General features: G+C 50.9%; 47 protein-coding genes and 2 pseudogenes (2 of these 49 running past the window's edge). 36 read left to right on the top strand and 13 right to left on the bottom strand.

Going from position 1 to position 57,671, the window contains the following annotated elements; all coding sequences use genetic code 11:
• The 7 genes from J4613_RS19545 to J4613_RS19515 form a co-directional block, all read left to right on the top strand.
• A protein-coding gene (locus tag J4613_RS19545) for a DUF1889 family protein (RefSeq protein WP_001573898.1) crosses the window boundary here: on the top strand, positions 1–60 show its final stretch. 264 nt of this gene lie to the left of the window's left edge; the window shows 60 of its 324 coding nt (coding positions 265–324); the start codon falls outside the window, past its left edge; it ends in the stop codon at positions 58–60.
• A 341-nt stretch (positions 61–401) separates the two neighbouring features.
• Positions 402–1,640, top strand: a complete 1,239-nt coding sequence (locus J4613_RS19540; RefSeq protein WP_111742550.1) for an MFS transporter — start codon at positions 402–404, stop codon at positions 1,638–1,640.
• A 131-nt stretch (positions 1,641–1,771) separates the two neighbouring features.
• Positions 1,772–3,193 (top strand): 3-isopropylmalate dehydratase large subunit, encoded by a 1,422-nt coding sequence (gene leuC / locus J4613_RS19535; protein WP_023182365.1) that lies wholly within the window; start codon positions 1,772–1,774, stop codon positions 3,191–3,193.
• Position 3,194: 1 nt separating this feature from the next.
• Positions 3,195–3,821, top strand: coding sequence for a 3-isopropylmalate dehydratase small subunit (leuD, locus tag J4613_RS19530; RefSeq protein WP_000379343.1), 627 nt, complete (start codon positions 3,195–3,197; stop codon positions 3,819–3,821).
• A gap of 14 nt (positions 3,822–3,835) precedes the next feature.
• On the top strand, positions 3,836–4,714 hold the full coding sequence (locus J4613_RS19525; RefSeq protein WP_000780210.1) for a fumarylacetoacetate hydrolase family protein: 879 nt from the start codon (positions 3,836–3,838) through the stop codon (positions 4,712–4,714).
• Positions 4,714–5,628 (top strand): alpha/beta hydrolase, encoded by a 915-nt coding sequence (locus J4613_RS19520; RefSeq protein WP_000105598.1) that lies wholly within the window; start codon positions 4,714–4,716, stop codon positions 5,626–5,628. Before J4613_RS19525 ends, J4613_RS19520 begins: the two co-directional genes overlap by 1 nt.
• A gap of 33 nt (positions 5,629–5,661) precedes the next feature.
• Positions 5,662–6,627, top strand: coding sequence for a LysR family transcriptional regulator (locus J4613_RS19515; RefSeq protein WP_079798497.1), 966 nt, complete (start codon positions 5,662–5,664; stop codon positions 6,625–6,627).
• Here J4613_RS19515 and J4613_RS19510 read toward each other — a convergent pair.
• The 6 genes from J4613_RS19510 to J4613_RS19485 all read right to left on the bottom strand — a co-directional run bounded on the left by J4613_RS19510 (position 6,572) and on the right by J4613_RS19485 (position 12,941).
• Positions 6,572–6,844, bottom strand: coding sequence for a hypothetical protein (locus J4613_RS19510; RefSeq protein ID WP_001675688.1), 273 nt, complete (start codon positions 6,842–6,844; stop codon positions 6,572–6,574). The two genes, J4613_RS19515 and J4613_RS19510, sit on opposite strands and share 56 nt — an antisense overlap.
• A 138-nt stretch (positions 6,845–6,982) precedes the next feature.
• Positions 6,983–7,741, bottom strand: coding sequence for a fimbrial biogenesis chaperone StbE (gene stbE, locus J4613_RS19505; RefSeq protein WP_001247027.1), 759 nt, complete (start codon positions 7,739–7,741; stop codon positions 6,983–6,985).
• A complete protein-coding gene (gene stbD, locus J4613_RS19500; protein ID WP_000899082.1) occupies positions 7,707–9,032 on the bottom strand; it encodes a fimbrial usher protein StbD in 1,326 nt (441 codons plus the stop codon). Before stbD ends, stbE begins: the two co-directional genes overlap by 35 nt.
• A gap of 4 nt (positions 9,033–9,036) precedes the next feature.
• The gene (locus tag J4613_RS19495) at positions 9,037–11,598 is read right to left on the bottom strand and encodes a fimbrial outer membrane usher protein (RefSeq protein WP_000075335.1); all 2,562 of its coding nucleotides are present in this window, start codon (positions 11,596–11,598) and stop codon (positions 9,037–9,039) included.
• Positions 11,582–12,343, bottom strand: coding sequence for a fimbrial biogenesis chaperone StbB (stbB, locus tag J4613_RS19490; RefSeq protein WP_000781486.1), 762 nt, complete (start codon positions 12,341–12,343; stop codon positions 11,582–11,584). Before stbB ends, J4613_RS19495 begins: the two co-directional genes overlap by 17 nt.
• A gap of 61 nt (positions 12,344–12,404) precedes the next feature.
• On the bottom strand, positions 12,405–12,941 hold the full coding sequence (locus J4613_RS19485; RefSeq protein ID WP_000062033.1) for a fimbrial protein: 537 nt from the start codon (positions 12,939–12,941) through the stop codon (positions 12,405–12,407).
• A gap of 663 nt (positions 12,942–13,604) precedes the next feature.
• Here J4613_RS19485 and J4613_RS19480 point away from each other — a divergent pair.
• From J4613_RS19480 to J4613_RS19440, 9 genes and pseudogenes are all read left to right on the top strand, one after another.
• The gene (locus J4613_RS19480; RefSeq protein ID WP_001005867.1) at positions 13,605–14,339 is read left to right on the top strand and encodes a membrane protein; all 735 of its coding nucleotides are present in this window, start codon (positions 13,605–13,607) and stop codon (positions 14,337–14,339) included.
• Positions 14,312–14,612: pseudogene (locus J4613_RS19475) on the top strand (hypothetical protein). The gene J4613_RS19480 and the pseudogene J4613_RS19475 overlap by 28 nt, the downstream one beginning before the upstream one ends.
• 501 nt (positions 14,613–15,113) lie before the next feature.
• Entirely contained in the window at positions 15,114–16,688 is a 1,575-nt protein-coding gene (locus J4613_RS19470) for an EAL domain-containing protein (protein WP_077910991.1), read from the top strand.
• 99 nt (positions 16,689–16,787) lie between these two features.
• Complete coding sequence (locus J4613_RS19465; RefSeq protein ID WP_000081375.1) at positions 16,788–17,531, top strand: transcriptional regulator; 744 nt, start codon at positions 16,788–16,790, stop codon at positions 17,529–17,531.
• The gene (locus tag J4613_RS19460) at positions 17,504–17,992 is read left to right on the top strand and encodes a hypothetical protein (RefSeq protein WP_000545426.1); all 489 of its coding nucleotides are present in this window, start codon (positions 17,504–17,506) and stop codon (positions 17,990–17,992) included. The genes J4613_RS19465 and J4613_RS19460 overlap by 28 nt, the downstream gene beginning before the upstream one ends.
• A gap of 399 nt (positions 17,993–18,391) precedes the next feature.
• A complete protein-coding gene (locus J4613_RS19455; protein ID WP_000830239.1) occupies positions 18,392–18,916 on the top strand; it encodes an Ail/Lom family outer membrane beta-barrel protein in 525 nt (174 codons plus the stop codon).
• Positions 18,917–19,059: 143 nt separating this feature from the next.
• Positions 19,060–19,701: a helix-turn-helix transcriptional regulator gene (locus J4613_RS19450; protein WP_000610827.1), complete on the top strand. Its 642-nt coding sequence runs from the start codon at positions 19,060–19,062 to the stop codon at positions 19,699–19,701.
• Positions 19,702–19,711: 10 nt separating this feature from the next.
• On the top strand, positions 19,712–19,936 hold the full coding sequence (locus J4613_RS19445; RefSeq protein WP_000737127.1) for a membrane protein: 225 nt from the start codon (positions 19,712–19,714) through the stop codon (positions 19,934–19,936).
• A 57-nt stretch (positions 19,937–19,993) separates the two neighbouring features.
• Positions 19,994–20,353, top strand: a complete 360-nt coding sequence (locus J4613_RS19440) for a DUF4156 domain-containing protein (protein ID WP_000722978.1) — start codon at positions 19,994–19,996, stop codon at positions 20,351–20,353.
• Between the two features lie 69 nt (positions 20,354–20,422).
• Here J4613_RS19440 and mdsC read toward each other — a convergent pair whose 3' ends face one another.
• From mdsC to mdsA, 3 genes are read right to left on the bottom strand one after another with little or no spacing between them, the layout of a single operon-like run.
• Entirely contained in the window at positions 20,423–21,880 is a 1,458-nt protein-coding gene (gene mdsC, locus J4613_RS19435; protein WP_023211100.1) for a multidrug efflux transporter outer membrane subunit MdsC, read from the bottom strand.
• Between the two features lie 16 nt (positions 21,881–21,896).
• On the bottom strand, positions 21,897–25,064 hold the full coding sequence (mdsB, locus tag J4613_RS19430; RefSeq protein ID WP_000673146.1) for a multidrug efflux RND transporter permease subunit MdsB: 3,168 nt from the start codon (positions 25,062–25,064) through the stop codon (positions 21,897–21,899).
• Positions 25,061–26,287: a multidrug efflux RND transporter periplasmic adaptor subunit MdsA gene (gene mdsA, locus J4613_RS19425; RefSeq protein WP_080219284.1), complete on the bottom strand. Its 1,227-nt coding sequence runs from the start codon at positions 26,285–26,287 to the stop codon at positions 25,061–25,063. Before mdsA ends, mdsB begins: the two co-directional genes overlap by 4 nt.
• A gap of 276 nt (positions 26,288–26,563) precedes the next feature.
• Here mdsA and golT point away from each other — a divergent pair, with 276 nt between their 5' ends.
• The 13 genes and pseudogenes from golT (at position 26,564) to foxA (ending at position 42,775) form a co-directional block, all read left to right on the top strand.
• Positions 26,564–28,852 (top strand): gold/copper-translocating P-type ATPase GolT, encoded by a 2,289-nt coding sequence (gene golT, locus J4613_RS19420; protein ID WP_111742435.1) that lies wholly within the window; start codon positions 26,564–26,566, stop codon positions 28,850–28,852.
• Between the two features lie 11 nt (positions 28,853–28,863).
• Entirely contained in the window at positions 28,864–29,328 is a 465-nt protein-coding gene (gene golS / locus J4613_RS19415) for an Au(I) sensor transcriptional regulator GolS (protein WP_001020583.1), read from the top strand.
• A 77-nt stretch (positions 29,329–29,405) separates the two neighbouring features.
• Positions 29,406–29,600, top strand: coding sequence for a gold resistance metallochaperone GolB (golB, locus tag J4613_RS19410; RefSeq protein WP_001159470.1), 195 nt, complete (start codon positions 29,406–29,408; stop codon positions 29,598–29,600).
• Positions 29,601–29,891: 291 nt separating this feature from the next.
• Positions 29,892–31,145, top strand: a complete 1,254-nt coding sequence (locus tag J4613_RS19405; RefSeq protein WP_000288502.1) for an MFS transporter — start codon at positions 29,892–29,894, stop codon at positions 31,143–31,145.
• Between the two features lie 188 nt (positions 31,146–31,333).
• Positions 31,334–33,292 (top strand): site-specific DNA-methyltransferase, encoded by a 1,959-nt coding sequence (locus J4613_RS19400; protein ID WP_000910349.1) that lies wholly within the window; start codon positions 31,334–31,336, stop codon positions 33,290–33,292.
• A 9-nt stretch (positions 33,293–33,301) separates the two neighbouring features.
• Entirely contained in the window at positions 33,302–36,274 is a 2,973-nt protein-coding gene (locus J4613_RS19395) for a type III restriction-modification system endonuclease (protein WP_012219085.1), read from the top strand.
• Between the two features lie 276 nt (positions 36,275–36,550).
• Positions 36,551–36,652 carry a small effector SsaA gene (gene ssaA, locus J4613_RS19390; RefSeq protein ID WP_000934834.1) on the top strand — a complete coding sequence of 34 codons (102 nt, stop codon included), beginning with the start codon at positions 36,551–36,553 and terminating at the stop codon, positions 36,650–36,652.
• A 116-nt stretch (positions 36,653–36,768) separates the two neighbouring features.
• Positions 36,769–38,172, top strand: coding sequence for a cytochrome ubiquinol oxidase subunit I (locus J4613_RS19385; protein ID WP_000393711.1), 1,404 nt, complete (start codon positions 36,769–36,771; stop codon positions 38,170–38,172).
• A complete protein-coding gene (gene cydB / locus J4613_RS19380; protein WP_111742434.1) occupies positions 38,169–39,179 on the top strand; it encodes a cytochrome d ubiquinol oxidase subunit II in 1,011 nt (336 codons plus the stop codon). Before J4613_RS19385 ends, cydB begins: the two co-directional genes overlap by 4 nt.
• The gene (locus J4613_RS22890) at positions 39,125–39,310 is read left to right on the top strand and encodes a DUF2474 domain-containing protein (protein WP_305954967.1); all 186 of its coding nucleotides are present in this window, start codon (positions 39,125–39,127) and stop codon (positions 39,308–39,310) included. Before cydB ends, J4613_RS22890 begins: the two co-directional genes overlap by 55 nt.
• Positions 39,229–39,421, top strand: a pseudogene (locus J4613_RS22760) (hypothetical protein). Before J4613_RS22890 ends, J4613_RS22760 begins: the two are co-directional and overlap by 82 nt.
• A 95-nt stretch (positions 39,422–39,516) precedes the next feature.
• Entirely contained in the window at positions 39,517–40,521 is a 1,005-nt protein-coding gene (foxR, locus tag J4613_RS19370) for a ferrioxamine uptake transcriptional regulator FoxR (protein ID WP_000074593.1), read from the top strand.
• Positions 40,522–40,666: 145 nt separating this feature from the next.
• Positions 40,667–42,775, top strand: a complete 2,109-nt coding sequence (gene foxA, locus J4613_RS19365; protein WP_001127732.1) for a ferrioxamine B receptor FoxA — start codon at positions 40,667–40,669, stop codon at positions 42,773–42,775.
• Positions 42,776–42,815: 40 nt separating this feature from the next.
• Here the strand turns inward: foxA and J4613_RS19360 are convergent, their stop codons facing one another.
• Positions 42,816–43,448: a LysE family transporter gene (locus J4613_RS19360; RefSeq protein ID WP_000433131.1), complete on the bottom strand. Its 633-nt coding sequence runs from the start codon at positions 43,446–43,448 to the stop codon at positions 42,816–42,818.
• A 231-nt stretch (positions 43,449–43,679) separates the two neighbouring features.
• Between J4613_RS19360 and yahO the strand changes: the two genes are divergently transcribed.
• On the top strand, positions 43,680–43,955 hold the full coding sequence (gene yahO, locus J4613_RS19355; RefSeq protein ID WP_000848026.1) for a DUF1471 family periplasmic protein YahO: 276 nt from the start codon (positions 43,680–43,682) through the stop codon (positions 43,953–43,955).
• Between the two features lie 135 nt (positions 43,956–44,090).
• On the opposite strand, the gene prpR is transcribed toward yahO, so the two are convergent.
• Positions 44,091–45,716, bottom strand: a complete 1,626-nt coding sequence (gene prpR / locus J4613_RS19350; RefSeq protein WP_000205277.1) for a propionate catabolism operon regulatory protein PrpR — start codon at positions 45,714–45,716, stop codon at positions 44,091–44,093.
• A 265-nt stretch (positions 45,717–45,981) separates the two neighbouring features.
• Here prpR and prpB point away from each other — a divergent pair, with 265 nt between their 5' ends.
• From prpB to prpE, 4 genes are all read left to right on the top strand, one after another.
• The gene (gene prpB, locus J4613_RS19345; protein WP_000052221.1) at positions 45,982–46,869 is read left to right on the top strand and encodes a methylisocitrate lyase; all 888 of its coding nucleotides are present in this window, start codon (positions 45,982–45,984) and stop codon (positions 46,867–46,869) included.
• Positions 46,870–46,991: 122 nt separating this feature from the next.
• Positions 46,992–48,161 (top strand): 2-methylcitrate synthase, encoded by a 1,170-nt coding sequence (gene prpC / locus J4613_RS19340; RefSeq protein WP_000132746.1) that lies wholly within the window; start codon positions 46,992–46,994, stop codon positions 48,159–48,161.
• A 39-nt stretch (positions 48,162–48,200) separates the two neighbouring features.
• Positions 48,201–49,652: a bifunctional 2-methylcitrate dehydratase/aconitate hydratase gene (locus J4613_RS19335; RefSeq protein WP_063916556.1), complete on the top strand. Its 1,452-nt coding sequence runs from the start codon at positions 48,201–48,203 to the stop codon at positions 49,650–49,652.
• A 40-nt stretch (positions 49,653–49,692) separates the two neighbouring features.
• Positions 49,693–51,579, top strand: a complete 1,887-nt coding sequence (gene prpE, locus J4613_RS19330; protein WP_001524001.1) for a propionate--CoA ligase — start codon at positions 49,693–49,695, stop codon at positions 51,577–51,579.
• A 106-nt stretch (positions 51,580–51,685) separates the two neighbouring features.
• Here prpE and hemB read toward each other — a convergent pair whose 3' ends face one another.
• The gene (gene hemB, locus J4613_RS19325; RefSeq protein ID WP_000130731.1) at positions 51,686–52,660 is read right to left on the bottom strand and encodes a porphobilinogen synthase; all 975 of its coding nucleotides are present in this window, start codon (positions 52,658–52,660) and stop codon (positions 51,686–51,688) included.
• A 512-nt stretch (positions 52,661–53,172) separates the two neighbouring features.
• Here hemB and J4613_RS19320 point away from each other — a divergent pair.
• Both J4613_RS19320 and iprA read left to right on the top strand, forming a co-directional pair.
• Positions 53,173–55,995 carry an autotransporter outer membrane beta-barrel domain-containing protein gene (locus J4613_RS19320; protein ID WP_079951164.1) on the top strand — a complete coding sequence of 941 codons (2,823 nt, stop codon included), beginning with the start codon at positions 53,173–53,175 and terminating at the stop codon, positions 55,993–55,995.
• 85 nt (positions 55,996–56,080) lie between these two features.
• Entirely contained in the window at positions 56,081–56,704 is a 624-nt protein-coding gene (gene iprA, locus J4613_RS19315; protein ID WP_000950242.1) for a hydrogen peroxide resistance inhibitor IprA, read from the top strand.
• Positions 56,705–56,748: 44 nt separating this feature from the next.
• On the opposite strand, the gene ampH is transcribed toward iprA, so the two are convergent.
• Positions 56,749–57,671, bottom strand: partial view of a D-alanyl-D-alanine-carboxypeptidase/endopeptidase AmpH gene (gene ampH / locus J4613_RS19310; RefSeq protein WP_111742433.1) — the 3' portion only. The gene runs 235 nt beyond the window's last position; the window shows 923 of its 1,158 coding nt (coding positions 236–1,158); its start codon lies off the right edge, out of view; it ends in the stop codon at positions 56,749–56,751.

The following is a 57,671-nucleotide window of genomic DNA, read 5'->3' as shown; positions in this document are numbered from 1 at the left end:
ATCAAAAACCCAGAGTATTTTTCGACCTATATGCAGGAGCAGCTCAAAGAACTCGTGTGAGCTGACTATCGAATAAAACGCTAACGGACGTTTCCATCTAAGGATGGCGGCGTCCAGAAGGGGTTGCCAGTGACAGTTTTGGACTGCCGATTCATTTCTTTTCGTCAAATTAATGTCTATATATTTATTGAATAAATATATAGTTCATAACTTACTACGTTGCCATTACCGCGTCATTCTTAGATGATCTACATTTCATAAAACACTTGATTCCATTTTGTCTCTATTAAGAAAAATAAAATGTGAACGCTGTCAATTCTGTAAACGTAAAAGATAAATATTGTATACACGGATGCTTGTTGGCAAACAGGCAGATGGCAATCAGGATCTTTTACGGAACATTGTGTATGAAAAATAATATTGAAGAGACAATAGGTAAGTACTTGCCTATTTTAATGATATTACCTCTGGCGGGTTTGGCAGAGTTAGCTTCTTTATATTCAATCCAGGCTTTATTACCAAAGTTAAGTGAGGTTTATAATATCCCATTGAATCAGGTAGGGATGATTTTGTCTGCTGAGGTGGGGTTTCTGGCATTAGCCATGTTATTTAGCGGCACGTTATCTGACCGTTTTGGGCGAAAGCCAATCATTTTTTATTCGTTGCTGGCAGGAGGTATTTTAACTCTATTGTGCGCAACTGCATCATCATGGCCGATGCTGGTGGTATACCGCGCTTTGCTCGGCATTGCAGTAAGTGGTATTACGGCGGCCGTTACAGTCTATATCAGTGAAGAAGTCTCTCCTGCTTTGGCAGGGATTGTTACTGGATATTTTATTTTTGGCAATTCGCTAGGGAGTATGTCTGGTCGTGTGTTTGCAACTTTGATGATGGAGCATGTATCTATAGATACGATTTTCTTTATCTTCGGTGGTGTTCTGATTGCTATGGCACTCGCGGTGAAGTTGTTTCTCCCGACATCCCGACAGTTTGTTCCTACACCTTCACTACAGCTTGGTGCAGTGTTGAAAGGCGGGTTGGAACATTTTAAGAATATCCGCGTATCATTATGTTTTGTCATTGGATTTATTCTTTTCGGCTCTTTTACATCCATCTTTAATTTTCTGGCGTTTTACCTGCATCGACCGCCTTATGAGCTGAGCTACACCTGGATAGGTTTGATTCCAGTTAGCTTCTCATTAACTTTTTTTCTTGCGCCATATGCTGCCCGTGTCGCGTTGAATATTGGGTCGATGAATGCGCTCAGTATGCTGATCATCTGTATGATGGTCGGTGCATTTCTCACGCTAATCGCCCCTTCTCTGTGGGTTTTCATTTCAGGTATCGTTTTACTGTCAGTCGCATTTTTCTCTGCTCATTCCACCGTATTAGCCTGGGTCAGTTCACGGAGTCCAAACGCAAAAGGACAGGCGACATCGTTTTATCTGCTTTGCTACTACTCTGGCGGTGCAGTAATGGGGTATTTCAACGGGTATCTTTTCTCCTGGCAGGGATGGAATGCTATTGCGGCATCATGTCTGATGATGCTGGGGATAGGATTATTTATCTGCCGGTTTATTTTCGCAAAATATGAGAAACAACCGCAAATCAAAAAACAGTCAGTTCAGGAGAGTTTCTGATTATAGACACGAAGTGTGTTTTTATACTTTCCATAATGGAATCATCATTTTTTCATTAATGTGTCACTATAGCTAAAAGCTTAAACTGTGAATATTTGGCTACCCGGATATTCGTTGCTCCAGGAATATATATGTCTGCTAAAACGCTGTATGAAAAATTAGTTGAGTCACATACCATTCGTGAACTTGATAACGAAGGACATGTTTTACTTTATATTGATCGTTCAATACTGAATGAATATACCAGCCCGCAGGCATTTAGCGGGTTAAGAGAACGCGGCCGCACCGTTCGGCACCCCGACACGTTTTTATTGAATATTGACCATGTTAATCCCACGCGGTCGCAACGGGATGACTTAATGACCGATCCGGGAGGACAGCTACAGGTTGATTACTTTCGGGAAAATGCCGCTGACTTTGGCATCACATTATTTGATGTGCTGGATCCGCGTCAGGGGATTGAACACGTGGTTGCTCATGAACAAGGGCTAGTGATGCCTGGCATGGTGATCGCCGCCGGGGATAGTCACACGACAACCTACGGTGCATTTGGCGCGCTGGGCTTTGGTATCGGGACGTCGGAAATTGAACATCTGCTGGCCACGCAGACGCTGGTTTACCGCAAGCTCAAAACCATGCGCGTAAGTGTTCAGGGAGAGCTACCTTTCGCCTGTTCCGCAAAAGATATTGTTCTTGAATTGCTTGAACGTATTGGCGCTGATGGCGCGACCGGATATGCCATTGAATTTGTGGGTGAGGCCATCAGCGCGTTGAGCGTTGAAGGACGAATGACGCTCTGCAACATGGCGGTAGAAGCGGGGGCGCGTGGTGCCATTATTGCGCCGGATAAAAAGGTTTTTGACTATATCTACGGTAAACCGCAAATGCCTGTAGGTGAACTCTGGCAGCAGGCATTGCTGGAATGGTCACAGTTGAGCAGCGATGCTGATGCGGTATTTGATAAGACGGTGGCGATCAACTGCCATGATCTTGAGCCTAAAGTCACCTGGGGAATCAGTCCGGATCAAACAGGTTCCATCACCGGACGTGTCCCTTTCCCGGAACAGGAAACCAATCCGCTTAAGCGCCTGGCGCTTGAGAAGGCCCTTCATTACATGGGATTAACGGCTGGCATGTTGCTGAAAGATATTCGTATCTCTCACGCTTTTATTGGTTCATGCACAAATGGTCGCATTGAGGATTTGCGTGCCGTTGCGAAGGTGCTTGAAGGGCGCAAAATCGCCAGCCATGTTCGCGGGATCATTGTGCCTGGTTCAACAATGGTAAGACGCCAGGCGGAAGAAGAAGGACTGGCGAAAATCTTTATTGCTGCCGGTTTTGAATGGCGGCAGTCGGGTTGCTCAATGTGCCTTGCGATGAATGAAGATGTATTGTCGCCCGGCGATCGCTGTGCATCAGGTACGAATCGTAACTTCCCTGGACGACAGGGCGCTGGAGCAAGAACGCATTTGATGAGCCCGGCGATGGTTGCAGCGGCGGCGGTAGAGGGGCATCTGGTCGATGTTCGGTCATTACTTCAGGCAGGGGAATAAGATGGATACGTTTAAGCAAATCAGCGGGCGAATTGCGCCGATGCTGGAACCGAATATCGACACTGATGTGATTATGCCAAAACAGTTCCTGAAAGGGATCGATCGCCAGGGGCTGGATAAAGGGGTGTTTTTCGATCGTCGCTTTATGGCTGGCGGCCAACCAAATCCTGATTTTATTCTGAACATGCCGGGCTGGCAGAGCGCGACATTCCTGCTGGTTGGCCCCAATTTTGGCTGTGGATCGAGTCGTGAACACGCCGTATGGGGATTAAAACAACTGGGAGTACGGGGGCTGATAGGTAGCACATTTGCAGGCATTTTCGATGATAACTGCCAACGCAACGGGATCCTCACGGTCTCATTAGATGAACCTGCTTTGGCGCGCCTGGCGCAGCTTGCCGCGAGTGCTGATACCAATTCTATCACTGTTTCACTCGATCGCTGCGAAATTACGACGGCAGAGGAAACGATCTCCTTTGTGATCAGTGAACTCAAACGGGCGATGCTGGCCGCAGGCGAAGATGCGATAGCCTGGACATTGCAATACTTGCCGGAGATTGAAAATTTTGAGGTTGCGCATTATTCACGGCGGCCGTGGTTAAAACGGCCTGCATCCCCGCGCGGTTAAGGAAGAAGACTGCAATGAAACTGGTTCAATATCTTGTGAACGGTGGCAAACGCTACGGCATTATGCAGGAAACCGGAATAATTGATCTCTCGCAGCGGCTTGGCGACAAATATCCCACTTTGAAATCTCTCCTGTGCGCTAATGCGCTGACGGATGCGGCGTTATGGTGTGATGAGCCGGCGGATTATTACTACCAGGAAGTCACTTTTCTGCCGGTGATTGACGATCCGCAGAAGATCATCTGTGTCGGAATGAATTACGCCGATAAGCGTATTGAGTTTAATGAAACCAACCCGGCCCCAACCCTTTTTGTCCGCTTTGCAGATTCTCAGACCGGGCATAATGGCCTGCTGCTGAAGCCTGAAAATACCAATGAGTTCGACTACGAAGGTGAATTAGCCGTAGTGATTGGGCGGCGATGCTCCCGGGTCAGCGCTGAGGATGCTTTAGATTATGTCGCCGGATACAGCTGCTATATGGATGGTTCAGTGAGGGACTGGCAGCATAGCTGGTTTACGGCTGGAAAAAACTGGCCTTCGACAGGATCATTCGGTCCGTGTCTGGTGACCACAGACGACATTCCCGATCCCCAGATGCTACGTTTACTGACACGACTAAACGGGCGGGAGGTGCAGAACGAATCTACGGCAAATATGATCCATCCTATCGCTTCACTCATTGCTTATATAAGCACCTTTACTCTGCTTTCCCCTGGCGACACGATCCTCACAGGGTCGCCTGGTGGAGTGGGCAAAAAACGCGTTCCACCGCTGTTTTTACACGATGGTGATGTTATTGAAGTTGAGATTGAACATATTGGAACCCTGCGCAATGTCGTCCGGGATAGCCGTTATTTAACATCATCTGTTAGCTGGCATGACGGGAGAAAGTGATGAGTACACTGATTGAATGCGGCGTCTCTCCGTTTATTCCGGGGTTTGCGCTCAAGGATGTTCGTCTGGAAAATGGTCTGACGGTAAGAGTGGCTATCGGAGGCAGCGGTTCACCTTTGGTACTGCTACATGGGCATCCGCAGAATCATACAACATGGCGGAAAGTCGCACCGACATTGGCGCAAAATCATACAGTCATTTTGCCGGATTTGCGTGGCTATGGCGACAGCGATAAACCAACGAGCGATCCGGCGCACCGTACCTATTCAAAGCGCACCATGGCGCAGGATATCGTCATGTTAATGGATGCGCTCGGCTTTTCCCGTTTTGCCTTCGTAGGGCATGATCGTGGCGGACGCGTAGGACACAGGCTCGCGCTGGATTATCCGGATCGTGTGACCTGTTGTACTTTTATCGACATTGCTCCAACCGCGACGATGTACGCCTTGACCGATAAATCCTTTGCTACGCGTTACTTTTGGTGGTTTTTCCTGATTCAACCTTTCCCGTTACCCGAAACGATGATTGCGCACGATCCGGCATTTTTTCTGCGTAAGCATATTTCTGGCCAGCTAAAAATAGAGGGCGCGACCTCGCAGGAAGCATTCAATGAATACCTGCGCTGTTACCAGAACCCTGAGATGATCCACGCGATCTGTGAGGACTACCGGGCTGCTGCGACGATTGATTTGGACGATGATGCCGCAGATACGTCGGCGCGTATCCGGTGTCCGTTACAGTTGCTGTGGGGAGGGCTGGGAACGGTAGGGCAACTATATGATGTGGTTGGTACCTGGAAAGAAAAGGCGCTAAACGTTCAGGGGGAAGCATTGCCTTGCGGACACTCCCCGCAGGAAGAGTGTCCTGAGTACTTTATCCAGAAACTTCAGTCCTTTTTACATTCAGTGTTATAACTCGGTCATCCTTTGCAACTTCGCACTGATGCTATGAAAACGACACCTGTAGGAAAAAAACATCGCCAGCCCCTTGAGGGCTGGCCTTCTGTTGAAGATCTTTTCGTTTTTGTCACCGTTGCTCGCAACGGTGGATTTGCCCGGGCAGCGCTGGAGCTGGGGTTATCTCCCTCCTATATCAGCAAACGTATCGCTATCCTTGAAAAATGTCTCAACGCCCGGCTTTTTTTTCGAAATAACAGAGTGATGCGTCTCACACCGGAAGGCGAAAATGCGCTGGGTGGGGCTATGCAGGTCGTCAGTGAAATGGATGGCTTTGTCAGTCGTTTGGATAATCAACGTGGTGTGTTGGCTGGTAATATCACCATCAACTGCTCATTTGGTTTTGGGCATAAATATGTCGCAGAGGCGCTGTCGTCATTTATGATCGCCTATCCTGATATTACGGTAAAACTCACGCTAACGGATCGTGAAGTGGATCTGGTGGAAGAGGGGATCGATATTGAAATTCGCGTTGGGGATGATATCAACGAATTGTATATCGCACGGCAGTTAGCCACTAATCGACGGATCCTGTGTGCTTCCCCTGAATACCTCGAACGCCACGGCAAGCCAGAGTCTGTTAGTGCGCTTGTGCAGCACGATTGCCTAATGATTCAGGAAAAAAACTCGGCATTTGGCAATTGGATATTAACGGACGGTAAGCAGCAGACACATTGCCGACTAAACGGTTTTCATTCTTCCAACAGCGGCAGTGTGGTGCTTATTTGGGCCCTGAAAGGCCATGGCATTACATTGCGGTCGGAATGGGATGTTGCGCAGTATATTGAACGAGGTGAGCTGGTTCGCGTGTTGCCTCAGTGGTATCAGGACGCGAATATCTGGGCTGTATATACCCGGCGTTCATCAAGTTCTGATCGTATCAAAATCTGCATCGATTTCCTCACGGAGCATCTTGCACAATGCTTGCCAGGCGGTAAAGCACCGGGCGTACTGTGATCAGTCGGCGCCAACTGTCGTGGCGCCAGATGCTCTGACTTACGTTTACTGTTAGGTGTTCTTTTTGCCAGCACCCAGTAGCTTTTAGGGCGTTGCGTTGGTGGCGCGGTTTTGTTTCCGCTATCGTGGCGAAGTTATCTTTTATCCCACCACGAGGCCCAACCTCCACATAGATACCTCCATTATTACCGGATTTCTCACCTGGTTTTAACGTCATATTTTATCTCCTGATTTTTGGGTGACGATTATCGGAGGTTGAGAATTCTATTGGTATCGGCTGGATGGCATTGTAAGTATCACACACTCACTCCATAACAATCCTCAGGGATACGATCGTATCCCTGAATATTTCCCATCAAAACTCAGGAGTAAAATCACTCTCACTAATATATTTTTCCAGTATGGCGGTATATTGTCGCCAGTTCCCGGAGTCATTGATTACTGCATAATTTATCGATGCTCCCGGCGTTGGCGAGCGTGTTAGCGGCACATCACGTGCTGTTTTCGGCGCAACCATGATATCGCCGATACTTTTCTTGTCATCCGTCGTTAGTGTTAAACTCATATACCACGAGGTGGGGTTAACTATCCGTATAGTATTCTCTTTAGCAATAAAGCGTAATTTTTTCTCCTCCGCTTCCGTGGGCGCTTTTAGCCCAGTCGGGCGAATTAAAATTTTTAGCCGCAAACGAAGCGGTAACACCAGTTTTCGCGGGTGGTTTTTAATATCCTGGGGGAGTGGCGGTATCTGATAAATGTTTAGCCAGAAGAGACTCTCCCGGTCCGTTGCAAGCTGCTGGCGGGAACTCAGGAGCAGGCGAAGCGTTCTCAGTTCTCCTGGCTGCATTTTAAATACCGGCGGCAGCGCCACCAGCGGCGTTTTGCTGTTATCCGGAGAGGCGTCAATGTTTCCGGCGTCGGTCCATACCTGTAACAGCATCGGCGTTGTATTATCGTTGGATAATGTCAACGATTGAGCGACATCATCTGAAGCAAAAATAATTCGGGTTCTGTCAATATTAACGGCAGCTTGTGCCGGGCCATACCATCCCGTCAACCCAAGTAGCGTTAATATGACTTTACTGAAAACTAACCACTGCCTGTAATTGCGCATTCACGCTTCCTGCCGTTACTGTTTGTCCGCCGATCGCCTCAAGCGAGGCAGTAAAATCACCGCTATAGGTTTCTACTGAACCGGATGATACCCGTGTGGTTAAATCTTTATAGCCATACCAGCCTCGGGCGTTGCCAGTGCCTGTCTTGATCCGATCGGGTAACAGGTTAATTGGCGTACCGGCATCGTTATAGATGCGGATACCCACTCCGGAAGCTACGCCAGGTTCGCCATAATGGGTGTCCAGTAGCCACGACAGACCGCCTGCGGATGTGGTTAGCCCCAGGCGACGCGCCGCCGCCACGGCGGTGGGTTGATTAACGACAAACCCCATTGCGACATTAGCGGCGCTGGTGGACGGGAGGGCACTGGACACGGCGCCGGACTCACATTCCAGGCTGACGTGGAAAGGCGCCTGGCTATTGCCTCCGGCGGCTAATATGCCGACGGCGACAGGGGGAATTTTCACGATCGCAGGATAATCTGTGATTTTACATAACGCGCCGCGAACATAGGTGACGCTATTATATGTACTCCATGCCCCGGGCCAATAGCTGGGCCAGCCATAATAATCGCTGGCATGATCCAGTCCCGCTTTGATCCGCTCGGTAATCAAGCCTGGGCCTTTAAACGCGATATAACCCCGAGGCTGCGTCCAGGTATCTCGGTCCATTGGATTCTGGTAGGCAAAATATTTTCTTGAGTCAATTTTAAACATCTCATATAACACGTTACTAAACGCGCTGGCAGGAATATAAATATATTTGTCATCCTGAAACCAACTGTCTGCGGTAAGTTGGCGTTCTTTCCAGAAACGGCTGTAATATTCGCCGGTACTGAGGTTTGTCATACGGACAGCAACATTACGCTCCACATCATAATAAGCGCCTTCTACTTCGGGAGTAAAAAATGCCCCCGCAAAAGCGCTATCGCCATTTGTCGAATACATCTCATAGAGCTTCCCGGCATCGGCGGAATCGCAGCGGTAAAGTACCTGTTTACTGGAATAGGGCGTTCCGGTGGCGGCCGTCAGGAAGTTACCGATCCCACTGGCCAATAGTGTGCCGGAGGGTTGAAATGTTTCACTATTACTGATGCTAATCACCGTTGGCAAACCGATATTACCCGTATTCGTGTCAAGTGCGCCGATCCAGTTTTGCGCCGTGTAGCCCGCTTTTATCGCCGCGTCAGAGAGCGCGCTCTTATCGATGACTTTGATACATGACGACCATGTTCCGGCGCTGACGAACAGGCTGGTGATAAACAAGAGCGTTCGGAAACTAAAAAGCATTGTGCTATTCCTTCTCGCAGATTTTGTTCAGATAGAGAAACGGTTCTTTGGTGTGAAGATCGAGTTGGTAGGCAACCCGGCAACGCTGGTTTGCTTCTTTTCCCCAGCGCACCAGTAGAGAACCCGACGGATGGGCGATACGGGCATAAATCTGCCCACTCTGGCCGACCATGCCGATGTTTGTGCCTTCACCGTTGAAAACATCAGCGCCCATTGGCGGTATGCCGCCATCCGGCATCTTCACGGAGATCAGCACCGCTTTGCCGCTGATAGTGGCGAAATTGACACGCGCGATGGCGCCGGCATAGGGCACAATCTGCTGACTTCCTCCCGTCAGTTCGGCATCGCTGCGCATCTTACGGGTATCGAGCGTAACGTTATTGACGCGGTAAGGAGATAATGAAGGCAGAATGGCGTAACCAAAGCGATCAACCACAGCGCCCTGGCCATTTTGTACGATCGCGCCCTGCGCGCCATCGGCATGAATAAGCGCAAAGGTATCGCTGGTATAGGGGCCAGCCGTCAGACCGCCAGAGTGAAGTACCAGGGTGCCGGACGCGCCCAGCCCTTCCTGACGATAGTTATCACCCTGGTCATAGTTGGCGCGAAGTGCGCCAAACCGGGTGTTTTGTTGTAGATTACCGCCAAACGTCGTTGGCGCGCTGCTATCGCTATTACTATTGCGATAACGCTCGTAGCCGCCATAAACCGACCATGACAGGTCGCTGTTTTCACCGCTACTGCCGGTCATGGATACGGTTGAGGAACGGCTTTGACTGGACTGGTTATAATTCATGGCGACAGACGTTCTGTTTTCGCCCCAATCCAGCGGTATAGAGACATTAAACGACATTGTGGTTTCGGTATATTTTTGTCGGCTACTCACGTCCAGTGGTTCGTTGACGCCGTGATAAAAGCGATCGTAATCCCAGGTGGTGCGCTGTCGTGCGATATTCACCCCGTAGCTTATATTCCGCCACTGGTTGCTATACCCCATTTGTAGCTGTGTTATACGCGATTGGTTATTGTAGTAGTCTGCGGTGCTGGCGCTGAGGTTAAGCGTGCCAAGCCGTCCTAACGGCTGGCTTACCGTCGCGGACAGGCGATTGCGCTGATGCAGCGTGTCGGAGTAGTAATCAATCCCCGTTTTTGCTTCCCGGCGTACGCCGAGCACGTCCTGAAGATCGCGAAAGCCGTTGGTTGAATAACGATAAGCCGCCAGTACCAGGTTAGTGCCGGTGGTAAACGTTTTGCTGTAACTGAGTTCCGCGCGCCAGCCTTGCTGGCGATCGTTATGCTCTGCGCGCGCATTCGACCAGGTGGCGTTAAGGCCGAACGCGCCCATACCGGTGGCCCAGACGCCGCCCGCCAGCCATGCCTGGTAACGCTGCGCAATTCGTGAACCGAGGTTGAGGGTAATGGTGTTATTAACGCCGTGCTGGAACGTTCCCTCAAAGAAACGATTTTCAATATCGTAGTACTGACGAACCCTGCCGAAGGCCAGCGAATAGTGCCAGTTACCGGGACGTACCGAATCCGGCACGGAAGAATAAGGCACGGTGAAACGTGAGGTTTTACCGCTGGCCTCGATAACCTCTACCTCCAGATCGCCTTGATAACGGGTGTTGTACAGATCGTCAATATAAAATGGGCCCGGCGGAACGTTGGTTTCATAAATCACTTTCCCCAGTTGTTTTACTACCACGTGCGCGCTACTGGCCGCTACGCCCCGAACTTCCGGCGCATAACCGCGTTTGCCCTGCGGGCGCATCCGCTCGTCGGTGACAAGTTTAGCCCCGTTAAAAGACAGACTGCCGAATAAGCTGGAGTCCGTATAGCTATCGCCCAGCGACAGAATACTGTTAATAGACGCGACAGGTCTTTGCACCCAGGTTCGAACGCTATTATAGCGCCAGGCGCTTCCGCTCTGGTTGCTATTGGCATAGCGCAGATTACTTTGATGACGGACCTGCCAAAGTCCGAGGTTAACGCCCATGTTTAAACCGCTCCATAAGTATTGGTAGCGATAATGGCTGTCGGTATTTTCGGTGTGGGTCCAGTTTGTGTTATGGCGTAAAAACAGCGCCAGCGCGCCGCTATCCCACTCTGAAGGGGAGATATAACCGCGCGGTTTGTGCGTAAGTTCGGTCATTGGAATCGTCAGCAACAGGCGAAGCGTGGCGCTATCAAATTGCCAACCGGCATGAGGCACCCACTCCCTGAGCGGGCGACACTCGGTCGCAGCGTCGGTCGCGGGGAGTGATTTTATCTGTGCTGCTTTCATCACCGATAAGGGCAGGCAGGGTTCAGTCTGTTGACCCTCTTTTACAGCATTAAATCGAATATTAGTGCTCGAGGTTACCAGCGTGCCATTAACGTAAACGTCGGCAAGATAGTCTCCGGAAGGCGTTTGCTGTTCATTAAAACGGGCAATATTTTGTCCGTAAGTGGCCCCCTGAAGTAGCGCAGGATCAAAATAATACTCTTCACCCTGCGCGGAGCCTGAGCAAACTATGGCGATCAATAGCGCAAGGCTTTTGCGGTTCAAATTAATGGTGGGGGACATCGTAGCTCTCGCTTATCCTTGCGCCCAGGTCGTTAACCAAAGTAACGGTGACTGTACCGGAGAAGGATTTGAGTGACCGTTTGCCCGGCAGCCACCAGGTTTGACTGGAGAAAGGGGCAATCATGTCTGCATCCAGGTTATATGAAGCGCCGTTCACTTTTACATTCAAATTACTTAAAGAGGCAAACCAGGGCTGCGGATTAACAATAACAATACCGCTTTTTCCGGAACCCTTATTTACCGTTTTAATCTGTAATTTTTTCGCCAGACTATCAGGTTTACCTAGCCCGTCAGGACGATAGAAAAGTTTTATTCTTGAGCGCAGCATCACCAACATTTTATTTTGCCCGCTGTCGCTGCCAATATTCGTTGGTGGTACCTGTAATACGTTAAACCAGAATACTGACTCACGATCCTGCGGCAATTTTTTCGTGTTGTTATAAATTACGCGTACCACCTGGCCTGCTTTGGGTTGAATACGAAATACCGGCGGCGTGGCAATGAACGGCATCGCGCTGCTATTTTCCGGGCTGGTATTCATATCGCCATCGTCAAACCAGGTTTGTACGATATAAGGTATTGCATCATTATTTTTTAACTGCACATCTACGGAGGAGGCTGTTGATGGGTAAATTATTCGGCTACCCAAAATAGTAACGCTCGCCCACGATGCTGTGGCGGGTAGGGCCAGGAATAGAAAAACTATTAAGTAATATAATGCGGAATGTCGGGTATCCATTTTCATCTCAACAACTCCCTGGCGATTGAAAATGGTCTGGCGTTTCAACGCCAGACCGTAGCGACAATTATTTATACGAAACGGCGTATTGAAGGGTGGCAGCGACTGTCCCAGCCTCTGCTTTCCCGGTAGAGTAATACCGCGCGGTATAAGTCGCGCTCGCTTCAGAAGCATTTGGTTCCAGCTGTAGGTCGCCGTCGCCAGTAAAGCCGCCGGTCAGATTGATTGGCTCCCCTGAAGTGTCGAGTAATTGGACTTCAACATTTTTCGCGCTGCCAGTATTACCCAGGTTACCGTTACTGGTGACCTGATTACCGACAAAGACAGTGGAAATTTTTGTTGTTTTGTCCTTAGAGCCGGTACACCCGGACAGCCCAATATCAAACGTTATTGGCCCCGCAGTTTTCCCTTGTTCTGATAAGTCTTTAGTACTTACTGTTGGCAATAACACGACGGGTTTAGCCTGATTACCATTAATCACGACAGAGCATGTTTCATCAGAGACTTCCCCTTGAAAGGTGATGGTGTTATCAGAAACAGCCATCGCGCTGCTGGAGACAAGAAGTGAGCCTGTGATCATTGCTAAATACTTTTTCATAGACATATGATAATGTTCCTGTATTAATCTTTACTTTTTCAGGACGAGTGCAATTCGCCCGAATGTTTCGTGCTTATGGAGGAGTGGTAAAAATAACGATCATTAACTCTATTTTTGGATGTGAGCTATACCCTCCTGACTATTGATAATGCGATATAAAACAAACAGACTTATTTCTCTTATCATGAAATAGAGCGATAAGCGCTTTCGTACATACATCTCATTAGTACAACTGATAGTGTTATCATTTGATTGAGTGTAATCCGATAACAATTCTCTCCGCGTCTGAATAGATAGACTATGTTGCAATACAAACCTGCACATTTTTGCTATGTAAAATCCGCATCAGTTAAACCTCCCGATGGATAATACGATGGTGAGATTAAGGTAAATTTTCTGAAATGTGCTTCTGAAACAGTATAATTAGTCTTACTTTTTTCTTACTTTTGGCCTTTCAGAAGTTTCCTGAGTTTGCGTTAAGGTAAAGAAAAGTGTTCAGATTTACCTATAACTGTTTGATTTGTAATGTTCAGGTAATACTTGTGTCAATTATTGTTTACTATAAGTGAGACTTATAAGTTAAACTCAGGTTAATTAGGGGGCTGAATTCTTTTTTGAGCATGATAATATGTCGTCTGAATGATGGATGCAGTTACCTTTAGGATTGTCATGAATGAAAGCATATTTTTACTTGATAAGCGTGTTGTATTTGATAGTACGAAGATGACCTTATCGCATGGTAATGAGATAATCAGAATATCAGAAGCTGAGACCCATCTGCTTCTTGCTTTTTGGCATGGTCTTTACAAAAAAGAAGATATTATTCATTTTGTTTGGGAAAATCGTGGAGGCTGCGTCTCAGAATCAAGTTACTATAAACTCATTAATCAAATGAGAAATGATTTTAGTAGCATTGGTCTACAGTCATCTGACATCGTAACTCGCCCTCGGGTGGGGGTATCGCTGTCTGTTGCCATTGAACCTATAAAAAAAATCACCTCCCTAAAGGTGAGTGATGAAAACGTTAAAGGCACCACGACTCGGGAGAACATATTTTACAAAATTAAACGTCACAGCGTATTTGTGGTATTAACAGGAGCCATTCTTCTGGCATTGCTCTATGGTGTATTTACTATATATAAAGCGCCTGTTCGTAACAGCCCTGATAGTTTTTTTACATATCTTGGCGAATATAACGATTATGCAATCTATAAAACAAAAGAGGATAAGGTCACATTAAGTGAAGTAGTTTTTGCTTTTAACTCTCTAAAAATTAAAATTTACCGGCAAAATGGACGCCATCTTTATTATATCAGGGAGCCTAACATGAATATTTTTCTGCAATGCTTAAATCCTGTTGAAATGGCGGTGCCAAAATGTATTACAGTAAAAGAACGTTACTGATTATATTTGTAATATTTATCGCCATTGTCGCAATCGGATCGGTAATAGCGCTTGAGTGGGTAAATCGTGACTCTTATAGAACCAATAATCTTATATGCACGACAAAATCAGAAGCGTATATTGAACCACGAAAATTGTACATGGATGGTGGACTTGTGCTGGATCTTAAATCCGGCAGGATTACCCTACACTACGATGTTACTACCGATACGAAAGAGAAACGGCTTTTTTTTCGTGATATCTGCATCAGCAAACTGCGCAGAACGGGTATGAAAACATTTACTTTTAAAGTCAATTCAGTTAAGACTTTTGAGTCTGATACTGCTGGCGATTTGTTTTCCTGGTTGAGACTGTTACAGCCTGGTACGATTAATGAGTTAAAGATGGTCAAAATTGGGAAAAATACCTACATGTTTTCGCTTAATCGACATTTGTATAATGTGTGTACCACCAGTAGTAACGTTGAGTTGTAGCCAATAATCCCTGTATTGATGGGAATTCGTTCCGTGATGGTTATGCCTCATCAGGCAGCGAACCTGGCATCTGGCTAACATATTGAATTTAGATATCTGCTATCGCTTATTTTAACGATAGTATCCTGCACCTGTTGGGTATTGATATTTTCTTGTCTATTTTCGGCACAGGGAGTGCCATCTTGCTATCATTAAGAACGTATAACCTATCTCTCAATATTGCTTTTCTATATTAATGTTACTTTAGTTATCCTATAAAAGCGTACAGTGGCAAAAGGAAGGCCGGTAAGAGGGCAATGATTTGAAAGTAAGAAAGCTATTTCTGATGTTGTTTATTGCCGTTCCACTGATCGTAATGATATTGGTGGGGTTACTCGCGGGTATCTTCCAGCTAAAACGAGATATCGCCGTCAGCGCCAATACGCTGCTGCGGTTTAGCGCGGATATATCTGCCGCCTCCTGGCAAGTCGCCAGAAAAGCCGCCAGACTGGCTGAGAGTTCCTGCACTGATACGCTGAAAGAACTGTCCAGAACGCGGGCCTTCACTCCTTATGTCCGTGACATTGGGTTTCTGGAAAATGGTGATATCACTTGCTCCTTTGTCACAGGAACCGAACGCTATCATTTTTCCCGGCTGGCAGGGCTTTCCTTACCTGCTTCTTATCCGGAACGGTGGTTGCGATCTATCGGTAGTATGGCCGAAGGACCCGATCGCCTTGTTGTGGTTTATGTGAAAAAAGTAGCAGCGAATAAAGCGGCTTTCGTCATTGTGGATTCGCAGTATGTCCAGGAGCTCATGGAGATATTGGCAGCAGAGAGAGCATCAGCCTTTAGCCTGACATTCGGCGCAGGGGAGGCGATTACCAGCGCTGCGACGTTGCGCGGTAAGGCGTTTTTAACGCAGCGCTTCACCTCAACCGATCACACTATCCAGCTGATGGTGCGAACCCCTTTCTCAACGTTATCGGCATACTGGTTACAAAACCTTTTTATTTTTGTTCCGCTGTCATTGTGTCTTTCTGTAGGGATGATGTTGTTCTACAGGCGCTGGTATTTAAAACGTTTATCTCTGGCCCGGGAGATTGCCAGGGGGATAACGCACAATGAGTTTACGGTACATTATCAACCTGTTTTTAACGTTAAACACGCTAGTTGCGGCGGCGTGGAGGCGCTAATGCGCTGGCCGCAACCGGATGGCCGTTTTATAACTCCCGATATTTTTATTACCGCCGCAGAAAATGAAGGCATGATTATTCCTCTCTCTCGTCATCTGTTCGAACTGATTGCTCATGACGTGATAAACTGGACTGTACCGGATGATTTCTATATCAGCGTAAATATATCGCCTGCGCATCTTATGGATGACGGTTTTATACAAGATATAGAGGCGCTCAGGACTCGTTTGGGAACGATAACGCTTATGTTGGAGCTCACCGAGCGTAGCCTGATTGTAGAACCTTCACAGGTCGCAGAAAAACTTTCAACGCTCCGTGAAAAAGGCGTGTTAATAGCGATTGATGATTTTGGGACCGGCTATTGCTCACTCTCCTATCTCCAACAATTACCTGTAGACTCTCTTAAAATAGACAGAACGTTTATCGATACCATTGATACCAGCAGCGATGATGTTCCTGTCCTGGATACTATCATTACGCTGAGTCAGCGACTGGGGCTCAATGTGGTTGCCGAAGGGGTCAGTACCCAGCACCAATTGCGTTACATCTTAAGCCACGGGGTAGGATTCGTTCAGGGATTTCTTTATGCCAGGCCGATGGGGGCTAATGACTTTATGAGCTGGCTTGGCAAGTCGGCCCAGAGGCAAAATGGTTTGCTCAAGGGGGAAAACGAATCTGCGAGTGGCCTGGTGGCTGAATAATACAGGAGCTCGCTACGGAAAAAAATTCAATAGCACGATATATCCTGGTAATATGTTTATGCCGTGAAGAAACGTGATAGCACTGGGGCGGATATTTTTATGAGTCAGAACAATTATCTGATTGACAAAAGGGTTATTCTTGATTGTGAACGAATGACGCTTTCCTGCGCCGGAGAGTCGATAACGATATCTGAATCGGAACGCAGTTTGCTTATCGCTTTTTATGAAGGCCTTTTTAAAAAAGATGATTTAATTAACTATGTCTGGGGGCGCAAAGGTGTCGTGGTCTCTGATGCCAGTTATTATAAATTGATTAACCAGCTACGAGGGTCATTTGATAAAATTGGTCTTAAGGGGGCGTCTGTTGTGACTCGCCCTCGCGTGGGTGTTTTACTCTCAGTTTCCATTGAACCGTTGAGTGATGAGGCGCAAAATACGCCGTTGCCTGCTGTTGCTGAAACAGAATTATCGACGGTTGAAGTGCGACGCGATGACACTATTATCCCTCCAATACCGGGCGCTGTGAATAAAAAAGATTGGCTCTACTTTTGCCTGGCCGCGCTTCTGATGTTTTTTATGATGTATAAAGTTAAGGGTGAAAATATTGATTACTTTACCCTCCAGGGTTCGTATGATGGATACACTTTTTATAGTGTCGGGCATGATAAAACCCATCTGACGGATATCGTTGAAGCGTACTCTGAGATGAGTAATGAAATACATAAACAAAACGGAAAAATCATTTATTACATTCGCGTTCCTAATACAAATATTTTTGTCCAGTGTCTTAACCAACTTGATATAGCGGAGCCGAAATGCATTTCCATAAAAGAACGTTATTAAGCGTGGCGACGCTTGGTATGTTGGCTGTTTCAGTCGTACTGATGGTAGTTTGGGTACGAAACAGTAGCCATAGTTCTATTAATACTAATGAATTTTTATGTACGACAAGAACGGTAACGACGATACAACCTAAAGATATCCATGCCGATGGCAGTCTTGTTCTTGATTTTAAGATGAAGAGAATTACGCTTCAATATGAAATAAAAACAAAAGATAACGGTGTAAAAATATTATACCGGGACGTATATATGAAAAATTTACATCGAACAGCGCCTGGTGTTTATACGTTCGAAGTATCCCAGGTAAAAGTCTTTGCCACGGACACGGCTGGCGATCTGTTATCATATTTACGGGTTCTGCATCCGGAAGCGGCTAATGAGATTCGAATATCTAAAGTGGGTGAGAAAACCTTTTTTTATTCTCTTAATCGGCAGCTTTATAACGTTTGTACCGCGCAGTAGATCTGAATGTTGTCTGAATGCGTCAGAAAGCGAGTTGCGAAATTGCCCTCCGCAAGGGTAAAGGTTAACTCAATAATCAATAAAATACATGAAAAACAATTGGTTATGAATTTTGACTCTTCAAGGAGGTGACTGATACTCGCTGATAACCTCTCGCTGTCCGCCTGACGGATGCGATGCCAGGATCGGGTCTGAAGCAACTATGAATCCGCCATTAATAAAAAAGTAAGAACTCTGTAAGACTGATTTCATATCCATTATCGAATATATCAGGGTATATTACCTCCGCAGTTGGCATGACTGGTAATAAGCGCATTAGGTGCTCTTAATCTAAATGCTATTTGTGTGCCATAAGTTCCGGTACCGCCTTAATTATATATCAAAAATGGAGTGGTTTTAATGAAAAGACGGTCTTCGTTCCTTGTTTTTTTAGGTTTATTATTAGCGTCACCTTTAGCTTTGGCTAACGATCAGCACACCGTATCGTTTGGTTATGCACAAACTCATCTCAGTTCATTGAAAAATAGCGATAGCAAAGATCTGCGAGGCTTTAATTTTAAATATCGTTACGAGTTTAATGAGACCTGGGGGATGTTAGGCTCATTCACCGCGACGCGCAATGAAATGGAGAATTACACCTGGAAAGAGGGGAAGTTGCATAAAAATGGTTCCGATTCTGTGGACTATGGTTCTTTGATGTTTGGACCAACATATCGTTTTAATGACTATGTGAGCCTGTACGGCAATGCGGGTATAGCGACGATGAAATTTAATAAACACTCAAAAGAAGAGTCCTTTGCCTACGGCGCTGGCGTAATATTTAATCCAGTTAAGAGTATATCTATCGATGCATCATGGGAAGCCAGTCGTTTCTTCGCTGTGGATACCAATACATTTGGTGTCAGCGTAGGTTATCGCTTCTGATATTAAAAGTATAAGCGTTACGTTTATGGCAAGGAATTAAAAATAATATGGCGCTGCTACAGAATAGGGATGGTTATGAGCGCTCAGGTAATCTTAAGAGGAAGATAAAACACTCACCGTAGCGTTATTCTATTGATGAAATTATGATAAATTCACTATCGGAACAACTTCCGTTAAAAACGATAGGTATAGTTTTAACGGATGATTATTATACTTATTTAGGCATCGCTTCACTCTTTGAGGATGGGAAGTGCTTTATGTTCCCACTCAATGGAGAATATAATTCGTGTCAGATATCAGCTAGCGAAGATATCATAATTATTATTGATGGACGAGTTTTGATTCAGGGGGTCTGGAAAGGTTTTAAGGCGCTCATGCAGCATTATCCACATGCTCGTCGAATCTGGCTCACGCGCAGAGATATTGGAAAACTTTATCCACATGGCTGCGATAGAGATCCTGATATCGATCCCGATTTGGCAAAGCCTGTTTTTATTGAGCATTTCATTAAATACGCTTGTGCAAACGAAGTAGCGGTCGGTGAACTTGCGCCGTTGACAAAAAAGGAGGAGGAGTTGTTATGGCACTTTTTATATAAAAAGTCGATGAGTCAGATCGCCAGTAGCTATGGCATGAGTCGTAAGACTTTGTACATTCATAGATTGCGTATCTGTCGTAAATATGGCTTCAAACGCTTTTTCCATTTGCTATTTATTTACCAAAGAAGTCGCCATATCTTCGCATCTAAAATTTGCCGTGTAGACAAAAACGCCGATCAGGCTTGAAGCAAACAAGATGAAAAAGTTAACGATGAGAGAGTGTGAAAGCATCAATCCTACTATGCTGCTTGCCATTAAGATACTTATCTCGGCGCTTGACGAAAAAACAAAAATAAGACTCAGAGAGCATATTGAAAAAACTGAACAAGAAATAGCCTCAAGCATACATGATAGCATCATGACAGAGACTTTTCTTCAGCAAATGAAAGACATTCGTTACATCTTAAATATAGTTCCTTGACGGCGTTCAGAAGCAAGAACGCGTTATTATTTAATGATTAATAGACCAGGTATTAGTATGAAAAAGATCTTAGTATGTTTCGTCGGCTTGGCTTTAACCGCATGTAGTGCTAATTCGCTGAATTATGGCGCTGAACAGGTACGGGTGATGACCAGCGAGCCAGGTAAGGAATGCAGCTACTTAGGAGATATCACGGGCAGCCAGGGGAATTTCTTTACCGGTGGCTGGACTTCCAACAGTAACCTGGAAACGGGTGCCCGTAACGATCTGAAAAACAAAGCTTATAAAATGGGCGGCAATACGGTAGTCCTGTTAACCCAGCGTGCAGGCCAGACAGGAAGTTCATGGCACGGTTCGGGCTCAAGCAAACAAACCAATGTCACGTTAAGCGGGAACGTTTATCGTTGCCCTCGTTAACCTTATTTTGCAGGTAATATATGCCTGTTTAGCGCGCGCGCCGCACTGGCGACGCGCGCGCTATTTGGGCTAACCTTGCTTTTTCTCGCTGTATTCCCGCCAACCGCCGCCTAATGCTTTATACAGATTAATGATATTCAGCTGTTGCATGAGCCGTGTGCGTACCAGGCGCTGTTGCGCGCCATAAAGCATACGATGGGTATCAAGCAGCGTAAGGTAGTCATCGACGCCTTCCTGAAAACGGAGTCCGGCCAGTTCATAGGCGATTTGGCTGGCTTCAACCGCGCGTTGTTCTGATTGCACCTGGTCATTCAGCGTACGCTGTCCCGCCAGACCATCCGCCACGTCGCGAAAGGCTTGCTGAATAACGTTTTCATACCTGGCGATTTCAATCTGTTTTTGGACATGCGCCCTATCCAGGTCAGCGCGTAATGCGCCGCCGTGAAAGAGAGGCAAGGTGATTTGCGATAGAAAACGCCAGCTTCCCGATCCCGGTTCAAAGAGTCCGCTAAGAGACGCGCTGGCCGTTCCCGCCGTGCCTGTCAGGCTGATTGTCGGGAAGAAGGCGGCGCGCGCTGCGCCTATTCGGGCGTTTGCGCCGCGCAGCCTGTACTCGGCGGCGCGAATATCCGGGCGGCGTACCAGCAGATCTGACGGTAATCCGCCTGGCAGTGTGGTCGGGATCGCGCCTTCTGTAAGCGTGACCGCTTCGTTTAGTCGACGCGACAGTTCAGGCGTGAGCGGCTGGCCCAACAGCAATTCCAGCGCGTTACGATCCCGCGCCAACTGTCGCGTATACGCCGCGCGATTGATTTCCGCAGAACGCAGCGCGATCTCCGCCATACGCAGATCGAGCTGTGTGGCGTTACCTGTCCGGGCAAGCTGGGTTGTCAATGTGTATGAACTTTTTTGCGCGGCCAGCGTATCCTCGGTTAAGCGCAGCAGCTCCCGGTCAGCCCGTAGCGTCAGCCAGGCGCTGGCGACTTCGGAAACCAGGCTCATTCGCGCCGCAATGTACGTCTCATCAAGCGCCATATAGGCGGCTAATGCCTGGTCGCTAAGGCTTCGCACTCGCCCCCAGAGATCCAGTTCCCAGGCCGTCGTCGCCCCAGCCGCCTCGTAGCGTCGGTTAATCTCAGGCTCGTCCGTGACGCTGAGATCGGCGGGAGTGCGACCGGCGTCCATGGCGGTGGCGATGCCGAGCGTCGGCAGCATCTCCGCGCGCTGAATACGGTATAACGCCCGGGCGGCTTCAACATTGAGCCCTGCCTTGCGTAAATCCCGATTATTGCGTAACGCGATCGCGATCAGTTCCTGTAGAAGCGGATCGTGGAAGAAATCACGCCAGCCAATGTCAGCGGCATCCGGCGCGCCAGAAACGGTTGACGTTGCGTAGGGATAGACCACCGCAGTCGGCGATGTGGGGCGTTCGTGCTTCGGCGCCATCGTACAGCCAGCAAGCGTGGTGACGAAAGCAAGCGTCGCCAGCGTGGCGGTCTGCCGATAGCCTGTAAAAGTGATCTTCATTATGCCATTCCCATCATTATGCTTGCTGATCATGTGAATCAACGCGGTTCTCACGCTTTAATGCCATCCTGCGAACCACCACGTAAAACACAGGCGTCAATAACAGGCCGAAGAGCGTGACGCCCAACATGCCGGCAAACACGGCGATGCCCATCGCATGTCGCATTTCCGCGCCGGCACCCGTCGCGAGTACCAGCGGTACTACGCCTGCGATAAAGGCGAATGAGGTCATCAGGATAGGACGCAGACGCAGGCGTGACGCTTCCAGTACGGCGGTCAGCGGGTCTGCGCCGTCGTGTTCTTTGGCGCGGGCAAACTCGACAATCAAAATGGCGTTCTTGGCCGCCAGGCCGACCAGCACCACGAAACCAATCTGCGTAAAGATATTGTTATCTCCGCCAGATACCCACACGCCGACAATGGCTGAGAGTAATGACATAGGCGCAATAAGCAGGACGGCGAAGGGCAGCGACCAACTGTTGTACTGCGCCGCCAGGATCAGGAAGGCCAACAGCACCGCCAGCGCAAAGATAGCAAGCGCAGAGTTGCCGGCCTGTTTTTCCTGATAAACCAGATCGGTCCATTCGAAGACCATCCCTTCCGGCAACGTTTCACGCACGATCTTTTCAATCGCGTCCGTCGCCTGTCCGGAGGAGAAACCCGGAGCCGGTCCACCGCTAATATCTACCGAGGGGAAGCCGTTGTAATGGATGATTCTGTCTGGCCCCGACTGGCGCATAATCGTGACGAAAGCGCTAAGCGGGATCATCTCACCCTTCGCATTGCGGACTTTAAGCAGGCCGATATCCTCTTGTTGCATACGGAATGGCGCATCGGCCTGCGCCATCACCCGCCAGGTACGGCCAAATCGGTTGAAATCGTTGACGTAAAGCGAGCCGAGGTTAATTTGCAACGTTTCAAAGATGTCGGTGAGCGATACCCCCATTGATTTCGCCTTTACCCGGTCGATATCCACCTGTAATTGCGGGGCGTTTGTCTGGAAACTGGCCAGCATATTGGCCAGTTCGGGCGTCTGCATCGCCTTAGACATAATCTCGCTTTGCACCTTTGTCATCGCTTCAAATCCCAGTTCCGCACGATCTTCAATCTGCAATTTAAAGCCGCCCGTCGCGCCAAGCCCTGGAACCGGCGGCGGCGGGAAGATGCCAATAAATCCGTCGGGAATGTGGCTAAATTTGTGCATTAGCTTTCCGGCGATAGCGTTAGCGGAAAGCGAAGGATCTTCACGCTCGTCAAAGGGTTTCAGCATGGCGAACATCAGCGCCGAATTTGGCACATTTACCGGGCCGTTAACCGACAGACCGGGGAAGACGACGACGCTTTCAACGCCGGGTTCCGCCAGCGCGATAGCGGACATCTGTTTCACGACCGCCTCTGTGCGATCCAACGATGCGCCGCTTGGGAGCTGGGCGATGCCGACGAGATAGTATTTATCCTGCGCAGGCACAAACCCGTTCGGCACCTGATGGAAGCCAAGCCAGGTCAGCCCCACAAAGCCAGCATAGAGCACCATCACAATGACGCTGCCGCGCACGGCCCGACGGACGGCGCTAACATAGCGGTTCGACGCGCTGTCGAAGAAACGGTTAAAGCGATGGAAAAAACCGCCAGTGACCGTGCCCATCAACCGCGTTAGCCAGTCAGCCTTCGCAGTATCGTGGTGCGGTCTTAGCAAAATGGCAGCCAGCGCAGGGGAGAGCGTCAGCGAGTTAATGGCCGAAAGGATGGTCGAAATAGCGATGGTCAACGCGAACTGACGATAAAACTCACCCTGCAGGCCCGCCAGGAATGCGGAAGGGATAAAGACCGCCGTTAGCACCGAGGTAATAGAAAGAATGGGACCAGTGACTTCATCCATCGCCTTCTTTGCCGCCTCTCCGGGGCTTTTGCCCTGCGAGATATGCCGTTCCACGTTTTCGACCACAACGATGGCGTCATCGACAACGATGCCTATCGACAGGACCAAACCAAACAGCGAAAGCGTATTCAGCGAAAAGCCAAACAGGTGCATCAAGGCAAAGGTGCCGACCAGCGAAACGGGAACCGCCACCAGAGGAATAATGGACGCCCGCCAGGTTTGCAGGAACAGCACCACGACAAGGACGACCAGCACGAGGGCTTCCAGCAACGTAATCGCCACCGATTGTAGCGATGCGCGCACGAAGACCGTAGGATCATAGGCAATCCGGTATTCGATATCCTGCGGGAAGTTTTGCTGCAACTCATCCATTTTGCCGCGAATCGCGTTAGAAACGTCAATCGCATTGGCGCCCGGACTTTGAATAATCTGTAACGCTGGCGCCGCTTCGCCATTCAGTAAACTGCGCAGCGTATAGGCATCTGCGCCCAGCGTGACGCGGGCGATATCACGCAGACGCGTCACCTCGCCGTCAGCGCCGATTTTTACCACAATCTCGCCGAACTGTTCTTCGCTGGTCAGGCGGCCCAGCGTGTTTACCGTCATCTGAAAAGCGGCGGAGGCCTCCGGCTGTTGCCCGACGGAACCGGCGGCGACCTGTACGTTTTGTTCCCGCAACGCCGTAACGATATCACTGGCGGTAAGACCGCGGTTGGCGATTTTCGCCGGGTCCAGCCAGACGCGCATGGCGTACTCGCCCGCGCCCCAGACGAGAACATCGCCGACGCCGGGTAAACGGGCCAGCTCGTCGCGAACCTGCCGGATGGCGAAGTTAGACAGGTAAAGCGAGTCATAGCGTTTTTGCGGCGAGACAAGATGGACCACCATCAACATATCGGGGGACGTTTTCTCCGTTACAACGCCAATTCGCTGGACTTCTTCGGGCAGGCGAGGCAGCGCGCGGGATACCCGGTTTTGCACCTGAATTTGCGCCATATCAGGATCGGTTCCCTGTTCGAAGGCAATAGAGATAACCATGCGACCATCAATGGCCATCTGGGTATTCATATACAACATGCCGTCAACGCCGTTGATCACCTGTTCCAGCGGCGCGGCTACCGTATCGGCAATCACTTGCGGGTTAGCGCCGGGGTAGCTGGCGCTAACCTGTACCGTGGGCGGCGTAACGGCCGGATATTCACTCAGCGGCAGTTTTAAAAAGGCGATAGCGCCAGCCAGCAGCATTAACAGCGACAGGACGATGGCGAAGATGGGGCGTGCAATGAAAAAGTGGGTGAATTTCATTGGCGCACCGCCTTCGGCGCACTGTCGCCGTCCGCTTTAGTCAATGTCGCGGTCTGTTTGTCGGTCACATTCTGCCGCATCGGCACCAGACGTGGCGCAACGGTCATGCCAGGACGCACCAGCCCCTTGAGGATGATTTTTTCTCCCGGCAGTACTCCCTGTGTAACGACGCGGAGTCCATCGACCATTTGTCCCAGCTCAACCGGACGATACTCCACCTGATTCTCCTTGCCGACGATCAGCACATAGTTTTTGCCCTGATCGGCGCTCACCGCCAGATCGTCAATTAGCACGGTTTCCCGCGGCTCGCCGATGGGCAAACTGATTCGGGCAAACAGGCCGGGAGAAAGCATTCCGTCGGGGTCAGGAATCACGGCGCGTGCCCGGATAGTGCCGGTGCTGCGGTTCATCTGATTGCCCATAAAGTCGAGTACGCCCTGATAAGGCAGCCCGTTATCGGTGGTTAACCCCATGTTGACTACCGGTGGATTTTTGTCGGAGCGGGTATGCCGTAACGCCTTCAGCCAGGTGGCTTCGTCAATATCGAAATACACATACATGGGATTGTGAGACACGATAGTCGTCAAAAGCGTGGCGTTACCCGCTACGCCGCCGCTGACCAGATTGCCCCGGGTCACCAGTATGCGGTCAACGCGTCCGGCAATGGGCGCGGTAATACGGGTCCAGGAGAGTTCAAGGCGCGCTGCGGCGACGGCGGCTTTGGCCGATTGCATCTGCGCCTGTCGCGCATTACGCGTGGCGGTGACATCGTCAGCGTTTTTACGTGATACGGCGCCGCTGGCGACCAGTCGTTGAATGCGATCGAAATCCGCCTGCGCCTGGCGGGCCAGTACTTCAGCCTGACGTAATTGCGCGACGGCGGTGTCGAGGGCGACCTCGAACGGGCGCGGATCGATCTGGAACAGCAGTTGTCCGCGGCTTACCAGACGTCCTTCCGGAACGCTGACGGCGTCAAGGGTTCCTCCCACGCGCGAACGCAGCTCCACGGTCTCCGGCGCGGCCAGAAAACCGGTGAATTCCGCCGTAGGCGCGAGTGTGCGGCTAAGGGCTTTAGCAACCGGTACCGACGGTGGAGGCGGCGCGCTGGCCGGTGGTCCGACGGCGTTGTCTTTATCCCATAGTGCTTCGCCGGCCATGTAAATCACGCCCCCGCTGGCGGCGATGACGCCGGCTATCAACATAATTTTGAATGTTCTACGCATGTCGTTTCCCTCTTTACCGCAGCGTGTCGGCCATTCCGCAACGCTGCCGCAGAATTTTTGGCAAAGGCTAGGCGTTACAACGAAGGAAAGGTCAAGCGCTCCTGACGGGTTTTTTCGGGGCGTGGGTCGGCATCGTGGCGTAAATGTCTCGCATCATCCTCTTTTATGAGCCATCTCACATTCTCGCCGAACCGTGCAGCCTGAATACGCTTGACCTTCCCACAATGGCAAGCTTTAGGCTTTCTGATACCGAATAGTCAGGATGGGGAAGTCGTCATGAGTCAGTCAGAAAATCGTCACGACACGATAAGCTTGCTTGTTGAAGGTATGACCTGCGCGTCGTGCGTCGCTCGCGTTGAAAAAGGTATTAAGGCTGTGCCTGGCGTAACGGACGCTACGGTGAATCTGGCGACGGAGCGCGCCACCGTCCGCGGGACGGCATCGGCGGAGGCGGTGATCGCGGCGATTGAAAAAACGGGGTATGAGGCGCGACCGATAGAGACGGCGGGGCAGGGCGAAGACGACTCTGAAGAGAAAAAAGAGGCCGAGCGCGTCAGGCTGAAGCGCGATCTGATTCTCGCCAGCGTGCTGGCGCTCCCCGTTTTTGTGCTTGAAATGGGCTCGCACCTTATTCCTGGTATGCACGAGTGGGTGATAAAAACGATTGGCCTGCAACAAAGCTGGTACTGGCAATTTGCACTGACCCTGTTGGTGCTGACGATCCCCGGTCGCCGTTTTTACCTTAAAGGGTTCCCGGCGCTGGCGCGTCTGGCGCCGGACATGAACTCGCTGGTCGCCGTGGGAACCGCAGCGGCATTCGGCTACTCGCTGGTGGCGACCTTTACGCCAGACCTGTTGCCTGAAGGGACGGTAAACGTCTATTACGAGGCCGCCGCAGTGATTGTCGCGCTTATTCTGCTGGGGCGCTTTCTGGAGGCAAGGGCGAAGGGGCGGACTTCCGAAGCGATTAAACGTCTGGTGGGGCTACAGGCGCGGGTCGCGCATGTGTTACGCGAGGGCCGCATCGTGGATATCCCTGTCGACGAGGTTGTGCTGGGAGACTGTATGGAGGTTCGGCCAGGCGAGCGGATACCGGTTGACGGCGAAGTGACCGAAGGCCGCAGCTTCGTTGACGAGTCGATGATTACCGGCGAACCGATACCGGTAGAGAAATCCGCAGGAAGTGCGGTGGTGGGCGGTACCGTAAACCAAAAAGGCGCGCTCACGTTGCGGGCGACCGCCGTCGGCGGACAGACCATGCTGGCGCAAATCATTCGTCTGGTGGAACAGGCGCAGGGTTCAAAACTGCCGATTCAGGCCGTCGTGGATAAAGTGACACTGTGGTTTGTCCCGATGGTGATGCTTATTGCTGCGCTGACCTTTGTGGTATGGCTGGCGTTTGGGCCGTCGCCAGCGCTGACTTTCGCTCTGATCAATGGCGTTGCGGTTCTGATTATCGCCTGTCCTTGCGCGATGGGCCTGGCGACGCCGACCTCCATTATGGTGGGAACCGGTCGTGGGGCGGAAATGGGCGTGCTGTTCCGTAAGGGGGAGGCGTTACAGCTACTCAAAGACGCTAAGGTGGTGGCCGTAGACAAAACCGGGACGCTTACCGAAGGCCGCCCGGTACTGACCGATCTCGACGTGGCAGGGGGCTTTGAACGCCGTGAGGTGCTGGCGAAAGTCGCGGCGGTAGAATCGCGTTCAGAGCATCCGATTGCCCGTGCGATTGTCGTGTCGGCAGAAGAGGAAGGGATCGCGCTACCAGGCATGAACGGCTTCGAATCGGTGACCGGGATGGGCGTATACGCTACCGTTGCCGGTACGCGTGTTGACGTGGGGGCTGATCGCTATATGCGCGAAATTGGCGTGGATATTAGCGGCTTCGCCACCACCGCCGAACGGTTAGGGCAGGAAGGGAAATCGCCGCTCTATGCGGCTATTGACGGTCAACTGGCGGCGATTATCGCCGTGGCCGATCCGATCAAACCCAGTACGCCCGCCGCAATTAACGCTTTACATCAGCTCGGCATTAAGGTCGCCATGATCACTGGCGATAATGCCCGCACGGCACAGGCTATCGCCAGACAGTTAGGGATTGATGACGTGGTCGCCGAGGTATTGCCAGAAGGGAAAGTCGAGGCGATACGGCGCCTGAAAGCGGCGTATGGGCAGGTGGCGTTTGTCGGCGATGGCATCAACGATGCGCCAGCGCTGGCGGAGTCCGACGTGGGGCTGGCGATTGGCACCGGCACCGATGTGGCGGTGGAATCCGCCGACGTCGTACTAATGTCCGGCAACCTGCAAGGCGTGCCGAATGCTATCGCGCTGTCTAAAGCGACCATCCGCAATATCCACCAGAATCTGTTCTGGGCCTTTGCTTACAATACGGCGCTGATTCCTGTCGCGGCAGGCGCGCTATTTCCGGTCTGGGGCATATTATTGTCCCCGGTATTCGCCGCAGGGGCGATGGCGATGTCGAGCGTGTTCGTGCTGGGCAACGCTTTGCGGCTGCGCCGTTTCCGGGCGCCGATGGCAACCCCATCCGACACATCCACGACATGAGGAGGAGCGTCATGAATATCGGTAAAGCAGCTAAAGCATCGAAAGTCTCGGCCAAAATGATTCGCTACTATGAACAGATTGGTCTGATTCCCGCGGCAAGTCGGACGGATTCCGGCTATCGGGCCTATACCCAGGCTGATGTTAATCAATTGCATTTTATACGCCGCGCGCGCGACCTCGGTTTTTCAGTTGCTGAAATCAGCGACTTACTGAATCTTTGGAATAACCAGTCGCGGCAAAGCGCTGACGTCAAACGCCTGGCGCAGACGCACATTGATGAACTGGACAGACGTATCCAGAACATGCAGCACATGGCGCAAACCCTCAAAGCGCTGATTCACTGCTGCGCCGGCGACGCGCTGCCAGATTGCCCCATTCTGCATACGCTTGGACAACCTGACGATAGCGAGCCGGAGGCGCGTACCGGAGCGGTGTTGCGCCGTCCTCGTCGTCATGGACTGGCAAAGCGTCTGTAAGTCCTGAGATTACGCTTGACCTTCCAACACTGGCAAGGCCCAGACTGGCAACAGTTCCCACACAAAAGGAGTTCACTATGCAGTTCCATATTGATGACATGACCTGCGGCGGCTGCGCCAGTACGGTAAAAAAGACGATTCTGACTCTCGATGCTAATGCGACGGTGAGAACCGACCCGGCGACGCGTCTGGTTGACGTTGAAACGTCGCTATCCGCGGAGCAGATTGCCGCCGCCCTGCAAAAGGCCGGTTTCCCGCCGCGCGAGAGGTAATCGTCAATGGCGATCGGTCTGGCGACAGGCCGGTCGCGATACGCTAGCCACGCTTCGCTTTCCTTTGCATGAGATAATCCCCATAAAAAATGTGACAAATCATGTGTCAGTAAGCTTTGTTAATAATATGTAATGATTTGTCTATTTTTGCTAACATTTTACCTGCTATATACAAAAAGATAACAAATAAGTAGCGCAACGCTACCTTGTTACGTCGCTTTGACGACGGGAGCGCTCCAGCGTTTCGCCGCTTCAAAGCTTGATGTTATTTTTTGATGCAGGACACTACCTATGTACACCCCCCTGAACTGGACGACGACACAACGACATGTGGCGTTTGCCAGCTTTACCAGTTGGATGCTGGATGCGTTTGATTTCTTTATCCTTGTCTTTGTACTTAGCGATCTCGCCGAATGGTTTCACGCTTCCGTATCGGACGTTTCCATTGCGATTATGCTGACCCTGGCGGTACGTCCCATTGGCGCGCTGCTGTTTGGCCGAATGGCGGAAAAGTACGGACGTCGACCGATACTGATGCTCAATATTCTGTTCTTTACGGTGTTTGAACTGCTTTCCGCCTGGTCGCCCACCTTCATGGCATTTCTGATTTTTCGGGTCATGTACGGCGTGGCGATGGGCGGGATATGGGGCGTCGCGTCATCACTGGCGATGGAAACCATTCCCGATCGTTCGCGTGGCCTGATGTCGGGCATTTTTCAGGCGGGCTATCCCTGCGGCTATCTGTTCGCCTCGGTTATTTTTGGCCTCTTCTACAGTATGGTTGGCTGGCGCGGTATGTTCCTGATTGGCGCCCTGCCTGTTGTCTTGCTGCCTTATATCTGGTTTAAAGTGCCGGAATCCCCCGTCTGGCTGGCGGCCAGAGCGCGTAAAGAGAATACCGCGCTGCTTCCTGTTCTGCGCAAACAGTGGAAGTTGTGTCTGTATCTGGTGCTGGTCATGGCGTTCTTTAACTTTTTCAGTCACGGCACGCAGGATCTCTATCCTACCTTCCTGAAGATGCAGCATGGTTTTGATCCGCATCTGATCAGTATCATTGCAATTTTTTATAACATTGCCGCCATGCTCGGCGGTATTTTCTACGGTACGCTATCGGAACGTATTGGGCGTAAAAAAGCGATCATGATCGCCGCCTTTCTTGCGCTTCCGGTACTCCCGCTATGGGCATTTTCCAGCGGATCATTCACGATTGGTCTGGGCGCGTTCCTGATGCAGTTTATGGTGCAGGGCGCCTGGGGTGTCGTGCCGACCTGGCTGAACGAGCTGGTTCCGGCGAATGCGCGCGCCGTGCTGCCAGGGTTTGTTTACCAACTCGGTAATTTACTGGCGTCGGTTAATGCGACGTTACAGGCCCGCATCGCGGAAACGCATGGTGGCAATTACGGGTTGGCAATGGCGATCGTGGCTGGCGCGGTGGCTATTTTAATCTGTGTATTTGTGGCATTTGGTCGCGAGACCCGGGGAGTCGTCATCTCCGGTACAGATAGCGACGCCCTCCCGGAGTCGGCCATCGGTCATCGCACGTAAACACTACGCTCCTGGCGCATACTGTCGCCGGGAGCGCTCCTTCCTCCTGTGGTTTTTACGCCCTTTCAACGAACAACAAAGGTTAATGATGGCATCTGCCTTTCGTGACCATTACAATCATCGCTTACTTTTTTCTTTATAAGAAATTGATTGTTGGACCTTAAAATTGTCAACGGAGCGAAGATATCATGTTGAAAGATAACCAAAAACACAACGAGTCTGTTGCCCCGAATAGCGCCTTTCTGTCTGAGTTACAACGTGCATTACCGGAATTTTTTATCGCCGATCGCTATAACGAGCAGGGCGAACTGATCGCGAAAGGCGGATTTGATCTCGCCAAATTTGAGCGCGCGCTGAAAGCGCGTAATATTGATGAGCTGACTAGCGGTTATCAGATTGATTTTATTGGTAAAGATTACGCAAAAAAACAGGCGGGTGAAAAATCCGTTACCGTTATCGTTCCTGACGTGGAACACAATACTCTGGCAGAAAATAAAAACAGCCATAATCTTTTTCTGACCGGAGATAATCTGGATGTGTTACGCCATCTGCAAAATAATTACGCCGATACCGTCGATATGATCTATATCGATCCCCCTTATAACACCGGATCGGACGGGTTTGTCTATCCCGATCATTTTGAATATAGCGATCGGGCGTTGCAGGATATGTTTGGTCTTAATGATACTGAACTGGCACGTTTAAAATCCATTCAGGGTAAATCGACGCACTCCGCGTGGTTATCTTTCATGTATCCGCGTCTTTTCCTGGCCAGGAAGCTCCTGAAAGATACCGGATTTATTTTTATCTCTATCGACGATAATGAGTACGCCAATCTTAAATTAATGATGGATGAGATTTTTGGCGAAGGCGGATTTGTCACCAATGTGATGTGGAAGCGCAAAAAAGAGATTTCTAACGACTCTGATAACGTTTCCATCCAGGGGGAATACATTCTTGTTTACGCCAAAACCGGTCAGGGCGCTTTACGTTTAGAACCGCTTTCTAAAGAGTATATTCAGAAATCCTATAAAGAACCGACCGAACAGTTTCCAGAAGGGAAATGGCGACCGGTGCCGTTAACGGTGTCAAAAGGGCTGAGCGGCGGCGGCTATACCTATAAAATTACCACGCCGAACGGTACGGTACACGAAAGACTATGGGCTTATCCTGAAGCCAGTTACCAAAAACTGGTGGCCGATAATCTGGTCTATTTTGGCAAAGATAACGGCGGTATTCCCCAGAGAGTCATGTACGCGCACCACAGTAAAGGGCAGCCAACGACCAATTACTGGGATAACGTAGCGTCGAATAAAGAGGGGAAAAAGGAGATTCTGGATCTCTTCGGCGACAACGTTTTTGATACGCCGAAACCGACCGCATTATTGAAGAAAATCATCAAGCTCGCTATCGATAAAGACGGCGTCGTTCTGGACTTTTTTGCCGGTTCCGGCACCACGGCCCATGCGGTGATGGCGCTGAATGAAGAAGATGGGGGGCAGCGCACGTTTATTCTGTGTACTATCGATCAGGCATTAAGCAATAACACTATCGCGAAAAAAGCAGGTTATAACACTATTGATGAAATCAGCCGCGAGCGAATTACACGCGTTGCGGCGAAGATCCGCGCCAACAATCCCGCGACCAATAGCGATCTCGGTTTTAAACATTATCGTTTTGCCACTCCGACACAGCAGACGCTGGACGATCTGGATAGCTTCGATATTGCTACCGGCCATTTTATCAATACCAGCGGTCAACTGGCCGCTTTCACCGAGTCAGGATTTACCGACATGATCAATCCTTTTTCCGCCAGAGGATTGGGCGTGCCGGGCGGCGCAAGCGGCGAAGAGACCTTATTAACGACATGGCTGGTCGCCGATGGTTATAAAATGGATATTGACGTACAGACCATTGATTTTTCCGGCTATTGCGCCAGGTATGTTGATAATACGCGCCTGTATCTGATTGATGAACGATGGGGAACAGAGCAGACCCGCGATCTTCTCAACCACATTGGTACGCACCAGCTTCCGGTTCAGACCATTGTCATTTACGGCTACTCTTTCGACCTTGAATCCATTCGTGAACTGGAAATCGGCTTAAAACAGCTTGATCAAAAAGTGAACCTGGTGAAGCGTTATTAAGAGGGGATGATGATGAATATTTTACTGGAAGAACTTCCCCATCAGGAACAGGCGTTAGCGGCGATTCTGGCGAGTTTCACCGGTATCGATCACGCGCAGGCCGATCATAATCACTATGCTAATCCGCTGATTAAGGAACGTTACGACGATAAGGCCAATATTGACGTTAAAATGGAGACCGGGACGGGCAAAACCTATGTCTATACCCGGTTGATGTATGAACTGCATCAGAAGTATGGCCTCTTCAAATTTGTGCTGGTGGTGCCGACGCCAGCCATTAAAGAAGGCGCGCGGAACTTTATCACCAGCGATTACGCCAGACAGCATTTTTCACAGTTCTACGAAAATACGCGGATGGAACTTTGCACCATCAACGCCGGTGATTTTAAAGTAAAGTCGGGGCGTAAAAATTTTCCGGCCCAGCTATTAAGTTTTACTGATGCCAGCCGTCGTGATAGCCATACGATTCAGGTTTTGCTGATCAATGCGCAAATGCTCAATTCCGCCAGTATGACGCGAGACGATTACGATCAAACGCTACTGGGCGGGCTGACGTCGCCTGTTAAAGGGCTGCAAATGACGCGACCGGTGGTCATTATTGATGAACCGCATCGTTTTGCGCGAGATAACAAATTTTATCGAGCGATTCAGGCCATTCAGCCGCAAATGATCGTCCGCTTTGGCGCTACCTTCCCGGATATTGTCGAAGGTAAGGGTAAAAATAAATGTGTACGTAAAGATTACTATCGCCGGCAACCGCAGTTTGATCTCAACGCGGTGGACAGTTTTAACGATGGTTTGGTGAAAGGTATTGATATTTATTACCCGAATCTCCCCGAAGAACAGGCCAACAATCGTTATATCGTTGACAGCGTCACGGCAAAGAAATTAATCCTCCGACGGGGGAGCAAAATTGCCGAGGTTGGCGTGGGCGAAAATCTCGCCGATGTCGATGCAGGATTTGAAGGCAGTATCGAATATGCCGGCAGTAAAATGTTGTCGAACGATCTGGAGCTGGAGGCAGGGATGGCGCTGGTGCCAGGAACCTTTGGCGCGAGCTACCAGGAACTGATTATTCAGGACGCTATCGATAAGCATTTTGACACTGAGCAGGCAAATTTCTTACGCAGCAATGAGCCAGAAAATAATGCCCCGCGTATTAAGACCTTAAGCCTTTTCTTTATTGACAGTATTAAAAGCTATCGTGATGACGAAGGCTGGTTGAAAGTCACTTTTGAGCGTTTGCTGAAAAAGAAACTGACGCAACTGATTGACGATTATCAGCGCAAGACCCTGCCGCGAGAAGTGGAGTATCTGTCGTTTCTGCAGGCCACGCTCGCCAGCCTGCACTCGGATAACCAAAACGTCCACGCTGGTTACTTTGGCGAAGACCGCGGAAGCGGCGATGAGGCGATCCAGGCTGAGGTAGATGATATTCTGAAAAATAAAGAGAAGTTGCTCAGTTTTTCAGACCATCACGGCAACTGGGAAACGCGCCGCTTTCTGTTTTCAAAATGGACGCTTCGCGAAGGCTGGGATAACCCGAATGTTTTTGTCATTGCTAAATTACGTTCTTCCGGTAGCGAGTCGAGCAAAATTCAGGAAGTGGGGCGCGGCCTGCGGCTACCGGTAGATGAAAATGGTCATCGCGTTCATCAGGAAGAGTGGCCGTCCCGACTGTCGTTTCTGATTGGTTATGATGAAAAAGCGTTTGCCAGCATGCTGGTTGATGAGATTAATCGCGACAGCAAAGTTCAGCTTAACGAGCAGAAACTGGATGAGGCGATGATCACACTCATCGTCACCGAGCGGCAAAAAGTCGATCCTGCGTTTACGGAGCTTCGTTTGCTGGAAGATCTGGATGATAAAAAACTGATCAACCGGAGTAATGAGTTTAAACCCAGCGTCACGCTTAACGGGGAAACCAAAAGTGGTTTTGCGTGGCTACTGGAGTTCTACCCTGAGCTGACGCAGGCGCGGGTGCGAGCGGATCGCATTCGTGACAATAAGCCCGCCTCCCGACTGCGAGTCAGGTTACGCAAAGAGAATTGGGAACAACTTAGCAGTATCTGGGAGCAGTTTTCCCGCCGTTATATGCTGCAATTCGAGCGTAGCGGCGCGTCTCTGGAACAGATTGCCGCCGAGGTGCTGCGCGATCCGGCGCTGTATATACGCCAGAAGCCAAGCCAGGTTCAACAACGGCTGGTATCGAATGAAGATAATGGCCGTTTTGAAGTGGCGCAGCGGGAAGGCGAATTAGCCGCCAGCGAATTTAGGGCGGGCATGAAATATGGCCATTTTCTTAAGCAACTGGCGTTACGCACCAGTCTGCCGGTTAACGTCCTGCACCCGGTGTTAATGGCGATGCTGCGTGATGTTTTGCACGGAGATTCACGTTATTTAAGCGAGATCTCGTTGGACAATATGACCCGCGCATTACAGGCGCGGATTAATGCGCATTTTGCGCAGCGCCACGATTATCTGCCTCTCGATTTTCAGGCTTCAACGTCGGTATTTGATTCTACGGCACGGCAGTTCAGAGAGGAGATTAGCGCTGAAATTGTGGGGAAAAATGTGGATGAGAATGCGATAGACGATCCCCGTTCTCTCTATCAAATACCGCCGTTGCGTTATGACAGCGTCGATCCAGAATTGCCGCTATTAAAATACGATTATCCGCAACAGGTTTCTGTGTTTGGCAAACTGCCTAAGCGGGCCATTCAGATCCCCAAATATACGGGGGGCTCTACTACGCCGGATTTTGTGTACCGTATTGAGCGTCAGGACGCCGACAGCGTTTATTTACTGGTTGAAACTAAAGCAGAAAATATGCGCGTAGGCGATCAGGTTATTCTTGATGCGCAACGTAAATTCTTCGATATGCTGCGTCGGCAAAATATTAATGTCGAGTTTGCGGAAGCGACCAGCGCGCCGGCGGTATTTTCTACGATCAATGGCTTGATTGAGGGGAAGGCAAACTAACGGGTTTGAATGGACCTTAACGGTTATCTTTTTGATAGACCATATAAAATGGCCGCCGCGCAGCGAGCGTTGCGGTCATTCTCCCTGTACTAATCCCCCGTCCCGTAAACCGCGTTGACTTGAAGGTTATCGTTTTACGTCTATTCTTAACTTTCAGCTAAGCGTATTTTGCTGAAATTGCAAATAGTCTTGAAGACGCTGTTTTTTTGTTTTGCCGTTATTTTTATAACGGCCAGGTAGATATTGCCAAGTGAATGTAACTAAGGGAGACATGTTATGCTAAATAGATACTACCGTTTCGCTGTCGAAAAAGACGACCCCTCCGAAGCGCCAGAGTCGGGCGATAAGCCTGACAGCCAGCCGCAAAAAAAATCGTAATTTATCTGGATATTCCCCGACGTTTTTACGTTTGGGGAAAATAACCGTTTCGTTTCAACCTGGTTGCGAACAGTGAATATTTTACACGAAGTGACTATATATAAACGGGAGGGAACATGGAGTTTGATGCCTTCTTTTTAGCGAGACTCCAGTTTGCCTTTACCGTCTCTTTTCATATTATTTTCCCCGCGATTACGATTGGCTTAGCCAGTTACCTGGTGGTACTGGAAGGTCTATGGCTAAAAACGCGTAATCCTGTCTGGCGCTCGCTCTATCAGTTCTGGCTCAAAATTTTTGCCGTCAACTTCGGGATGGGCGTGGTCTCCGGTCTGGTCATGGCTTACCAGTTCGGAACGAACTGGAGCGGTTTCTCCCAGTTCGCCGGCAGTATCACCGGGCCTTTATTAACCTATGAAGTGCTCACCGCATTCTTCCTGGAAGCGGGATTCTTAGGCGTGATGCTTTTTGGCTGGAACAAAGTCGGGCCGGGCCTGCATTTCTTGTCTACCTGTATGGTGGCGCTGGGCACGTTAATGTCGACGTTCTGGATTCTGGCGTCTAATAGCTGGATGCATACCCCGCAGGGATTTGAAATTCACAACGGTCAGGTGGTCCCGGTGGACTGGTTCGCGGTGATTTTCAACCCGTCGTTCCCGTATCGCCTGTTGCATATGTCCGTTGCGGCGTTTTTAAGTAGCGCGATGTTTGTCGGCGCGTCCGCTGCCTGGCATTTACTGAAAGGTAACGATACGCCGGCTATCCGCCGTATGTTCTCGATGGCGTTATGGATGGCGGTCGTGGTGGCGCCCGTTCAGGCATTGATTGGCGATATGCACGGCCTTAACACCCTGAAGCATCAGCCGGTCAAAATCGCCGCGATTGAGGGGCACTGGGAAAATACGCCCGGCGAGCCAACGCCGCTTACGCTGGTAGGCTGGCCGGATATGGAGGCGGAACGGACCCGCTATGCGCTTGAGATCCCGGCGTTGGGCAGTCTGATCCTGACGCATAGCCTGGACAAACAGGTGCCTGCGCTAAAAGATTATCCCAAAGAGGATCGCCCCAACTCTACCGTGGTGTTCTGGTCTTTCCGTCTGATGGTGGGCATGGGCGTACTGATGATCTTCCTGGGGCTGGCCAGCCTGTGGCTACGCTACCGACGCCGACTGTATCATTCGCGGCCCTTTATGCACTTTGCGCTGTGGATGGGGCCGTCCGGGCTTATCGCCATCCTTGCCGGATGGGTGACGACTGAAGTAGGACGTCAGCCGTGGGTGGTCTATGGCCTGCTGCGAACGCGTGATGCGGTTTCCGCGCACAGCACCTTGCAGATGAGCATCAGTTTGCTGGCCTTCTTTGTGGTCTATTCCCTGGTCTTTGGGGTTGGCTATATTTATATGATTCGTCTTATCCAGAAAGGGCCGCAGCCGGCGGAGACACCGACCGCTGAAACCGATGGCAGACCCGCGCGTCCTATCTCTGCCGTGGGAGAATCGCTTGAGCAGGAGAAACGCGAATGACCATCGATCTTCCGGTTATCTGGTTTGCTATTATCGTGTTCGCCACGCTGATGTATATCGTGATGGATGGTTTCGATCTGGGCGTCGGTATCCTGTTTCCGTTTATTCGTGATAAACACGATCGCGATGTTATGGTGAACTCGGTCGCGCCGGTATGGGACGGGAACGAAACCTGGCTGGTGCTGGGCGGGGCCGGGCTTTTTGGCGCGTTCCCGTTGGCTTATGCCGTCATCACCGACGCGCTGACTATCCCGCTGGTGGTTATGCTGCTTGGTCTTATCTTTCGCGGCGTCGCTTTTGAATTCCGTTTTAAAGCCACCGAGTCGCATCGCGCGTTCTGGGATAAATCCTTTATCGTCGGGTCAATCCTGGCGACCTTTGCCCAGGGGGTTGTGGTGGGCGCGGTGGTGAGCGGTTTTCAGGTGGAAGGGCGAACCTTTAGCGGTTCGCAGCTTGACTGGCTGACGCCGTTTAACCTGTTCTGCGGTGTCGGTCTGGTTGTCACCTACGCGCTGCTGGGCGCTACCTGGCTGATTATGAAAAGCGAAGATCCGCTGCATAGCCGGATGTGCGCGCTGTCGCGCCCGTTGTTGATCGTCTTGTTGCTGATGATGGGAGGCGTCAGCGTGTGGACGCCGCTCACCCACGACGACATCGCCGAGCGCTGGTTCACGCTGCCCAATTTATACTACTTCCTGCCGGTGCCTGTGCTGGTGTTGGTTTTTAGCGTCTGGCTATGGCGCAGCGTGAAAAAACCAGAATCCCATGCGCGTCCATTTATTCTCACGCTAGGGCTGATTTTTCTGGGGTTCAGCGGGTTAGGCATCAGTATTTGGCCGAATATTATTCCACCGGATATTTCGCTGTATGCCGCCGCCGCGCCGCCGCAAAGTCAAAGCTTTATGCTGGTTGGGGCGCTGATAATCATCCCGATTATTCTGGCTTATACCTTCTGGAGCTACTACGTCTTCCGTGGAAAAGTGCGACATGGAGAGGGATATCACTGATGGTTAAAGTGAAAAAATGGTCGCGGCGAGTCGTATGGATGGTCGCGATATGGTGCGCCAGCGTGCTTCTGCTGGCGGGAGTCGGAATGTTATTCAGACTGCTCATGACCTCCGCAGGATTTCGCTCCTGACTGATACCCCCCGGACGCGCTTTCATCTCTCGCGAAAGCGCGTTTTTATCGACAGATCGGCGTTTACCGATCACCTTTGCTCGCCTTATCTCCCCCCTCAATAGCGGTTGATAATTATTCTCATCTTTATTGTCGTTCCCGGGCCGCAGTGATATGGTTACACAGTGGCTAACGCTCTGGTATAACGCAGATAAACGGTATTGATAATGTCTCCGATCTCCTGTCACTCTTCCGCCGCCCCGGCGATGAAAAAGATCTTTTCCGTCAGCGACTTCATCGCGTTTGGCGAGCGTTATGGCATTGATTACCGCTTCCCGGCGTTACTGCAGTATACGCAGAGTAGTCCCGTACTTCATGGCGATATCGAAGAGATAGCGCTTCCCGGCGGGATTTGCATTACACGCTCGGATGTTCACGTATTACAACCTTATGAAACCACCTCTCGCCATAGCAGTCCGCTGTATATGCTGGTGGTGCTGGAAGGTAACGTCGCGCTGGCTGTCAATGAGCAGACCTTTTTGTTGAGCGCGGGGATGGCGTTTTGCTCGCAACTGAGCGAGCAGCAGACGATACGTGCCCATCACGGCGCAGACAGTAAATTGCGCACCTTGTCGCTGGGAATGTTCCCGGACGGCGGATGGCGGGAGCGTTTGCCTGTCTCGCTGGCAGACGAGTGGGAAAATAGCGCAACCTCGGCGAGGGTCTGGCAGGTGCCGGAGTTTCTGCTTTCGGGGCTACGTTATGCGCAGCAGCCCGGACCTCATGCGGCGTCACGCCAGTTAATGCTGGAAGGCATCATGCTGCAATTGCTGGGCTATGCGCTAAATCTATGTCAGCCCGCAACGCAAAAACGCGGGCTTCCCGTCACCGGTGAATACCAGCGGCTGGAGCTCATTCGGCGTTTACTGGAGCAGACGCCGGAAAAAGCCTACACGCTGAACGAACTGGCGCGTCGGGCGGCAATGAGTCCGAGTAGCCTGCGGTGCAAGTTTCGCCATGCCTATGGGTGTACCGTGTTTGATTATCTGCGCGATTGCCGCCTGGCGCGCGCGCGTCGTTATCTGATGGAGGGATACAGCGTGCAGCAGGCCGCCTGGATGTCAGGCTATCAACATGCCACTAACTTTGCGACGGCATTTCGTCGGCGTTATGGCTGCTCGCCCGGCGAGCTGCGTGACGCGTCTCTGACGGCGTCCCGCCACTGTGCGTAACGCGCCCCGCCAGAACGGTAATATCCGCCGCTAACCCGGTTTTCTGCCGCTTTGGGTGATGTTTTATCATTGCGCATAGGCAATCTGGCGTTACGCATAGTGGTCCGTTATCTCTAAAAGGTAATAATTCTTATTTACAATAAAGATGCCTTTGGAGATGTTCATGTTTGCGACAACGCGTATGGCGCTATTGATAGGCGGAGCTATCGGCGGCGCGACTTTTCCTCTTTTTGCCCAGGAAACCACAAAAAATGATACCGTCATTGTCACCTCGCCCGTTCAGAGTGGCGCGACCAAGCTGGCGACGCCAGATATTGAAACGCCGCAGTCGGTATCCATTATTACCCGCCAGCAGTTTGAAGAGCAGGGCGCAACCAGCGTGCGTCAGGCGGTCAGCTACACCCCAGGCGTATACAGTAATCAGATAGGCGCCTCTAACCGCTTTGATTACATCGTATTGCGTGGTTTTTCGGACGGTAGTCTGGATAACGTCTATCTCGACGGGTTAAAAATGATGGGCGACACCAATTCGCACAGTTCGTTGGTGGTTGACCCCTGGTTTCTGGAAGATATCGAGGTGGTACGCGGCCCGGCGTCCGTTCTGTATGGACGTTCATCGCCAGGCGGCATTGTCTCGTTGACGTCGCGAAAACCGGCGTTTGATGCCGGAGGAGAAGTGAAGCTGTTTGCCGGCAATAACAACCAGCGCGGGGCGGCTTTTGATGTGACCGGCCCACTGGATGACAATGAACGTGTGGCGGCGCGTCTTAGCGGCATGACACGTTACGCCGATTCGCAGTTTACCCCCTTGAAAGAGGAACGTTATGCGCTGATGCCGAGCCTGACCTGGCGAATTACCGATCGGACGCGTCTTGATCTTATGGCCTATCTGCACCGTGATCCGGAAGGCGGTAGCCACTCCGGACTGCCTTATCAAGGCACGGTTGTACCTTATAACGGCGGAAAAATTTCTAACACTTTCTTTGAAGGTGAAGATGACTACGACAAATACGATCGCCGTGAAAATATGGTGGGTTATAACATTGAGCATCTGTTCGATAACGGCTGGTCGGTACGGCAAAAATTGCGCTATTTGCATACCAAAGTGACGTTGAATCAGGTCTATGCCGCAGGTTGGTTGAATGAAACGGCGCTGAATCGCGGCTATTCCGGCTCCGGGGAGAAAATGTCGGCTATCGCGCTGGATAATCAGCTCGACGGCAGCGTGGATACCGGGGCGATTAATCATCGTCTGCTGGTGGGGATCGATTATCAGGATCGCAGTAACCATACTACTGGCTATTATGGCGCGTTTCCGCCGATTGACGCTTTCAACCCTGTTTATGGCGCTCAGCCGGATTACATTACGTTGTATAGCCGTGAAAAACATAAGCTGCGGCAGACCGGATACTATTTACAGGATCAGATGTCATGGGATCGCTGGCGCTTTACGTTGGGCGGTCGTTACGATCGGGTCAGCGTGTCTAACATCGACAAACTTCATGATTCACGCAGCGATCTCGATAAAAACAACGTCAGCACCCGTGCTGCGTTGCTTTATCTGTTCGACAATGGCGTCGCCCCCTATCTCAGTTATTCTACCGCGTTTACGCCGACCAGCTTCGCCGACGAAAACGGCAATGTGCTGGAACCGATGAAAGGCAAGCAGTGGGAGGCGGGGGTAAAATACGAACCGCTGGGGGGGAACAGCCAGTTTAGCGCCGCCGTGTATCGTATTAACCAGACCAATATCGCGACCAAAGAAGAACCTACCGATCCGTACCGCTCGATTGGTGAAATTGAGTCTAAAGGGGTGGAACTGGAGGCCATTAGCCATTTGTCGGATAGCGTCCGTTTGCAGGCGGCGTATACCTATACTGATATCCGTTATAAGAAAAGTAGCCCGCAAGAGCAGGGTAAGCGCGCGGTTTATGCTCCACGAAACCAGGCCAGCGCCTGGCTAAGTTACGATGTGAAAAGCGGTCTGTTAGAGGGGCTGACTTTGGGCTCCGGCATCCGGTACGTCAACGGCGTGACCAGCGATCGCCTGAATACCCACACGTTGCCGTCCTATACACTGGTCGACATGGTGGTTGGGTATGATTTATCCAGCATTGGGTTAAATGGCTTGAGCGCCCAGCTCAACGTAAATAATCTGACGGACAAACGCTATGTCGCTGCCTGTAATTCGCTCTCTTATTGTTATTTTGGCGCCGAGCGTAGCATTGTAGGCAGCGTGTCATGGGCGTTTTGATAACGCTTATCGTCCGGTAGCAAAGGCTACCGGACAAACATTAGCGGTGCGTCACGCCTTCATAGAGAAGTCTGAGCGCAAACATCCCGATAATGGCGCCGATAACACGGCTGGCAATGCGCTGTATACGCCCATAAGCGCGGCGGACTGCGGGAAGCGAAAAGGCCTGGCTGAGAAAAATACGCCAGATAACGGATGACAGCACAATTCCGGCCCAGGCCATTAATCTTGCCCATGTGGGCGTTTCTGCGCTAAGCGTTACGGAAAAAATACTGATAAAAAACAGTACGGTTTGCGGATTGGATAAATCGGTCATTAATCCCCGGCGAAAGAAAATTGTCCACGGGGCGGCAATCGGCGTCTGGAGCGTGCTCATTTGCGGCGTCGCCTGGTGGCGAATACTGTTCCAGGCGAACCATAATAAATAGGCGCCGCCGACAATTTTGATAAGAGAAAATACCGCTTCGCATTGCGTAATGAGCGTCGCCAGACCGAAAAGCCCCAGCCCGGAATAAAAGGCGTCTCCCGTGGCGACGCCCAGGCCGGTGATGACTCCCGCCCGGCGTCCTGATGCGAGGCTGGTTTGCACCACCACAAACAGATTCGCGCCGGGATTAAAAAAGGTTAACACAAACAGACTGACGGTAAGCACAACGGCATGAAACGGCTCCATAGACAACTCTTCCCATAGCCTCAAGAAATAACGTTCATCTTATTAATAGTCAAACCAGATGATTGCGAGTGAGATCACAAAGCAGGGGCGTTTTAATCCGCGTTGTTACGCCGACTGAGCGGGGGCTGACTGGATTTTTCCAGCAATCTACACTACTTATTTAATCAGTCCGAACGGCCTTTTTGTTCTGATAAAGCGATGATGGCGTAATAATAAAACGAGGGTTTTGCTATGAAAACTGGCTACAAGGTTATGCTTGGCGCATTAGCGTTTGTCGTGACAAACGTTTATGCCGCAGAAATCATGAAAAAAACGGACTTTGATAAAGTCGCCTCCGAATACACGAAAATTGGCACGATTTCCACCACCGGGGAAATGTCGCCGCTGGACGCCAGAGAAGATTTAATCAAAAAGGCGGATGAAAAAGGGGCGGATGTGGTGGTGCTGACGTCCGGGCAGACAGAAAATAAAATTCATGGTACGGCTGATATTTATAAAAAGAAATAAAAGCGTTGCATCATAAAAATACCCGCCTGGGTTTCCGGCGGGTATATTTATTCCTGGCAACCGGCATCCGTTTTGCCGGATGACGGCCTGCAGTAAACGTAGCGCCATCAGGCATTCAGGACGCGGTCATTTGTCTTAATTATCCGACTGGTCTTTGGCACCAGCTTTTAAACGACGCCACAGAGTGGTGCGGCTAATCCCCAGATAACGCGCCGCGGCGCTCTTATCGCCCTTAAAGCGCGCCAGTACATCCTGTAACGCGTTCGCATCCACGGTTGAAGGCGTCAGCTCTGCTGTGTTCACCATAAGCTCAGGTAATAACTGCCGCATAAATTGCCTGTCCAGCGTTGGCGCGGGATCGACGCTTAAAAAAAGCGCCAGGCGCTCCATCATATTACGCAGTTCGCGAATATTACCGGGCCAGCGCCAGGCCAGCAAAAGCGGCTGACACTGTGTCAATCCATGACGTATCGATTCGGTAAACGGAATTTCCATCGCTGCCAGCGACTGTTTTAAAAAGCTTTCCGCGAGCGGCAAAATATCAGCCTGCCGCTCGCGCAAAGGAGGAAGCGTCAGACGCAGAATACTCAGGCGATAAAAGAGATCGGGGCGAAAACGTCCTTGCATTATCTCCCGATCCAGATCGCAATGCGTAGCGCTGATCACCCGGACATCCACCGGGATCGGCTGGTGTCCGCCGACGCGAGTGACGGCTTTTTCCTCCAGTACGCGCAAAAGTCGGGTTTGTAACGGCAAGGGCATTTCGCCGATTTCATCCAGAAACAGCGTGCCGCCGTGTGCGATTTCAAATAGCCCCGCCCGGCCTCCTCGTCGTGAACCGGTAAACGCACCCTCTTCATAACCAAACAGTTCCGCTTCCAGCAACGACTCGGTAATCGCGCCGCAATTGACGGCGACAAAGGGAGGGGATGGCTTATTCTGACGGTGAGGCTGGCGGTGAAAAAACGTCTGGTGAATCGCCTGCGCCGCCAGCTCTTTTCCGGTCCCTGTTTCCCCCTGAATCAGCACTGCCGCACGGGAGCGGGCATAGAGCGTAATCGTCTGGCGGAGCTGCTCCATTTGCGGCGACTGGCCGCGTATATCGCCCAGTTCATACCGGGTTTGTAATCCCTTGCCGGATGGGTAATCCACGCGCTGTCGCCGTGTCAGACGGGTCATATCCAGCGCATCATGGAAAGCCTGACGAACGGTCGCCGCGGAATAAATAAAGATGGCGGTCATTCCCGCTTCTTCCGCCAGATCGGTAATTAATCCCGCGCCGACGACGGCTTCAATACCGTTGGCCTTAAGTTCGTTAATTTGCCCGCGCGCGTCCTCTTCGGTGACATAGCTTCGCTGTTCAAGACGGAGGTGAAACGTTTTCTGAAAGGCAAGTAAAGCCGGAATGGTCTCCTGATAGGTCACGATACCGATAGACGAGGTGAGCTTTCCCGCTTTCGCCAGCGCCTGTAATACATCGAATCCGCTGGGCTTGATGAGGATCACCGGTATTGACAGGCGACTTTTTAAATAGGCCCCATTCGAACCCGCCGCGATAATCGCGTCGCAGCGCTCGGTCGCCAGTTTTTTGCGAATGTAGGTCACCGCCTTTTCAAAGCCGAGTTGAATAGGCGTGATGGTCGCCAGATGATCGAATTCCAGGCTGATATCCCGAAACAGTTCGAACAGACGCGTTACGGAGACCGTCCAGATCACCGGTTTATCGCTATTATCGCGCGGAGCGCTGTGAGCAGTCGTCATCGCAGTAGGTTCATCTTTAAGGGGCGATTTTTTGTTTTAAACGTGTTTCATAAATGTTGCAATGAAACAGAGCGATTCGTTTCATGAAACGTTAGCTGACACGTTTTTCTTTTCCCTTAATCGCGCTTATTCATAACAGGCATTACTGTAATTGCCTGTTTTTAAATCTCATTGTATTTAATTTTCTCGCTGCCTCTTTGCCTGGCATAGCCTTTGCTTTGGTGAATACATTCTGAGTAACAATTTACTAACATGAGGACGAGATATGTCTTTACATTCGCCGGGGCAGGCATTTCGCGCCGCGCTCGCTAAAGAGAATCCATTACAAATTGTCGGCGCTATCAATGCCAACCATGCTCTGTTGGCCCAACGGGCCGGGTATCAGGCTATCTATCTTTCTGGCGGCGGCGTAGCGGCGGGCTCGCTCGGACTGCCGGATCTGGGGATTTCGACGCTGGATGATGTGTTAACCGATATCCGGCGCATCACGGATGTTTGCCCGCTGCCGCTGTTGGTGGATGCGGATATTGGCTTTGGCTCCTCCGCCTTTAATGTCGCGCGGACGGTAAAGTCCATAGCCAAAGCGGGCGCCGCCGCGCTGCATATTGAAGACCAGGTTGGCGCTAAGCGCTGTGGACACCGTCCAAACAAAGCGATCGTCTCGAAAGAGGAGATGGTAGACCGAATTCGGGCGGCAGTGGATGCGCGCACCGATCCGAACTTTGTGATCATGGCGCGTACCGATGCGCTGGCGGTGGAAGGGCTGGAGGCGGCTCTCGATCGCGCGCAGGCTTACGTGGACGCGGGGGCAGACATGCTGTTCCCGGAGGCGATCACCGAACTGTCGATGTACCGCCAGTTCGCCGACGTGGCGCAGGTGCCGATCCTCGCCAACATCACTGAGTTTGGCGCGACGCCGCTGTTTACGACCGACGAGTTGCGTAGCGCACACGTGGCGATGGCGCTCTATCCGCTGTCGGCGTTTCGCGCCATGAACCGCGCCGCAGAAAAAGTCTATACCGTGCTGCGCCAGGAAGGGACGCAAAAGAACGTGATCGACATCATGCAGACCCGCAACGAGCTGTACGAAAGCATCAATTACTACCAGTTCGAAGAGAAGCTGGACGCGCTGTACAGGAATAAAAAATCGTAGCCTGTAGGCCTGATAAGGCGAAGCCGCCATCAGGCAATGCCGGATGGCACTACGTTTATCCCGCCTACGGTACGGCCTACACGCCTCAATACCCTACACATTACAATAATGACGAGGACAATATGACAGACACGACGATCCTGCAAAACAACACGCATGTCATTAAGCCTAAAAAATCAGTCGCGCTTTCCGGCGTACCTGCCGGAAATACCGCTCTGTGTACCGTGGGAAAAAGCGGTAACGATCTGCACTATCGCGGTTACGACATTCTCGATCTGGCGGAGCACTGCGAATTTGAAGAAGTCGCGCATTTACTGATCCACGGAAAATTACCGACCCGCGACGAGCTGAACGCGTATAAAAGCAAATTAAAAGCGCTGCGCGGATTACCCGCCAATGTCCGTACCGTTCTGGAAGCGTTACCGGCGGCCTCGCACCCGATGGACGTGATGCGTACCGGCGTTTCCGCGCTGGGCTGCACCCTGCCGGAAAAAGAGGCACATACCGTCTCCGGCGCGCGCGATATTGCCGATAAGCTGTTGGCCTCGCTCAGCTCTATCCTTCTTTACTGGTATCACTACAGCCACAACGGCGAACGTATTCAGCCGGAAACCGACGATGATTCCATCGGCGGCCATTTCCTGCATCTGCTGCACGGTGAAAAGCCAACCCAAAGCTGGGAAAAGGCGATGCATATTTCGCTGGTGCTGTATGCCGAGCATGAGTTCAACGCCTCGACGTTTACCAGCCGGGTGATTGCCGGAACCGGCTCGGATGTCTACTCCGCGATTATCGGCGCGATTGGCGCGCTGCGCGGCCCGAAACACGGCGGGGCGAATGAGGTGTCGCTGGAAATTCAACAGCGTTATGAAACGCCGGACGAGGCAGAGGCGGATATCCGTAAACGCGTGGAAAACAAAGAGGTGGTGATTGGCTTTGGACATCCGGTTTACACCATCGCCGACCCGCGCCACCAGGTGATCAAACGGGTGGCGAAACAGCTTTCAGAAGAAGGCGGCTCGCTGAAGATGTACCACATCGCCGACCGTCTGGAAACGGTGATGTGGGAGACCAAAAAGATGTTCCCGAATCTCGACTGGTTTTCGGCGGTCTCCTACAACATGATGGGCGTCCCTACCGAAATGTTCACCCCGCTGTTTGTCATCGCCCGCGTTACCGGCTGGGCGGCGCACATTATTGAACAGCGTCAGGACAACAAAATTATTCGTCCCTCTGCCAACTATACCGGGCCGGAAGATCGTCCGTTTGTCTCGATAGACGATCGTTGCTAACTCACTCTTATTAAAAATAAAACGCAGGAAACGTACCCTATGTCTACCCAAGAACTGAACATCCGCCCAGACTTTGACCGTGAAATCGTCGATATCGTGGATTACGTGATGAACTACGACATCACCTCAAAGGTGGCGTACGACACCGCGCATTATTGCCTGCTCGACACGCTCGGTTGTGGTCTGGAAGCGCTGGAATACCCGGCCTGTAAAAAATTGCTTGGGCCAATCGTGCCAGGCACGGTGGTGCCCAACGGCGCACGCGTGCCGGGCACCCAGTTCCAGCTCGATCCGGTACAGGCAGCCTTTAACATTGGTGCGATGATCCGCTGGCTCGATTTTAACGATACCTGGCTTGCCGCCGAGTGGGGCCATCCTTCTGATAACCTCGGCGGTATTCTGGCGATTGCGGACTGGCTGTCACGCAACGCCGTCGCCGCCGGCAAAGCGCCGCTGACCATGAAACAGGTATTGAGCGGGATGATCAAAGCCCATGAAATTCAGGGCTGCATCGCGCTGGAAAACGCCTTCAACCGTGTCGGGCTTGACCATGTGCTGCTGGTGAAAGTGGCCTCGACCGCGGTGGTCGCTGAAATGCTGGGGCTGACGCGCGATGAGATCCTCAACGCGGTATCGCTGGCGTGGGTGGATGGGCAGTCGTTGCGCACTTATCGTCATGCGCCGAATACCGGTACGCGCAAATCCTGGGCGGCGGGCGACGCTACCTCACGCGCGGTACGTCTGGCGCTGATGGCGAAAACCGGCGAGATGGGCTATCCCTCGGCGCTCACCGCCAAAACCTGGGGCTTCTACGACGTTTCATTCAAAGGTGAAACGTTCCGTTTCCAGCGCCCTTACGGCTCCTACGTGATGGAAAACGTGCTATTTAAAATTTCTTTCCCGGCAGAATTCCACTCGCAAACCGCCGTCGAAGCGGCGATGACGCTGTATGAGCAGATGCAGGCCGCGGGCAAAACGGCAGCGGATATCGAGAAAGTGACTATCCGCACCCACGAAGCCTGTCTTCGCATTATCGATAAAAAAGGCCCGCTCAATAACCCGGCGGACCGCGATCACTGTATCCAGTATATGGTCGCCGTGCCGTTGCTGTTCGGACGGTTAACCGCGGCGGATTATGAAGACGAGGTGGCGCAGGACAAGCGTATTGACGCCCTGCGCGAGAAAATCGTGTGTTATGAGGACCCGGCTTTTACCGCCGACTATCACGACCCGGAAAAACGTGCTATCGGCAATGCGATCTCCGTAGAGTTTACTGATGGCTTACGCTTTGGCGAGGTTGTCGTTGAGTATCCGATTGGTCATGCGCGTCGCCGCGCCGACGGTATTCCGAAGCTTATCGAAAAATTTAAAATTAACCTGGCGCGTCAGTTCCCGACTCGCCAGCAGCAACGCATTCTGGATGTCTCCCTGGACAGAACCCGCCTGGAGCAGATGCCGGTTAACGAATACCTCGATTTATATGTCATCTGAGCCAGCCAGCAGTAAGGCGTAAGTTCAACAGGAGAGCGTGATGTCTTTTAGCGAATTTTATCAGCGTTCCATTAACGAACCGGAGGCGTTCTGGGCCGAGCAGGCCCGGCGTATCGACTGGCGACAGCCGTTTACGCAGACGCTGGATCATAGCCGTCCACCGTTTGCCCGCTGGTTTTGCGGCGGCACCACTAACTTATGTCATAACGCCGTTGACCGCTGGCGGGATAAACAGCCGGAGGCGCTGGCGCTGATTGCCGTCTCATCAGAGACCGATGAAGAGCGTACATTTACCTTCAGCCAGTTGTATGACGAGGTCAACATTGTGGCCGCCATGTTGCTGTCGCTGGGCGTGCAGCGTGGCGATCGCGTATTGGTCTATATGCCAATGATTGCCGAAGCGCAGATAACGCTGCTGGCCTGCGCGCGCATTGGCGCGATCCATTCGGTGGTCTTTGGCGGTTTTGCCTCGCACAGCGTGGCGGCGCGCATTGACGATGCCAGACCGGCGCTGATTGTGTCGGCGGATGCCGGAGCGCGGGGCGGTAAAATCCTGCCGTATAAAAAGCTGCTCGATGACGCTATTGCGCAGGCGCAGCATCAGCCGAAACACGTTCTGCTGGTGGACAGAGGGCTGGCGAAAATGGCGTGGGTGGATGGGCGCGATCTGGATTTTGCCACGTTGCGCCAGCAGCATTTCGGCGCGAGAGTGCCGGTGGCGTGGCTGGAATCCAATGAAACTTCGTGCATTCTTTACACCTCCGGCACTACCGGCAAACCGAAAGGCGTCCAGCGCGACGTCGGCGGTTATGCGGTGGCGCTGGCAACCTCGATGGACACCATTTTTGGCGGCAAGGCGGGCGGCGTATTCTTTTGCGCATCGGATATCGGCTGGGTCGTCGGCCACTCCTATATTGTTTACGCGCCGCTGCTGGCAGGCATGGCGACTATTGTTTATGAAGGACTGCCGACGTACCCGGACTGCGGGGTCTGGTGGAAAATTGTCGAGAAATACCAGGTTAACCGGATGTTTTCCGCCCCGACCGCGATTCGCGTGCTGAAAAAATTCCCGACGGCGCAAATCCGCAATCACGATCTCTCCTCGCTGGAGGCGCTTTATCTGGCCGGTGAGCCGCTGGACGAGCCGACGGCCAGTTGGGTGACGGAGACGCTGGGTGTGCCGGTTATCGACAATTATTGGCAGACGGAGTCCGGCTGGCCGATCATGGCGCTGGCCCGCGCGCTGGACGACAGGCCGTCGCGTCTGGGAAGTCCCGGCGTGCCGATGTACGGTTATAACGTCCAGCTACTCAATGAAGTCACCGGCGAACCTTGCGGCATAAATGAAAAGGGGATGCTGGTGATCGAGGGGCCGCTGCCGCCGGGCTGTATTCAGACTATTTGGGGCGACGATGCGCGTTTTGTGAAGACTTACTGGTCGCTGTTTACCCGTCAGGTTTATGCCACTTTCGACTGGGGAATCCGCGACGCCGAGGGGTATTACTTTATTCTGGGCCGTACCGATGATGTGATTAATATTGCGGGTCATCGGCTGGGGACGCGAGAAATAGAAGAAAGTATCTCCAGTTACCCGAACGTAGCGGAAGTGGCGGTGGTGGGGATAAAGGACGCTCTGAAAGGGCAGGTGGCGGTGGCGTTTGTCATTCCGAAGCAGAGCGATACGCTGGCGGATCGCGAGGCGGCGCGCGACGAGGAAAACGCGATTATGGCGCTGGTGGATAACCAGATCGGTCACTTTGGTCGTCCGGCGCATGTCTGGTTTGTTTCGCAGCTCCCCAAAACGCGTTCCGGAAAGATGCTTCGCCGCACGATCCAGGCGATCTGCGAAGGCCGCGATCCGGGCGATCTGACAACCATTGACGATCCCGCGTCGTTGCAGCAAATTCGCCAGGCGATCGAGGAATAGCCGTAAGCCGGATAAGCCGCGTCCGGCAACGGGTCAGGCTCAGCGACTGAATAGTGGGGTGTAAAGTCGGGAAAGGGCGGCGGCAGCGCGCCGCCCTGTAACAGAATTAACGCAGAATATTTTTCTCAGCCAGATCCAGCGCGAAGTAACTGAAAATCAAATCGGCGCCGGCGCGTTTAATCGAGCCCAGACTTTCCAGCACGACCTTTTCTTCATCGATGGCGCCAGCCATAGCAGCAAATTTAATCATGGCATATTCACCGCTCACCTGGTAAGCGCCAAGCGGCAACTCTGTGCGTTCGCGGATTTCACGCAGCACGTCCAGATACGCGCCGGCCGGTTTCACCATTAAGCAATCCGCGCCCTGGGCTTCGTCGAGCAGTGATTCGCGAATCGCTTCACGGCGGTTCATCGGATTCATTTGATACGTCTTGCGGTCGCCTTTTAACGCGGTGCCCGCTGCTTCACGGAAGGGGCCGTAGAAAGAAGAGGCGAACTTGGTGGAGTAGGACATTATTGCCGTATCGGTAAAACCGGCGGCATCCAGCGCCTGGCGGATAGCCTGGACTTGTCCATCCATTGCCGCGGAGGGCGCAATAAAATCTGCTCCAGCCGCCGCCGCGATAACGGCCTGCTTGCCGAGGTTGGCCAGCGTCGCATCGTTATCCACGCCGTGTTCGCACAACACGCCGCAGTGGCCGTGCGAGGTGTATTCGCAGAAGCAGGTGTCGGACATGACGATCATCTCCGGCACGGTTTGCTTACAGATGCGGGACATTCTTGCCACCAGGCCGTCTTCTTTCCAGGTATCGCTGCCGGTGTCATCAGTATGGTGAGAAATGCCGAAGGTCATAACGGAACGAATACCAGCATTTGCGATACGTTCAATCTCTCGCGCCAGCTGCTTTTCCGGGATACGCATTACGCCGGGCATGGCATCAATAGTTTTGTAATCGTCGAGTTCTTCTTCAACAAAGATCGGCAACACCAGGTCGTTCAGGCTAAGTGTTGTCTCTTCAAACATAGCGCGCAGCGCAGCGGATTTGCGCAGGCGGCGAGGGCGATGGATAAGGTCTGTCATGGTCTGCCTGATGTTTGTGGAATCGAAGGCCCAGTATACCTGAATCTGCAGGCAGATGTTTTACGAAAACGGTCCTTAACGTAGCAGGCGCAGCCCCGGCGGCGGCAGAACATGGCGCTTCTTTTATATACCGGAGATTAATACCTCAGGCACTATATCATTTTAAATAAGAATTAGTTTTACGTTGTTTTTAGTTTTATTTCATCGTCATTTAAGTAAATGTGGGTTTCAACATTATTCATGTTTATTTTGTTTTTCTTTAATTCATATTTATCTTATATGTATTTTGTTTTTTTGTTTTCTTGTAAGGTCATGAAAAAGAATGCTTTTTAATTATAAAATTTCCTTTTATTACGTCTTTTTAATTCATGTCCGAATCCGGACTGAGGATAAAGAATAATTGAACCTTTTAGCAATGACGCCGCATAATCCTTCTTGCTAAACATCTCTATGTTTTTATGCATTGATAATTGATGGATCAACTATATTACGTCCCTGAGGAGGGATGACAAATGCACTCCTGGAAAAAGAAACTTGTAGTCTCACAATTAGCATTGGCTTGCACTCTGGCAATCACTTCTCAGGCGAATGCTCAAGATATTTCTGGCACAACCTACAACACGTTTGGTTACGACAGTGTAACTAACCATGATGGTTGGTTGTATGATGGCTATGTAAACTGGAATAACACTTCTGCTGATTCTACCAACATCTGGAATGCCGATATTTATCCAGTAATCAATAAAAGTACTGTGAATGGCGTTATTTCTGCATACTATCTGGACGATGGTTTTGATGGTACAGCGAACTCAATGTCCATTTCTAACAGCACAATCAATGGCATGGTTACTACTCTGTGCATGACTGATGAATGTGATGATGGTGTCGATGAAGATGGTACGAATCATACTCAATACGATCGTTTTAGCCTGACCGTTGATAATTCAACTATCAACGATACCTATGAACATTATTATTATGATGTTGTTGATGGCGATACCACCACGACTAAAGTTGTTGATACTTACGATATTGGTAATGCTATCACTGTTGATGAAGAGTCAGACATCGTCATTCAGAATAACTCTCATGTTGCAGGTATCACTTTCTTACAGGGCTATCAGACGCTTGATAATACCCCGTATGATAATGTTGAAGGTATAGCGAATAGCGATAATATCTTCACTAACACACTGGTTGTTAAAGACTCTGTCCTGACTTCTGGTGCCTATAGCGATCTGGGAACTGATGGTTTCTACGGTCAGGGCGAGAAGCCAAGCGACTACAATGGCACTGCAGATTACTGGTTTAGCTACAATGATGATGATCCCCTTGATGATGCCGCGTTAATTGTTAGCGATAATACTAACGCAGACAACTCAATGCAGACTACCGCTACGTTTGATCATTCCACTATCACTGGTGACATTCTCTTTAGTAGCACCTTCGACAACAACTTCTATGAGAATGGTGATCCTGCAACGGATACTACGGATGATGGTGTCTATAATCCAACAACGAATGGTTGGGATGATACTGACTCTTTAACCGTGACGCTGACCAATGGCTCGAAATGGGTTGGCGCGGCTCAATCTGAAGTTGAGGCAATCGGCACTGGTAAGATGTACGGTTGGGGATATACCGATGCTGATTGGCATGCTTTAGTACCAAACAGCATTTGGCCGTCTTCAACTTACTATTCTGATGATGAGCACCTTGCTGGCGCAGAGGTTTATCAGAGCGGTATCTTTAATATTGCGCTGGATAACGGCTCTGAATGGGATACTCGCAAGATTTCCAATATTGACGACCTGACAGTGAATAATGTCTCTCAGGTAAATGTTGAAAACTCTGGTTTAATCGCCGACAGCATTACGCTGGCTAATTCTTCTTCTCTGAACATTGGTGACACCGGTGGTGTGGCGACAAATAGTCTGTATCTGGATAGTTACAGTACCGCTTCTCTGACAGAAGAGACCGCTTCTCTGTATGCTAATACCATTACTGTTGATAATGGTGCCCAGCTGAACCTGGGTCTGGGTCAGGTTGATACACATAATGTGATTTTGACTGATGGTGGCGTACTGAATGTCGCCAGCCGTGATTATGTGTTGAACTCTGATCTGAACAACGCACGTTATATTACCAACGACGTTTACGATGCTAATTATGACTACGGTGTGGTTGCATTGAACTCTGATGGTCATCTGGCGGTTAATGGGGACGTTGCAGGTAACTATAAAGTCCGCATTGATAACGCTACTGGTGCAGGTTCTGTTGCTGATTACAAAGATAAAGAAATTGTCCGTGTTTATGACGATAACGCTGACACTACTGCTAGCTTTACTGCAGCTAACAAAGCTGACCTCGGCGCTTACACCTATCAGGCGCAGCAGCAGGATAACTCTGTTGTTCTGCAGCAGATGGAACTGACCGACTACGCTAACATGGCGCTGAGCATTCCTTCTGCGAACACCAATATCTGGAACCTGGAACAAGACACCGTTGGTACTCGTCTGACCAACGCTCGTCATGGTCTGGCGGATAACGGCGGCGCATGGGTAAGCTACTTCGGCGGTAACTTCAACGGCGACAACGGCACCATTAACTACGATCAGGATGTTAATGGCATCATGGTCGGTGTTGATACCAAAGTTGACGGTAACAACGCTAAGTGGATCGTTGGTGCGGCAGCAGGCTTCGCGAAAGGCGATCTGAGCGATCGTACCGGTCAGGTGGATCAGGACAGCCAGTCTGCCTACATCTACTCTTCCGCTCGTTTCGCAAACAACATCTTTGTTGATGGTAACTTGAGCTACTCTCACTTCAACAACGATTTGTCTGCTAACATGAGCGACGGTACTTACGTTGACGGCAACACCTCTTCTGACGCCTGGGGCTTCGGCTTGAAACTGGGTTATGATCTGAAGCTGGGTGATGCAGGCTACGTAACGCCTTACGGCAGCGTATCCGGTCTGTTCCAGTCTGGCGATGACTACCAGCTGAGCAACGACATGAAAGTTGACGGTCAGTCTTACGACAGCATGCGTTATGAACTCGGTGTAGATGCAGGTTATACCTTCACTTACAGCGAAGATCAGGCGCTGACCCCGTACTTCAAACTGGCTTACGTTTACGACGACTCCAACAACGATGCTGACGTAAACGGCGACTCTATCGACAACGGCGTAGAAGGTTCTGCGGTACGTGTTGGTCTGGGTACTCAGTTCAGCTTCACGAAGAACTTCAGTGCCTACACCGATGCTAACTACCTCGGCGGCGGTGATGTTGATCAAGACTGGTCTGCAAACGTTGGTGTTAAATATACCTGGTAATCATTTTCTCTCAGGAGAAATAAAGGTAATTTAAACTGAAAAATGCCCGTCAAGGACTTGACGGGCATTATTGCAAGGAATGCATATGTTATCTTTAAGCAAGCCACTACAGGAATTCTACAGACTCGATAAATGCCTTTCTAAGCATGGTACGCGTTTCGAGTTTGTTAACGATAAAGAGATTATCTGTTCACCTGATGAAAGTAATACCCATACCTTTGTTATTTTAGAGGGGGTTGTTTCGTTAGTTCGGGGTGATAAAGTTCTTATTGGTATTGTGCAGGCCCCCTTTATTTTCGGCTTAGCCGATGGTGTGGCGAAAAAAGAGGCACAATATAAATTAATTGCGGAGAGCGGTTGCATCGGTTATCGCCTCTCATCATCACAAACTCTCGCCATCATTGAGCAGAACCAACTGTGGCGTGAAGCCTTCTGTTGGATAGTATGGAAAAGTCAGGTACTGGAACTTCGTGACAAGCAGCTCATTGGTAATAATTCCTACGACCAAATTCGTGCGACATTAATGACAATGATTGAGTGGGATGAAGAACTTCGCTCACGTATTGGTGTTATGAATTATATTCATCAACGAACGCGCGTATCGCGATCGGTGGTGGCGGAAGTTCTCGCGGCCCTGCGTAAGGGTAATTACATTGAAATGAATAAAGGCAAACTGATCAGTATTAACCGTTTGCCCTCCGAATATTAACAAAAATGTTGCGCCTCGTCTGATATAGCGCGAGGCGCGACGACTCAGGATGCAGGAATAGCAATCGGTTTATTGCCGCTTAGCTCAGTAACCAAATCGTTAATCCCGTCGCTCATATTGGTAAAACGAGTGAGGGGGGAACGGGTTACGACCACAAAAGCGCCAATATTATATTGCGGGATCATCGCCATATAGGTAATAAAACCGCCACCGCCTCCTGTTTTCTGGATAATGCCAGGACGTCCGTCTTTTGGCGCCATATAGACCCAGCCCAGACCGAGCGCGTCGGCTTTACCCGGTACGTCCATCCCGATGATTTTCTTTAACTGTGTGCGCTGATAAATCAACGTTTGCATACGATCGGCCTGATGGCTACGGTGATAAAAATCTGAAGACAGATACTGTTGCATCCAGCGCATCATATCTCCTGGCGTAGAATAGACCCCGCCGCTGCCAATGGCAGCCAGCGTATTATTACAGGGGCTTGCGCCTTTTTCTGCCACCATCAGACGTTTACACTGATCGGGAGAGGGGGTAAACGTGGTGTCTTTCATTCCCAGCGGGCGGGTAATCTTTTCTTCAAACAGTTGCGTATAAGGTTTGCCGGAGGCGGTCGCCAGCGCGTCGGCTAACAGGTCGAACGCCAGATTGGAATAGGCCGCCTGTGAACCGGGCGCGACTTTTAACGTTGCTGTGGAGAGCCAGCTCCAGCGTTGTTCGCGGGTTGGCCAGACAAATACCGGACGATGCGCCGCGCCGCCGGGCTGTTCTCGCGGAAGCGCACTGGTATGGGTCGCTAAGTTGACCAACGTAATCGGCGTGCCTTGATACGTCGGGACATGCGCGCCGGGAGGCGCATATTTGCTGAGAGGATCGTTTAATTTTACCGTTCCCTGATCGAGCAATTTTACCAACATTTCACTGGTCATGAGCTTGGTGATAGAAGCGATACGAATGACCGAATCAA

It is taken from the genome of Salmonella sp. 32020114201800008SM (assembly GCF_017572025.1).
In the GTDB taxonomy this organism is placed as follows: domain Bacteria; phylum Pseudomonadota; class Gammaproteobacteria; order Enterobacterales; family Enterobacteriaceae; genus Salmonella; species Salmonella enterica.
The sequence above is the reverse complement of the archived record's forward strand: the minus strand, read 5'-3'. Positions and strand labels throughout refer to the sequence as shown.

Coding starts and splice junctions, on each gene's coding strand:
- J4613_RS19485 (WP_000062033.1), bottom strand. CDS start 12,941: ATGTCTATGAAAAAGTATTTAGCAATGATCACAGGCTCACTTCTTGTC.
- mdsC (WP_023211100.1), bottom strand. CDS start 21,880: ATGAAGATCACTTTTACAGGCTATCGGCAGACCGCCACGCTGGCGACG.
- prpB (WP_000052221.1), top strand. CDS start 45,982: ATGTCTTTACATTCGCCGGGGCAGGCATTTCGCGCCGCGCTCGCTAAA.
- J4613_RS19440 (WP_000722978.1), top strand. CDS start 19,994: ATGAAAAAGATCTTAGTATGTTTCGTCGGCTTGGCTTTAACCGCATGT.
- hemB (WP_000130731.1), bottom strand. CDS start 52,660: ATGACAGACCTTATCCATCGCCCTCGCCGCCTGCGCAAATCCGCTGCG.
- J4613_RS19320 (WP_079951164.1), top strand. CDS start 53,173: ATGCACTCCTGGAAAAAGAAACTTGTAGTCTCACAATTAGCATTGGCT.
- J4613_RS19360 (WP_000433131.1), bottom strand. CDS start 43,448: ATGGAGCCGTTTCATGCCGTTGTGCTTACCGTCAGTCTGTTTGTGTTA.
- stbD (WP_000899082.1), bottom strand. CDS start 9,032: ATGCTTTTTAGTTTCCGAACGCTCTTGTTTATCACCAGCCTGTTCGTC.
- J4613_RS19395 (WP_012219085.1), top strand. CDS start 33,302: ATGATGAATATTTTACTGGAAGAACTTCCCCATCAGGAACAGGCGTTA.
- stbB (WP_000781486.1), bottom strand. CDS start 12,343: ATGAAAATGGATACCCGACATTCCGCATTATATTACTTAATAGTTTTT.
- ssaA (WP_000934834.1), top strand. CDS start 36,551: ATGCTAAATAGATACTACCGTTTCGCTGTCGAAAAAGACGACCCCTCC.
- iprA (WP_000950242.1), top strand. CDS start 56,081: ATGTTATCTTTAAGCAAGCCACTACAGGAATTCTACAGACTCGATAAA.
- prpR (WP_000205277.1), bottom strand. CDS start 45,716: ATGACGACTGCTCACAGCGCTCCGCGCGATAATAGCGATAAACCGGTG.
- J4613_RS19455 (WP_000830239.1), top strand. CDS start 18,392: ATGAAAAGACGGTCTTCGTTCCTTGTTTTTTTAGGTTTATTATTAGCG.
- golT (WP_111742435.1), top strand. CDS start 26,564: ATGAGTCAGTCAGAAAATCGTCACGACACGATAAGCTTGCTTGTTGAA.
- prpC (WP_000132746.1), top strand. CDS start 46,992: ATGACAGACACGACGATCCTGCAAAACAACACGCATGTCATTAAGCCT.
- J4613_RS19480 (WP_001005867.1), top strand. CDS start 13,605: ATGAATGAAAGCATATTTTTACTTGATAAGCGTGTTGTATTTGATAGT.
- J4613_RS19400 (WP_000910349.1), top strand. CDS start 31,334: ATGTTGAAAGATAACCAAAAACACAACGAGTCTGTTGCCCCGAATAGC.
- J4613_RS19525 (WP_000780210.1), top strand. CDS start 3,836: ATGAAACTGGTTCAATATCTTGTGAACGGTGGCAAACGCTACGGCATT.
- mdsB (WP_000673146.1), bottom strand. CDS start 25,064: ATGAAATTCACCCACTTTTTCATTGCACGCCCCATCTTCGCCATCGTC.
- foxR (WP_000074593.1), top strand. CDS start 39,517: ATGTCTCCGATCTCCTGTCACTCTTCCGCCGCCCCGGCGATGAAAAAG.
- J4613_RS19465 (WP_000081375.1), top strand. CDS start 16,788: ATGAGTCAGAACAATTATCTGATTGACAAAAGGGTTATTCTTGATTGT.
- golB (WP_001159470.1), top strand. CDS start 29,406: ATGCAGTTCCATATTGATGACATGACCTGCGGCGGCTGCGCCAGTACG.
- J4613_RS19405 (WP_000288502.1), top strand. CDS start 29,892: ATGTACACCCCCCTGAACTGGACGACGACACAACGACATGTGGCGTTT.
- J4613_RS19520 (WP_000105598.1), top strand. CDS start 4,714: ATGAGTACACTGATTGAATGCGGCGTCTCTCCGTTTATTCCGGGGTTT.
- stbE (WP_001247027.1), bottom strand. CDS start 7,741: ATGCGCAATTACAGGCAGTGGTTAGTTTTCAGTAAAGTCATATTAACG.
- J4613_RS19450 (WP_000610827.1), top strand. CDS start 19,060: ATGATAAATTCACTATCGGAACAACTTCCGTTAAAAACGATAGGTATA.
- J4613_RS19510 (WP_001675688.1), bottom strand. CDS start 6,844: ATGACGTTAAAACCAGGTGAGAAATCCGGTAATAATGGAGGTATCTAT.
- mdsA (WP_080219284.1), bottom strand. CDS start 26,287: ATGCGTAGAACATTCAAAATTATGTTGATAGCCGGCGTCATCGCCGCC.
- J4613_RS19515 (WP_079798497.1), top strand. CDS start 5,662: ATGAAAACGACACCTGTAGGAAAAAAACATCGCCAGCCCCTTGAGGGC.
- J4613_RS19445 (WP_000737127.1), top strand. CDS start 19,712: ATGAAAAAGTTAACGATGAGAGAGTGTGAAAGCATCAATCCTACTATG.
- leuD (WP_000379343.1), top strand. CDS start 3,195: ATGGATACGTTTAAGCAAATCAGCGGGCGAATTGCGCCGATGCTGGAA.
- leuC (WP_023182365.1), top strand. CDS start 1,772: ATGTCTGCTAAAACGCTGTATGAAAAATTAGTTGAGTCACATACCATT.
- J4613_RS19495 (WP_000075335.1), bottom strand. CDS start 11,598: ATGTCCCCCACCATTAATTTGAACCGCAAAAGCCTTGCGCTATTGATC.
- J4613_RS19385 (WP_000393711.1), top strand. CDS start 36,769: ATGGAGTTTGATGCCTTCTTTTTAGCGAGACTCCAGTTTGCCTTTACC.
- golS (WP_001020583.1), top strand. CDS start 28,864: ATGAATATCGGTAAAGCAGCTAAAGCATCGAAAGTCTCGGCCAAAATG.
- cydB (WP_111742434.1), top strand. CDS start 38,169: ATGACCATCGATCTTCCGGTTATCTGGTTTGCTATTATCGTGTTCGCC.
- foxA (WP_001127732.1), top strand. CDS start 40,667: ATGCCTTTGGAGATGTTCATGTTTGCGACAACGCGTATGGCGCTATTG.
- J4613_RS19460 (WP_000545426.1), top strand. CDS start 17,504: ATGCATTTCCATAAAAGAACGTTATTAAGCGTGGCGACGCTTGGTATG.
- J4613_RS19335 (WP_063916556.1), top strand. CDS start 48,201: ATGTCTACCCAAGAACTGAACATCCGCCCAGACTTTGACCGTGAAATC.
- prpE (WP_001524001.1), top strand. CDS start 49,693: ATGTCTTTTAGCGAATTTTATCAGCGTTCCATTAACGAACCGGAGGCG.
- yahO (WP_000848026.1), top strand. CDS start 43,680: ATGAAAACTGGCTACAAGGTTATGCTTGGCGCATTAGCGTTTGTCGTG.